Here is a 57671-nt window from a genome sequence, read left to right as displayed (position 1 = left end):
CTATTGGGATGCCATGAGCGGTCAGATGCGCGGCAGGGCCAATCCCAGAGAGCATCAATAGTTTCGGGGAATTGATCGAAGAGCTTGCTAAAATCACTTCTTTTTTGGCCCGAACGGTTTTCAAGCCCCCGCCTGCCAAAAGCTCAACCCCAACCGCGCGACGTCCGGAAAACACGATCTTACGCGCCAAGCCACGGATCAGATTGCAATTTTTACGTTGTAAGGCAGGGCGGAGATACGCTTTTGCAGCGGACCAGCGGGCCCCTTTGTGAATGGTATGCTCCATCGGGCCAAAGCCCTCTTGCTGCTGGCCGTTATAATCGTCGGTCAGCTGATAGCCGGCCTGCCGGCCAGCCTGCACAAAAGCCTGCACCAAGGGGTTATCGCGCTTACCGCGCGTCACGTGCAACGGGCCATCGCTTCCGCGCCAGCTGGCATCGCCGCCATGCCCGGCCGGATCCCAGGTTTCCATACGTTTATAATAGGGCAGCACATCCGCGTAAGACCAGCCGCTGGCCCCCATTGCCTCCCACGTGTCAAAATCTTTGGCATGGCCGCGCACATAAACCATGCCATTGATGCTAGAAGACCCCCCAATCACCTTGCCGCGCGGGCAGGCAAGCCGCCGCCCGCCCAGATGCGGCTCGGGCTCGGACCGATAGCCCCAATCATAGCGCTTCATATTCATCGGAAAGCTCAACGCGCCGGGCATCTGAATAAGCGGGCCCGCATCGCTGCCGCCATATTCCACCACCAGGACCGAAGCCCCCGCCTCGCTTAAGCGATACGCAAGGGCGCAGCCCGCGCTGCCAGCTCCGACAATCACATAATCGGCTTCTGCCGCGCTCATGCGCGCCACCTCAGGTTCCGGGCATAAATGTGGATACCCGCGCGTTCAAAACGGTGCATCAACATCCCCCATACGCACATAGACCGATTTCAACTGCGAATAATGCTCGATCGCGTTTTTCGAGTTTTCGCGCCCGATACCGGATAATTTCATACCGCCAAAAGGCGCCTCGATGGGGGCATCATTATATGAATTGATAAAGCAACTGCCCGCCTGCAATTTACCAATTACACGATGCGCGCGGCTTATATCACGGGTAAAAACCCCTGCAGAGAGGCCATATTCGGTGTTATTCGCACGCGCCACCACATCCCCCTCATCATCAAAATCCAAAACGCTGAGAACGGGCCCAAAGATTTCCTCGCGCGCGATCGTCATCTGATCGCTGACATCTGCAAACACGGTCGGCGCCAAATAATAGCCCGGGCGCTCAAGCCGCCGCCCGCCGCAGACCAGCCGCGCGCCCTCGGAAATACCTTGCGCGATAAACCCCTGAACAATCTGCATCTGCCGATCACTGACCAGCGGGCCAAAATTTGTGGTTTCATCGAGCGGATCGCCGATCACCGCCTGTTCAAGCCGCGCGCTTAAACGATCCAAAAACGCCTCTTTAATGGCCTTATGCACAAATACCCGCGTGCCATTGGAACAAATTTGACCTGACGAGTAGAAATTCGCCAGGATCGCCCCGCCAACGGCATTTTCCAAATCCGCATCTTCAAATATAATCAGCGGCGATTTACCCCCCAGCTCAAGCGTCACCTGCTTCAGACCCACGGCCGCGCTTTGGTAAACTTTGCGCCCCGTTGCCACCGATCCGGTGAGCGAAACTTTGTTGATGCGCGGATCCTGCAGCAACGCCGCCCCAACATCGCCCTGCCCTTGTACAACGTTGAACACGCCATCTGGCAAACCAGCTTCACTGAGGATTTCGGCGATTTTCAGCGCGCAAAGTGGCGTGGTTTCTGATGGTTTGAAAATCATCGCATTTCCGCAAGCCAAGGCTGGCGCAGCTTTCCAGCAGGCGATTTGGGTCGGGTAATTCCAGGCACCAATGCCAAGACAGATCCCCAAAGCTTCGCGGCGCGTATAGACCCAATCTTCGCCAAGCTGGATATGCTCTCCAGTCACATTTCCCGCCAAACCCCCGAAATATTCAAGCGCATCGGCGCCGCTGGTGGCATCCGCATAAAGCGTTTCCGAAAGCGGTTTGCCCGTATCATGGGTTTCCAGCACCGATAGTTCTCGGTTGCGGGCGCGGATCAGATCGGCAGCGCGGCGCAATACGCGCCCCCGTTCAGTGCCCGAGCGCGCCGCCCAGTCCTGCTGCGCGGCCTGCGCCGCGCCGAGCGCCTGCTCGATAATCTGATCCGTACCCGCGTGTATCTGTGCGATAACAGCCCCTGAAGCGGGGTATATCACGTCAAACCGCGACCCGCTTTTATCTTCAACATAGCGCCCACCGATAAAATGGCTTGCCGTTGGCTGCGTGCTAGACATGCATATCCCCCTTCAAAGCTGCGCGGAAAGCCCTAGCAGAAAAAGTGATATAGATAAATAAAAATTTATATGGCCATATTAATTTTGATATATTTCTTGAAATTTTACCCCAGCCAAGCCAGATAAACCCCATGGAAAGACGCAGCATTCGTGACATACGCAATTCAGAATTCATTCAAGCCACTTTGCAAGCGGTACAACAGAAAGGATTTCAGAATGTCACTTTAAGTGAAATCGCTGCCTATGCGAGCACCACAGCTGCCAGCATAACCTATCATTTTGGCAGCAAAGAAAACCTGCTGGAAGCTACGATGCGCCACTTACTCGAACTCTTGCGCCGTGAGGTCATCAACAATCTAAAAGAAGCCAAGACATCCAAACAACGCCTCCAAGCCGTTTTAACTGCAAACTTTTCCGATTCTCTCTTCACCAAAACCCATTGCAATGTCTGGGTGCAGTTTTGGTCAGCCGCGCCCTACCAACCCGCGCTGGCGCGGCTTCAAAAAATCAATCGCTCTCGCGTGGCCAGCCATTTGCGCCGCGAAACGCAGCTCCTGGTTGCTTCAGAGCGCCAACACATGGTGGAACAGGCCCTGCAGTCCTATATAGACGGAGTTTGGATAAGTGCGGCGCAATCCACGGCTGTGATAGACGCTAAAGCCGCGCGTACAGATATCAATAATTTATTGGATCTGCTCGTAAGCGCCGGCTAACCCCCTCTGGGAAAGCGCTGTTGGCTTTCCAAAATATTCAGATCCATATGGTTGCGCATATAGCGTTCAGAGGCATCTTGCAGCGGCTGGTAATCCCAAGGGTAATAGCCCCCCTTGCGTACCGCCTCATACACCACCAAGCGGCCCGCCTGGCTTTGTCGAACAGCGGCGTCAAAGGCGTTAAGATCCCAGCGCGCCTCGGATTTTGCCTTGAGCGACGCCACCGTGCCCTGATGCGCCGGCAGATTGGCCAAATTTACCCGCTCTTGCGGGTCCACCTCCAAATCAAACAACTGATCCGGATCCAGCAAACAGCGGTTATATTTCCAGCGCCCATAGCGCAAAGACACCAGCGGAGCATAAGAGCCTTCTGCCGCGTATTCCATCGCCACGGGCGCGCTGCGCGCTTGACCATGCGCCAGCGGCACCAAAGTTTCGCCGGCCGTCCAAGGCTGCAAAGCGTCAAGCGATATGCCAGCCAGATCGCAGAGCGTTGGGCAGACATCCAGCGTTGAAACCGGCTGGGTCAGCAGCCCCGAGGGCAGCTCTGGCGCCGATATCATCAAAGGCACCCGCGCAGACCCCTCATAAAAAGACATTTTAAACCACAAGCCCCGCTCACCCAGCATATCCCCATGATCTGAAACAAAAACAATATGGGCTTCTTGCTGCGTGGTTTCTAACACCTCTAAAATCTCACCAATTTTATCGTCAAGATAGCTGATATTGGCGAAATAGGCGCGGCGGGCGTCACGGATCATCGCCTCGCTCAAAGAATATGAGCGCCAATCATTGGCATCAAATAACCGTTGTGAATGCGGATCATGCTCGGCATAAGGAAGCGCTGCAACCGCGGGGCTGAGATGCGCGCAATCCTCATAAAGATCCCAGTATTTTTTGCGTGCAACGTAAGGATCATGTGGATGCGTAAAGCTAACGGTGAGGCACCAGGGGCGATCATCTTTGCCACGCGCCAGATCGTATAATTTACGGCAGCTTTGATAAGCAACCTCATCATCATATTCAAGCTGGTTTGAAATTTCACCGATCCCCGCACCCGTCACCGAACCCATATTGTGATACCACCAATCAATGCGCGTGCCAGGTTTGCGGTAATCCGGCGTCCACCCAAAATCAGCGGGGTAAATATCGGTGGTCAAACGCTCCTCAAACCCGTGCAACTGATCCGGACCAACAAAATGCATTTTGCCAGATAGGCAGGTTTGGTAGCCTGCCGCGCGCAAATGATGCGCATAGGTGGGTATAGAGGCTGCAAATTCAGCAGCGTTGTCATAGACCCCCGTTGTCGAGGGCAATTGCCCCGACATGAATGAGGCCCGCGCCGGCGCGCATAACGGGCTGGCGGTATAGGCATTGGCAAACCGCGCCGAGCGCTGCGCCAGGCGTTTTAAATGCGGCGCGTGCAGCCAGTCGGCAGGGCCGTCCGGAAACAGAGTTCCATTCAACTGATCAACCATAATAATTAGAATATTTGGGGAAGATGTCATGCAAGCGCCTCTTTCAGATACAGGTTACTCGGTCAGAGCCTCCAAAAGGTAAAAGCCTAGACTTTTGTAGCAGGAACTGGGGGGGTGCGCAGACGACGTTGCAAAACCGCCTCGCGCCAGCTGATAAAACTGACCGATGCCAAAATTGTGCCACCCCCAATCACCACCCATGGATCGAGCGGTTCGTCAAAAAACACCATCCCAACCGACACCGCCCAGACCAGCTGTAAAAACGTAACCGGCTGCGTGATGTTCACGGGCGCTGCAGCAAAGGCCAGCGTCATCGTGTAATGCCCCAATGTGGCAAAGCAGGCCACACCAAAAAGGATAAGCAAATCGTTAGTCGAGGGCGGAACCCAAACCATCCATGCCATCGGCGCCAGCCCCACCGTGACAAAGAGTGAAAGCATCACAACGATTGTACCCGCCGAAACTTGATCGCTGAGCCGTTTGGTTAACAAATAAGAGCAGGCAAAAAATACCGCAGCCAACAGCATCGCCAGATGCCCCATATCCACGCTGCGAATACCGGGGCGCAAAATAATCAAGGCCCCCACCAACGCAATGCCGACGGCGATCACCCGCCGCAACGCCAGTTTTTCGCCCAAAAATAACGCCGCCCCCAACGTCACATAAATCGGCGATAGGTAATTCATCGCCGTTACATCCGCCAAAGGAATCCGCGCCATCGCAAAAAACCATAAAAACACCGCCCCCACATGCGCCGCGCCGCGATACACAAAAAGCCGCATCAACGGCTGAGAAAAGTCGCTTTTGAAAACCGACCCCAGCATCGGCACCAGCAAGACCAAGCCCAAAGCATATCGCAAAAACGCCGCCTCAGCGGCGGGCATATCCGGCCCTAAATATTTCACCAAGGAGGTGACGCCCACAAACATAAGCCCCGTCACGATCATCCATAAGATGCCGCGTAAGGTCGATGAAGAAGAACGTTCGGTCATGGCGTTACTGAAAAGCTAAATAGCCCCAAAGCACAAGAGCTAATGAGACGCGAGCAGGCTGTAAGCGATTGCCCACATCACAAGCGCAATCCCGATGTCTAAAATCTGCCATGCGCGGGGATTGGCAAAAAATGGCGCCAAAAGACGCGCGCCGAAGCCCAATCCGAAGAAAAACGTAAAACTGGCTAGCATCGCCCCTAAACCAAAACCCAACGGGCTTTCAGATTGGTTCGCAATCCCCCCCAGCAAAATCACCGTATCAAGATATACATGGGGATTTAAAAAGGTCAGCGCCAAGCAGGTGAACAAGGCCGCCGATAAAGACATCACATCGCCCATTGCATCCAAAGCGTGATTGCCACGCCAAGCCGATATCATGCTGCGTATACCATAGGCGAACAGAAACAACGCCCCTGCAAAGCGGATCCAGCTCATAAGGTTGGGCAGGGCCTCCAAAAGAGTGCCCAAACCAAACACCCCCAGAAAAATCAACAGCGCATCAGAAGCCGCACAAAGCAACACGATCGGCAAAACAAAACGGCGCATCAACCCCGCCTTCAACACGAAGGCGTTTTGCGCTCCGATCGCAAGGATCAACGAAAAACCAAGGCCAAAGCCCAAAAAGAAAGGTTCGATCATGATATAGGTCTTGCGGAAATCATCCGCGACACAAGCCATAAAACACAAGGCAACACAACCGTAGAACAGCCCCCCCTACGCGATGGGGCTTGTGTAGCTTCCCGCTTTGGTATTGGGCGCATGCGACAGTAACCCGCGCCCGATCAAGGCCTTCAAACACCTGTGAAAGGTCGGCTGCGCCATGCCCAACAACAAAGCGTGCCTTTTAATATCAACAGATTTTGCAGTGCCACCCGCCAAATAAATTTCTGTGTAAGACGCATAGAACACGTCTTTTTCGTTTTGGGTCAATGCCCCAAGGCCCACTTCGTCTTCCAGACCCAAAAGCAGCTCGCGCATTTGCGCCATTTTAAAGTATCGTTGGGACATTATTCACCTGTCACAAATGCCAAATGACCGTTTGATCGATTTAATTGCCGAAACCATAAAAGTCTTAAAACCATACCTGAAGTCGATCAAAAAACTGTCTGACTTTCAATACAAAATTGTGTCAATTAAAAAGTTATCATAATGACTTAAGGAAATCTTTGCATTGACCCTGCACGACGGAAAGGCGCGCCAATTTTACCGGAAAACTGCTAAACTCGGTTTGGCCTCGCCTCAAAAAATGTATAATTTGTGAGCCAAAAATAAAGAACTGTCACTAATTTCTGACGCTGTACATAAAAGATTACACAACCAGCGAATGATGTCATAAAGATAATCGTTTCGCACGCAAAGCGCATTCAGCTCAAAAAAATAAACAACAAAGGACGCACAAACAAATTTTAAAGCGCGATTTCACCAATTTAACAGAATCGTGTCGAAATCCGATTATGCATTAGGTCAATATGAACGCCTCGATATCATATGTATCAAAAAGATACTCAATCAGAAGCTTCCAATTGCGCTATAACCTCATCACTGGCTTCAAAATTGGTTGTCACGCGCTGAACATCATCGTCATCCTCAAGCGCATCGATCAGCCTCATCAGCTTTTCCATCCCTTCAAGATCAAGCTCTGTGGTGGTTGTGGGTTTCCAAACCAGCTTGGTGGACAGGCTTTCGCCCAAATCATTTTCCAACATTTGCGCCACTTCATTCAGGCTGGTGTCTTCACACCAGATGAAATGCCCATCTTCTGAGCTTTCTACATCTTCCGCGCCCGCTTCCAGCGCCGCCATCATTACGCTATCATCATCACCGGCGGATACGGCGTAGCTCACCTGACCTTTGCGATCAAACATAAACCCTACCGAACCGGTTTCCCCCAAATTGCCGCCGTGTTTTCCGAAGGTCGAGCGCACATTCGATGCCGTGCGGTTTCTGTTATCGGTCATTGTTTCAACAATCACTGCCACGCCATTTGGGCCGTAGCCCTCATAACGGATTTCTTCATACTCATCCCCATCACCCGCAACCGATTTTTTAATCGCGCGCTCAATCACATCTTTTGGAACCGAATTTGATTTGGCTTCCTTAACAGCCAAGCGCAAACGGGGGTTTTTTTCAGGATCCGGATCCCCCATTTTGGCGGCTACGGTAATTTCTTTGGAAAGCTTCGAAAATAATTTTGAGCGCGCCGCATCTTGGCGCCCTTTGCGATGCTGAATGTTCGCCCATTTTGAATGGCCTGCCATTTTTCCCTCCGAAATTCGCTTATCTGCGCCTATATAGGTCAGGCTATCGCCGAGGGGCAAGCCACGAATCTGCAAAGTTTATCACCATGGGCCATGTCTCGGCAAAACAGGCTTAAAATCCCCAAAACCAGACCAGCCGCTTTAAAAGGGCCATAGTTTGGGAATAAACCAAGCCGATAAAAGCCCGATACTCAGATTGAGCGGCACACCAACGCGCAAAAAATCAGAAAACCGATATCCGCCGGGCCCGTAGACCAGCATATTGGTTTGATAGCCAATCGGCGTGGCAAAGCTGGCCGAAGCGGCCACCATCACCGCCACAACCAACGGCCGGGGATCAACGCCCAAATCATGCGCCAATGCAATTGCCAAAGGCGTGATGATCACAGCTACCGCATTATTTGACACCACTTCTGTGAGCAGCGAGGTCAGCAGGTAGAAGCACCAAATCAACAAGAAGGGCGACAGGCCCGCGATCGCGGGTGTCAGAGCCTTAACCACAAGTGCCACCGCGCCCGCATGGCCCAACCCGGCGCCTATGGTCAACATTGAAAATATCAAAACCAACAAGCGGCCCTGAACGAAAGCAAAGGCTTCCTCTGCGTCAATGGCCCGCGTCACAAGCAATATCGCGGCGGCCACCAAGCTAAGTACGAAAAGAGGTGCAAGGCCAAAACCGGCCATCAGCACCAAACCCAAAATCGTTCCAAATGCGATGGGCGCATGACGGCGGCGGAACGCTTGCACAGTCGGTTGAGAAATATCAACCACGGCAAATTCTTGTGCCAAACGTTTGATGTCTTCAGCAGCGCCTTCGAGCAGTAGCGTATCCCCCAAAGTGATAATAAGAGAGTGCAAATTTTGCGCTATATTCTGATTATGCCGATGCACAGCCAGCGTATAAACCCCAAAGCGCCGTCGCAAATGCAAATCGCTCAGCCTGCGCCCCAGCATTTGGCACCCAGGCGTAATTAATATTTCAACCGTTGTGGTTTCCACGGCAGAAACCTGATCCACCGCGCCTTTTCGCCTTAAGGTTTTTTCTTGCTGTAGCCCCAACAATTCCCCGATCGGAGAGCGTAAAACAACCCGGTCACCTGCGTTTAGCCGGATTGCCTTTAATCTATCACGCAACGAGGCGTTCTTGCGCAGCACATCGATCACCCGAACCCCTCGCCGGCGAAATAAGGCCACTTTTAAGACCGGCCTACCGATAAGCGCCGAGCCCGGCGGGATAAGCACTTCGCTGAAAAATTTCTTCTGCGTTTGATCTGATAATACATCCGCCAAACTGGCGCGTTCGGGCAAAAGCAACGGTGCGATAAACCGCAGATAAACCGCGCCCCAGATCACCAAGATTAAAGCCAAAGGTGTGATTTCAAAAAGCCCAAACCCCGCCAAACCCAAGTCACGGGCAACCCCATCCACCAATAAATTGGTGGACGTCCCCAACAGGGTCAACATGCCACCTAATATGGCTGTATAGGAAAGCGGAATAAGAACTTTACTGGCAGCAATATTCAGGCTTCGGGCCAATTGCACAAAGACCGGGATCATCACCACCACCACCGGCGTGTTCGACACCACCGCCGAAGATAACAACACGAATAGCAGTAGAAGGGCCAAAATGCCGCCAGGATGGCGCATTTTTCGGTTTTGAACAGCCGAAATCAACGCATCCAAAGCGCCCGTGCGCACCAAGGCGGCCACCACGATGAACATCGCGCCAATCGTCCAAGGCGCCGGGTTTGAAAACACTTGCAACGCGGTCTCATAGGGTAAAATACCCGTCACCAAAAAAAGCGCGGCACCGCTTAAAGCAATGACCTCACTGGGAAACCGCTCTTGCCAAAACATCACCAGCATCACCGCCACGATGCACAGCGAAAATCCCGCCGGCCATAAACCGGAAGAAAAAAAGACCATACGCGTCCTTTCAAACCCACTCAGCCGCGCCTTAGACCGTGTTTAACGGCGCGGCTGCACCAGAAACATACCAATCAGTATGGCAGATAATGCCGCCCATAAAAACAGGCTTGGTTGCTCATTCAGTAGAATAATCGCCCAGAAAACGGCAAAAATCGTAACGGCATAACTAACCTGTAGCGCGAAAACAGGCCCCGCCCGTTTCACCAACCACACATAGCTCGTATAGGCAAAAGCATGCAGCGTTGCCGAAGCGATCAAGGCAAGATCTGGCGCGCCCCATGGCAGGCGCGGGTCGATCCAATGCCCGCTGAGAAGCGCAAAAGGCAGCGTTGCAAGCGCTCCAAGACAGCTGGCGCCAAATAACGTGGCCACGGGGTTTAAGTTTTGAGTTCCAAACCGCGCAACATAATTGCCCTCAAACCCATAGCAAAGGGGCGCAATGACGGCTAAGAAAATAAATCCCACTTTTGAAGAGTCGGGCAAACGCGCCTCTGGCAGCACCAGCAACATCACACCACAGAGCCCAAAAAACAGCCCCAAGAGCCGGAATTTCGCAAAGGTTTCATTGCCCATCATCACGGCAATAGGAAAGCCGAACATGGGTACAGTGGCGATAATCACCGCTAAAAACCCCGCCGGCAAGTGGATAGCAGCCGTATAAGAGGCCGAATTTGGCGCAATGGTGCCCACGCAGGCGATGATTGCAAACAAGCGCAGCGCGCCGGGCGTAATGGTTAAGCTTTGACGCCGGACCAGTAAGACAATGCCCAAAACGCTGGCGCAAATCACCTGTTGCCAAAAAATAAGGCCAAAAAACAAATAGCCATCCGAGACAATTACTTTTGTCAGCGGGATCGTTAAACCCCAGGCGGAGCCAATGCTTAGCACCGCTAAATACGGCCAAATCCGTTCAATCATAAAGCCGCCGGTTGCAATTGACCGCCCACGCGGATCATCCTTACATTCTGCGCTTTTCCAGTGCTATCCTCAGTTTCCACGTAAAGCCCAGCAAGCGTGGCAGGTCCATCTGCCGGGCTGAACCGCGCCTTGGGCATACCCGTCACAAAGCGGCGCAAGGGTTCGGTTTTTTCCATCCCGATCACGCTGTTATAATCGCCGCACATGCCCGCATCGCTTTGATAGGCGGTGCCTTTGGGCAAGATCATCGCATCCGCGGTTGGAATATGCGTATGGGTGCCCACCACAACGCTGGCCCGCCCATCACAAAAATGCCCCATCCCCATTTTTTCAGAGGTTGCCTCGCAATGAATATCAACCAAGCTGGCCTGTATTTGCCCGCCCAAAGGATGACTACGCAACACCGCATCAATCGCCGAGAAAGGATCATCAAAGGGACGCTTCATAAACACCTGTCCCAAAACCTGCGCGACCAGAATTTTGCGCCCGCGCGCATCACTGAAAATACGCGCTCCGCGTCCCGGCGCGTTCTTGGCAAAATTTAAGGGGCGAATAATTCGTGGCTCTTTTTCGATAAATGCCAACATGTCTTTTTGATCAAATGCGTGATCGCCCAAAGTGATGCAATCTGCACCCGCGCCAAGCAATGCGCGCGCATGATCGGGGCTTAATCCATGGCCACTTGTGGCGTTTTCAGCGTTGACCACGGCAAAATCAATCTGCCACTCGGCTTTCAACCGCGGCAGTTTTTCAACCAGAGCTGCGCGACCTGCGCGCCCCATCACATCTCCAAGAAAAAGAAGCTTCATGCCGCCGTCCCTAGGGCCTCTGCCCTGAAAGCGCAAGCAAAAGCCGGCTATGAAAACTGATATTTCGCCCCGTAAGTGACCGGAAAATTAACAGAACGGGCGATAAAGCACTGCTCTGAAACGCGGTGGTGCAGCAGGTCGGCACGGCTGGGATCATCGCCGTTCGACAGCGTAATCTGCGGCCGTAACGTTGCCGCGACAAACCGACTGGCGCCATTAGCAAGCGTTTCACCCTGTGCAATGGGGTGATCTTGATACGCTTGAATACATAAGCCGGCCGCACTGGCCAGGTGCAGATACCATAACATATGGCAGGCGCTCAACGTTGAAATCAACAAATCCTCAGGATTATAAAGCGCAGGATCCCCACCCAAAATTGGATCATTCGAGCAGCTTATCACGGGTTTTCCGGGGCTGCATAAATCCCAACTGCGCGCATACCCGCGATAGGTTTTCGTGCCCTGCCCGCGGTTTCCCGTCCAAATTACCTGCGCCGTATAATCGTGAAGAACAGCCATTATTTTTCCTTTCAGTCAAGGCCGTTTGTCCAACGAGGTCACCGTCAAAACCACGCCAAAACTTAGATCATGCGCGCGCGCAGATCGATGACCTCATCCTCGGTTACGATTTGATCCAAAGGTTGGTCGGTTGCCTCCAATGGCAGGTGATCTGCCTGCTGCGCGCTATAGGCAAACCCAATGGCAAAAGTAGGTCGCTTTGCGCGTAACATCTCGAGCGTGCGGTCATAAAATCCACCGCCATAACCCAGCCGCCCCCCATTTCGATCAAAAGCGACAAGGGGCACGATCACCAGTTCCGGTTCGAAAAAATCATCATCAATCGGGATTTTGGCACCAAATGGCCCCTCCTTAAGCGCGCCCTCAGGATACCATTTTGAAAACCGCAAAGGATGGCCTTCGGCGGCAATCACCGGCACCCCAACCGGGCCATATCCAGCGGCTTCCGCCATCGCGGGGCGCGGATCAATTTCGGTGCGAATGGGCATGTACCCGGCCAAGGATACGCCGCGATATCCGGCCAAAACCGATGATAAGAGCCACGCGCAAGCGCCTATATCCCGAGCATGCGCCGATTTGCGCCGCGCAAAGGCAGCTTTGCGCGCGGCCCGTTTGCGCTCTGTCAAATCATTCATAACAAGATCCACCCTGCCAAACCCAAAAACGCCAGAAATCCCACAATATCGGTGACCGTGGTAACAAAAGCCCCAGAGGCCAACGCAGGATCAATGCCAAAACGCGCCAGCAGAACCGGAATGCCGGTGCCAGCCAAACCCGCAACAACCAAATTGATCACCATCGCTAACGCGATCACATATCCAAGCACGGGGGATCCGAACCAGATCACCCCGACCGAGCCCATTACCAACGCGAAAACCACCCCATTTAAAAGCCCCACAAGAACCTCTCGTCGCACCACCCGAACCAGATTTGAGCGGGTCAGATCTTTGGTCGCAATCGCACGCACCGCAACCGTCAGGCTTTGCGTGCCCGCATTGCCGCCCATCGAGGCCACAATGGGCATTAAAATCGCCAAAGCCACCAATTGCGCAAGCGCTGCTTCGAATTGCGCGATGACCACAGAGGCTAAAATAGCTGTAAACAGGTTCACCCCCAACCAAGGCAAGCGCTGCTTGGCCGTTTCCAAAACCGTATCGCTGAGGCTGCTTTCTCCAACCCCGGCCAGGCGCAAAATGTCTTCCTCATGTTCATGGTCAAGCACCATCATCGCATCATCAATCGTAATCATGCCGACAAGGCGCTGTTCATGATCCACAACAGGCGCAGAAATCAGATGATATTGATTGAACGCATAGGCAACTTCTGCTTCGTCTTGATCTGCCGGGATAACGCGAAACATCTCTTCCTTCAGGCTGACCAACGCGGTGCTACGCTTTGATGACATGATGCGCCCCAGCGTGACATTGCCCACCGGATGGAATTTTGGATCCACCAGAATCACATGATAAAACTGTTCTGGCAACTCCTCGGCTTTGCGCATGAATTCAATCGCATCGCCAACCGTCCAATAATCAGGCGCTGCAACCACTTCGCGCTGCATTAAGCGACCAGCGGAAAACTCTGGATAGGCCAGCGATTGTTCGACAGCCAAGCGATCTATATCATCCAAAGCGTCCAGAATGGCTTCTTGCTGCGGCGTTTCCAAATCTTCCAGAAGATCGACAACATCGTCGCTTTCCAGATCGCGCACCGCGTCGGCCAAAACCTCGGGTTTCAGAAGATTGATCACGTCTTCGCGAATGGCCTCATTCAGCTCAGACAGGATTTCACCATCAAATTCACGCTCATAAAGACGGATCAACCGCGCCCGATCATAGCCATCGATTTGTTCGAGCAAATCCGCGATATCCGCCGCGTGCAAAGGCTCCATCTGCGCAACCAGCTGATCACGATCTTCACGATCTACAGCGTCTAAAATACCCGCAACATCGCTTGGATTGAGCTCATAACTGCGATCAGGCTGCGCCACGTCTTGATCAGATAGGATGGTATGGTTTTGCATCATAAGCCCCCATAAACTATGCTCGTGATAGCTGAGAATAAAACAAAAGAGCAATGCAATAACGCGGTTTACCGGCCCTGATATGCAAATTATACAACTAGAGATGGATTTCAATCAAAAGGATCTTACGTGATCGCATCCTCACCTCAGCTGTTGCTAACAGGCCAAACGCTCAGTTTTAAAGCCGATCCCTTTGTAACAAAGGTCGAATCGGCCAGCGCCTTTGACAGCGCCGGCGGCGTGCTCATTGAAGCGGGAAGGATCCTTGCACAAGGCCCAGCTGCAGATTTACGCCGACACTACCCACAAGCGCAGGTCATCGATTATGGCGATAAGCTGATCATGGCGGGCTTTATCGACGCGCATGTTCATTATCCGCAGACCGCAATCATTGCCAGCTGGGGAAACCGCCTGATTGATTGGCTCAACCAGTATACATTTCCCGAAGAAATGCGATTTGGCGATGCGGCTTATGCACAACACAGCGCGGAGACGTATTTGGATCTGGCGCTCGCGCATGGCACGACCAGCCTGGCCAGTTTTTGTACCATTCATCCAAACAGCGTAGAGGCGCTGTTTGCCAGTGCGGACGCGCGCGGCATGGCCATCGTGGCGGGCAAAACCTGCATGGATCGCAACGCGCCCGAAGGCTTGCGCGACACGGCGCAAAGCGCCTATGATCAAAGCAAAGCTTTGCTGCAAACATGGCATGGGCAAGGCCGGGCGCGCTATGCCATCACGCCGCGGTTTTCACCCACCTCAACCCCCGCGCAACTGACCGCATTGGGGGCTTTATGGCAGGAATTTCCCGATTGCCTGATGCAAACCCATCTCAGCGAACAAATCGATGAAATCGCATGGGTGAAAGATCTCTTCCCCAATGCGCGCGATTATCTGGATACCTACGAGACATTCGGTTTGCTGGGCAAACGCGGCCTTTACGGGCATGCGATACATTTGCAGCCGCGTGAAAAAGCCCGGCTAAAAGAGGTTGGCGCGGCTTTGGTTCATTGCCCAACCTCAAACAGTTTCATCGGCTCGGGCCTCTTTGATATGCACGGCCTGGCAAATGCCGGGCAACGCATCGCTCTGGCAACCGATACCGGGGGTGGATCCAGCTTTTCCATGCTGCGCACTATGGCTGCGGCCTATGAGATCGGGCAACTAAACGGTCATCCTTTGCACCCGGCGCAATTGCTCTGGTTGGCCACGATGGGCTCCGCGCGCAGCCTGCATCTTGAACATGAAATCGGCAGCCTAACACCCGGAAAATATGCAGATCTGGTGGTTTTAGATTTGGCCTCAACCCCCGCAATCGCGCAGCGGCAAAGGCAAGCGAATGATCACTGGTCAAGCCTGTTTCCGACCATCATGATGGGCGATGATCGCGCCATCCATTCGGTGTGGATCAAAGGCGCAGAACGGCACAGCAAAACCAGTTAGGCGCGCCGCAGAGGCCTCTCTCAACCCCTATGCGTTGATAAGCTTTTGCACCAGACGGTTTTGATGCGCGATCAAAGCCTCTAAATCAGTGCTGCGCAGCTGGCCATCGCGCACAACAAAGCGCCCTTCCACCAGTAAATCCCGCACTTTATTGGGCCCCGAAAGAACCAACGCCGCAGGATCCCAGCTGCCCGCACTTTCCACGCCAGAAACATCCCAAATTGCAATATCCGCCCGTTTTCCGACCGCCAAGCGCCCACATTCGGGTCGGCCCAGCACATCTGCACCCCCGCGGGTTGCAATTTCCAACGCCTCGCGGGCACTCATCGCATCTGCGCCTTGCGACACCCTTTGCAGCAACATCGCTTGGCGCGCCTCATCCATCAAATTGCCCAAATCATTGCTGGCAGACCCGTCGACCCCCAATCCCACGGGCACCCGCGCATCGCGCATTTGGCGCAGCGGAGCAATCCCAGAGCCAAGGCGGCAATTCGAACAGGGGCAATGCGCCACACCGGTTTGGCTTTTTCCGAATAGGGCAATTTCTTTGGCATCCAATTTCACACAATGCGCGTGCCACACATCCGCACCTGTCCATCCCAGATCTTCAGCATATTGCCCTGGGCGACATCCAAATTTTTCAAGCGAATAGGCGATATCCTCATCATTTTCCGCCAAATGCGTGTGTAAAAATACCCCCTTATCGCGCGCCAAAAGCGCCGCGTCGCGCATTAAATCACGACTTACTGAAAAAGGGGAACAGGGCGCAATGCCCACCCTGAGCATGGATGCGGGAGAGGGATCATGGAACGCATCCACCACACGGATGCAATCTTCCAAAATCCACGCTTCCGTTTCAACCAAAGCATCAGGCGGTAAGCCGCCATCGCTTTCACCGATGCTCATCGCACCCCGGGTTGGAAAAAAGCGCAGGCCAATTTCCTGCGCCGCCTCAATCGTATCTTCCAGCCGCACACCGTTGGGGTATAAATACAAATGATCGGCGCTTAAACTGCAGCCAGACAATGCCAATTCGGCCAACCCCACCATCGCTGAAACGCGCATTTCTTCAGGCCCAAAGCGGGCCCAAATAGGGTAGAGCGTCTGCAGCCACCCAAACAACAATGCGTTTTGCGCGCCGGGCACCGCGCGGGTTAAGCTTTGATAGAGGTGGTGATGCGTATTGACCAAACCCGGCGTCACAACGCAGCCTTCGGCCTGCACCACCTCACAGTCAACGGGCGGCGCGTAATTCTGCGCGACGGCTATAATTTCTCCCTCATGTAAATGGATATCAGCGCCGTGCAATTCGCGTCGCGCATCATCCATGGTGAGGATGTAATCTGCATTTTTGATCAGGATGTCGCCCATGCGCGGCCTTTACAGGCGCGCGTTTTGCAGCAAGGGCAAAGCGGCTGCCATCAGCTCGGGCGTTGCCGCAGCGATAATTTGCCCGCCGTCATGCGCAGGACGCCCCTGCCAATTGCAAACGACCCCTCCAGCGGCTTCGATCACTGCGATCGGCGCTTGCACATCATAGGCGCTTAATCCGGCCTCGATCACCAAATCGATCTGCCCCGCCGCCAGCAAGGCATAGGCATAGCAATCTAAACCATAGCGTACCAATTTAACCTGTTTGGCCACCGCCTGAAAGCTGGCATGCTCGGCGCGGCTGCCAATTTCAGGAAAGGTGGAAAACAACAGCGCATCCTTCAAAGCGCGCGTAGAGCGCGTTTGCAAAGCCGCCGCCCCCAAAGGACCGGCCATCGTGTTCAGCCCCAAACCGCCGATAAAACGCTCTCCGATATAAGGTTGATCAATGACTCCAAAAAACGGGCCCGCCGCATCGCGCAGGGCAATCAAAACGCCCCAGGTTGGCGTTCCGCTCATGAAAGAGCGGGTGCCATCGATCGGATCAAGCACCCACGTTAACCCTGAGCTTCCAAAAGTTTCCCCGTATTCTTCACCCAAAATACCATCCTCTGGGCGTTGCGCTTCAAGGATGGCGCGCATCGCGCGCTCGGCGGCTTTATCCGCATGGGTCACAGGATCAAAGCCCTGATCGGCTTTATTTTCAAGCGCCAAGTTTGTTGACCGGAATAGCGGCAAAATTGCCGCTCTAGCCGCCTCAGCCAAGTCGACCGCCACGCGTTTTAGCTCTTCTTTATCTGCCGCAGAAAGAACCTCTCTGCTTACATACGCTTGTTCCATAATCAAACCCTTTCGCCCACAGGCGCTAGAGCATGATCACGCGAAAATCAAGCGACGTCGCTGAGCACCCGGGCAAGGTCAAACAATCTACGCCGTTGGTTTTCCGGTATCGCATAGTAAGAGCGCACCAAATCTAACGCTTCTTTATCGCCCATAAGATCTGACGGCATAGCGTCAGACTGAATTTTAACGCCTTTTTCTGCCTGCAACCCATCGAAGAAAAAATTAATCGAAACGTCTAAAGTGCTTGCGATATCCCATAGGCGCGATGCGCTTACACGGTTCGCACCGGTTTCATATTTTTGAATTTGTTGAAATTTAATCCCGACATGCTCTGCCAATTGTTGCTGCGTCATCCCCACCAGCCATCTACGCTGCCGGAGTCGCTTTCCAACATGTTCGTCAACAGGATGTGCCATTGAATATTCCTTTTTATAACAATTATGGAGGTTTAGACCTAAATACTCTGGCTAACCCTTAAATCATGAGATGGAGATTAACAGAACAGCCGCAAAATTCAAGCCCTTTTGTTACTTTAACGAATAAAATTTAAAATTCACTCTCTTTAAGGGAGAGTCGCCAAAGCGCTTAAAACTGGCTTTTAAAGCGGTCATCGCAACGCAAGCCGCACCCCCACCACCTTTGAAGCACAGCCCCGAGAAGCTATCTTTTTTGCGCAGGTCTTTCTAAGAAACCTCGCATTTTCCGAGCAAAGGGCAAATCTATTCAATTTTACAGAAACCACATAAGCCCGCTGAAACTCCCATAAGCCATGGCTCCTACTCGCTTTTCGGTGAGATGCAGAAACGGCCTGCCCGTTCTTTTGCCTGCAACACCCTGTAGCTGGTTCATGCCTTTAACCGCTCAGCACCTTGGAAGGTCGGAAAAGAGGGCTTAAAAAACGCATAAAGCCTTTAACTGGTGTTCAAAAAGACTCACTTCACACTATTTTTAACAAATCAGGAATTGATCTTACGCTAAGCCTTGAAAATTGGCTCATTCTCCCCAATATACCCCGTAATATGTTTTTCAGAATGGGGATCCCATCCTGTTCATTCGGCACTGGAGGTTAATTATGGCAGAATTTGAAACAATGCGCAGCACCGCAGCGGGTCGCGTCGGCGAAATCGACGAAGGCCTGCGCACGCATATGAACAAAGTATACGGGACAATGTCTGTTGGTATGCTGATTACAGCATTGGCCGCATGGGCCATTGCCGGTTTGGCAACCACGTCTGATCCCGCCTTGGCGGCTGGCCAGATGGCCAATGGCACGTTGCTCACGTCTTTCGGCGTTGCCATTTACACATCGGCTCTACGCTGGATTGTGATGCTGGCACCTTTGGGAATGATTTTTGGCTTTGGCGCCATTATGCAACGCGCTTCAGCCAGCGGCGCGCAGTTATTCTTCTTTCTTTTCGCCACATTAATTGGCGTCTCGCTGAGTTCGATCTTTGTGTTCTACACAACTTTCTCAATCGTGCAGACCTTTTTAGTCACCGCGATCGCTTTTGCAGGCTTGTCGCTTTGGGGTTACACCACGAAGAAAGACATTTCGGGCTGGGGCTCTTTTCTGATCATGGGCGTAATCGGCATTTTTGTAGCGATGATCGTCAATATGTTTCTCGGCTCTCCCGCGATAATGTTTGCGATTTCGGTTCTGGGCGTTTTGATCTTTGCCGGCCTAACCGCCTATGACACACAGAATATCAAAAATACCTATTTGGCGCATGCGCATCATGGCGATCAGGAATGGTTGGATAAATCAGCGATTCACGGCGCGCTAAATCTTTATTTGGATTTCCTCAACATGTTCCAGTTCTTGCTGATGTTCATGGGCAACCAAGAATAAGCAAGCGCTACTTTTATACAAGAAAAGGCCGCGGTTCGCTTCGCGGCCTTTTTTATGCGATCTGAATAAATCGACGGGTCGAACCATCAACCGTAACAAAAAAACCACTCAGAAGTCTGAGTGGTTTTTTTGTCAGTTAAAAGGGCAAGGCCTGCTTATTTGATCTTGCCTTCTTTATATTCAACATGCTTACGCACAACCGGATCGTATTTACGAACGATCATCTTCTCAGTCATTGTGCGGGCGTTTTTCTTGGTCACATAAAAATGGCCAGTGCCTGCGGTAGAATTCAGGCGGATTTTAATAGTGGTTGGCTTGGCCATGAAACGTCTCCTGAAGCGGGGGATCAAACACCCGTAAAACTCTGTAGAATGTGCCTTTTAGCGATGCTGAGGCTGCTGTCAACCGGGACCGCGCATATTTTCCGCGGCGCATCCAGATCAAAGCAAACGCGCGGAGAACCTATAAGCCGGATTCTGTCCAGAGGTTGCCCTCTTGGATGATCATTCCTCTTAGCCCAAGGTTGCCCCTGCGCCTCTAGCTGCCAACCCGAACCCTACAGGCCAAAGATGCCCGGTGGTGATATCGAAAAGACGATCAACCCACCTGAGGTTCCTATTTGGCATTGCTCCTGGTGGGGCTTGCCATGCAAGACCTGTTACCAGGCCCCCGGTGGGCTCTTACCCCACCCTTTCACCCTTACCTACGACCAGCGCAGGCGGTTTGCTTTCTGTTGCGCTATCCGTCGGGTTACCCCGCCCGGGCGTTACCCGGCACCATTTCTTTGTGGAGTCCGGACTTTCCTCGACCCCGAAGGGCCGCGATCATCCAGTTCTCCGCGCACAGGTGCAGTAGGCGCGAAAAGCGACAAGGTCAATTGCAAAGCGCATTCAAAGCGGCCAGCAGCGCAAAATCAAAGCGGCTTAAAGGGCCGCTGCGATGGGGTGCGAAATGCTGCCGAAGCGACGATAAAATTTGTTCCACACCAAGACTTGGATCATATCCATAATCTGCAGCCTGTTTTACAAACTGTGCGCAAAGGCGCGGATCATCTTTACCCATCACCGGATCCATCTCGACGGCCTCATTCAAATGCCAGGTTTTAAGATCCGGCCAAACACCAACCCCGCTGAGCGCCAATCTGCGCCAATCAAACCGCGCACCAGGATCGGTTTTTCGGCCAATCGCAACGTCAGAATGCCCCAGAACCCGATGCGCCGGAATATTGTTACGCCCAGCGATATCGCCACAAAGCGCAATAAGCGCGCGCATTTGTTTATTGGAAAACGGATGATCGCCGCGATTATCAAGCTCAATACCAATCGATCGGCTGTTTATATCGGTTTCACCGGCCCAGAAACTGCGCCCGGCATGCCAAGCACGCTGGCTTTCGCACACCAGTTGGAGAACTCGGCCATCCAATGTGATCAGATAATGCGCCGACACCTCATGGATCGGATCGCATAAGCGCTGCAGCGCGGCCTCGGCGCTTTGCATCGCCGTGTAATGCAACAGCAAAAGATCGATCGAGCCTCCTGCGCGACGTGGGCCAAAATTTGGCGAGGCCCTGACATCCGCAAAAGGGGCGCCAATCATCCCGACGATCCGGCCAAGCGAAACGGCGTTGGATCCCAAGAGCAGGCAAACCCATCGCCATCCGGATCAAGACCCATCCAATCCACTTTCGGACCGCTGCGCTTTAAAAACAACTGCTGGGCTTCGCTTGGCGACGCATAAAAGTTACAGCTCCGCAGATACAGCTCTTCGTTGTAAAGGCCAGAGCGGCGATAGATTTGCACCCCAACCGGGTTGGTCGTACGCAAAGCGTATTCGATGATGCTGATCTCATTTGTGCCCGGGCGCACGGGCAAATCAGTGGGCTCAATCAAAACATATTTCGCGCGACTTTCGGCCAAGCGCTTGGCATCGCTTTCGATCGATTGACGGGCAGCGACCGCCTCAAAATCATTTTCATCCGACAGCGAGGTCGTGTCAACCGAAGCAGCCGCGCCTGTTGGGTCATCAACCTCAACCCCTGAGGCGGGCGCCAAGCTTTGTTGTTCAACAGCCATCGGAGAGGGCAGCGGCAGCACCGAGGCCGCATTTGGCGTCGGGTTTTGCCCAATCTCAACTGGCTCGCAGGCGCCAAGAAGCGCCAAGGCGCCGCTGGCGGCTAAAGCTCTGATCAAAAAGGGTTCCGACATTAACAGCGATCCTGCATCATAAGGCCCACCAATTCTGCGGTTTATGCGCAAAACCAGAAGCCTGTTCCAGAGCGTATGCAGAATTTAGCAAATCTGCTTCCTCCCAGGGGCGACCAATCAGCTGCAGCCCCAGCGGCAAGCCCTGTTTGTCCAATCCGGCGGGCACCGAAATCCCCGGCAAGCCGGCCAAGTTCACGGTGACCGTAAACACATCATTAAGATACATTTCCAAAGGATCCGCATCCGCCATACCGCCAAGCGCAAACGCCGCAGAGGGCGTGGTCGGGGTTAAAATACTATCGATACCCGTTGCAAAAACATCGTCAAAATCTTTTTTGATCAAGGCGCGTACTTTGCGCGCACGGTTGTAATACGCATCATAAAACCCTGCGGATAGCACATAAGTTCCCACCATGATCCGGCGCTGCACTTCCGGGCCAAAGCCTTCCGCGCGGGTTTTTTCATACATCTCCGTAATGCCATCGCCCGCCGCCAAAGCCGCCCGATGCCCAAAGCGAACACCATCATAACGCGCCAGGTTTGACGACGCTTCTGCTGGCGCAATCACGTAATAGCTTGGCAGCGCATATTGCGTATGCGGCAAGCTGATATCGATCATTTCTGCCCCAGCAGATTTCAACATATCTTGGCCTTCTTGCCATAAAGCCTCGATCTCATCCGGCATGCCATCCATCCGATATTCGCGCGGGATACCGATTTTTTTGCCCCGAATATCCCCATTCAACATCGCTTCGAAATTTGGCACGGCCAGATCAGCGCTGGTGCTGTCTTTGGGATCATGGCCAGACATGGCCTCAAGCATAATCGCCGCATCCCGCACTGTTTTCGTCATTGGGCCTGCTTGATCAAGCGAACTGGCAAAGGACACAATACCCCAACGCGAACAGCGCCCATATGTTGGTTTAATCCCGACAGTGCCGGTAAATGCAGCAGGTTGGCGGATCGACCCTCCGGTATCGGTTCCGGTAGCGGCCAAACAAAGATCTGCCGCCACGGCCGCGGCGGAGCCGCCAGAGGATCCACCCGGGGTGAGCGCCTGCTCACCCAGTTTCCAGGGGTTGAGTACGTCGCCATAGATCGAGGTTTCGTTTGAACTGCCCATCGCGAACTCATCCATGTTGAGCTTGCCCAACATAACGGCACCGCTATCGCGCAATTTCTGGCTAACCGTGCTTTCATATTCGGGCTTAAAACCCTCTAAAATTCGGCTTGCCGCTTGACTGGCTACGCCTTTGGTACAGAATAAATCTTTGATGCCGATCGGCAAACCGCACATATCCGGCGCCTCCCCGGAGGCCAGCTGCTCATCCGCTGCCCGTGCCAAATCCAACGCCAACTCGGGCGTTTTGTGAACAAACGCGCCCAGCGCATCAGCGCCCTCAATCGCGCTTAGACAAGCTTCGGTCAGTTCAACCGAAGTGACCTGTTTCGCGCGCAGCGCATCGCGGGCCTGCGCCAAACTCCATGCGTTCATCTCACTCATTATTCAACCACCTTTGGAACCGCAAAAAACCCTTCACGCGCGTCTGGCGCATTGGCCAATACCTGCATTTGCTGATCACCATCATTCACCTGATCCGCGCGTCGTTTCAAACGCTGCGGAGTGACCGAGGTCATGGGCTCAACCCCGCTGACATCCACCGCATTTAATTGCTCGATGAATCCCAAAATCGCATTAAATTCCTCAGCCAAGGCGGGCAAAGCCGCTTCGTCCACTTTTATTCTGGCCAATTTTGCCACTTTTGCGGCTGTTGCAGTATCGATCGCCATCGACCTCTCCATATTCTTTCCCCGAGGGGTTTAGCGCCGCAGGCCTCTGCCTGCAAGCATCTGCTGACAGCATCAACGGAAAAGCCAGAGTGCCCTTTCGGCTGCGCCCCCAACGAAACGTCAAATCGCCGATCCAAACGCTGAACCCGAACACCTTGTATTTTTTGTAAGAACGAACCCACAGCAACCGTTGGGCGCGTATGCCGCTTTTCAAAATTTCATGCAAAGCGGGCAGTATAGATCAGCGGTTTAGCCCATCCGGCCACACCACACGCGCGCGCCCAAATTGCAATCTCGTTGGCCAAGACCGGCCTTGCACCAAAAGCGGGAGTTACCCGCGCTGCTGCAATTGCCAGGTTAAATTTGCCTTCACGCTCGGCCATTCGGTTGCAATGATCGAATACACGGCGCTGTCTCGATAGCTGCCATTGGCCATAATCATATTGTTGCGCAAAATCCCATCCTGCTTGGCGCCAAGGCGCTCAATCGCCCGCCGGCTTTGTAAATTCATCGCATGGGTTCGAAATTCCACGCAAATGCAATTTAATTGTTCAAACGCGTATTTTAGGAGCAGCCATTTACATTCGGTATTTACCGCGCTGCGCTGGATAGATTTTCGCAGCCAGGTTGATCCAATTTCCAACCTGCGCTGCGATTGTTCAATATTCATATAGGTTGTCATACCAACGCAGCGCTGCGTCTTCAGGTTTTTGACGGCAAAAGGGTACATTAAGCCTTTCCGCTGCAAGTCTAAGCGCCGGCTGATCTCTGCGCGCATCTCGCCAGCAGAGGGAATGGTTGTGTACCATAATTTGTGCAAATCACCATCTTGAACCGCCTCAACCAGATCTTCGTGATGGGCCATCGACAAAGGTTCCAGCGCGGCAACTTTGCCCGTAAGGGCAATATCTTCTTCGCAAAGTCGCATCGATTATCCTTCCATTCTTCCAGGTTCACCACCGCGCTGCGCCGAGATAGACGCCCAACCCGCCTTTCGTAACACCCAGTCTTGCTATTTTGCCCAGCTTAAGGGCGGCGCGCGATCTGCATGTCCTTGCGCACGCGCTGCGTAAAATTTCATCCAAAGGCAAATCGGTGCTTTCCTCTGCGCGTAATATTGCAAATACTGCCCCGTATCGAAACCCCATACTCGCGCTAAAGGAAAAGACATGTCAGACATAACACGAATCGCAACAGGGCAACGTATGAGCCAAGCTGTGGTACATGGCAGCACCATTTATTTGGCAGGCCAAGTCGGAACTCCGGGCACATCAGTCACCGAACAAACCCAAGAAATTCTTGATAAAGTTGACAGTTTACTAGAGCAGACGGGCTCGGATAAAACGCGCATTTTAAGCGCCACGATCTGGATGGCTTCTATGGATGATTTCGCGGATATGAACGCGGTCTGGGATGCTTGGGTGCCCGAGGGCCACGCCCCGGCAAGGGCCACGGGCGAATCTGCCCTTGCGACCCCCAAGCACCTGGTTGAGGTGATTATAATCGCCGCAAAAGCCTAACTGCTATTGCTCCAAAGCCACCCAAGCCGCTGCTTCGCCTCGGGCTTGGGCCGCGCCAGTAAGAGCCGCTCAATCGGGCTTATGCCACCGCAGAACCTCATGCACGCCCGCACGCTTGGTCCGAAACGCATTTGCCGGATGGTGTTTATCTTCATAGCCAAAAGACACAGCGCATAGAATATCGCGATCCGCTTCAATCTGCAGATTTTCGCGCAAAATAGGCGCCATTCCGGCAATCGCCGCCTGTGCTATCGTGGCTATTCCCAAGGCCTGCGCGGCAAGCGTAAAGGCGGTGACAAAAGCGCCCGCATCCAGCGCGGCATATGCACCCAATTCTTTGGGAATGGTCAGGATTGCCACCTGCGGCGCATTGAAGAAGCGATAGTTTTGCAGCATTTGCTGACGCGACGCGGCGCGATCGCCTTTTGCAACCCCCACAGCCTCGTATAATTGCCAGCCACAAGTTGAGCGGCGATGTTTGTATTTGCCGCTATAGCTTTCGGGAAAGGGGATCTCTGGTGCTTGCAACCCCTCTTTGGCCGCCGCTGTCAACGCGGCGGCCAATATCTTGGTTTGCGCGCCTTCGCACAGAATAAGCTGCCAAGGCTGCGCGTTACACCAAGATGGGACCCGTTGAGCCGCCTCAACAATTTTTTCAATATCAGAATGCGCGACCGGCCTGTCTAAAAATGCACGGCAAGAATAGCGGGTCTGTAACAGCGCGTTCAGCGTCTCAAACGGGGCGAGCATCAGGAGTTCCTTCGTTTAATTCTGCCAATATCTGGCCTCGGTCTGCATTTTTGGCGCGTATTTCGCCCATTGTTTCGGGGGCCCATGTCGAAAATCGCGGCGCCGGTGCTGCCTGCAGCAAGCCTTGTGCCCAGCTCCATATCTGGCGCGCTTGAATATGGGGATCATTTTGCGCATCTTGCGGCGCATTTATTTTCGCAACGCAGGCATCGGTTTGCGCAAATAAATCATCCCAATGCGGCGCCGGTTTTTGCGCGAATAATCCCGCCAAACGGGCGGTGAGCTCGGGCCATAGCGCGGGCTCAAATTGTTTGCAAAAATCAGCATCTTCGTGCAGGTCCAATTTCCTTAAAAAGGCTGCATAAAATTGCGGCTCCAAACATTGCACCGAAATATAACCGCCGCCGCGACAGGCGTAACTACGGCTAAAATGCGGCCCGTCCAAAAGGCTTTTGCCGCGTTCTTTGACCAGCCCGCCCTGCCCTTGAAGAGACATCAAAAGCGACAGCATATGCGATGTCCCATCCACCATAGCCGCATCGATCACAGCGCCTTTCCCGGTGGTTTTTTGGGTCAGCAAAGCCGCCAGAACCCCAATCACCAGATACAGCGCACCGCCGCCAATATCACCCAATAAGGTGGGCGGCGGAAACGGCGCTTCACCGGCATTTGACGCATACCAAAGCCCGCCACTGCGCGCCAAATAATTCAAATCATGACCCGCTGCCCGCGCCAAAGGACCGGTTTGCCCCCAGCCAGTAACCCGCCCGTAAACCAAACGCGGATTGATTTGCATCACCTCCTCTGGTCCCAAGCCCAAACGCTCCATAACCCCGGGTCGAAAGCCTTCGATCAGCCCATCAGCTTGGCAAACCAAACGATGCGCAAGCTGTTTTTCATCCGCATCCTTCAAATTCAAAACGATCGAGCGTTTGCCACGATCCAGCAGATTATGACGGGCAAGACCAGGGCTTTTATCTCCGGTTTCGCGATGAATAACGATCACGTCCGCGCCCAAATCTGCCAGCATCATACCCGCAAAAGGCGCTGGCCCAAGGCCTTCAAACTCGATCACTTTTAATCCTGATAACATCGACACCGCGCGCTTTTGAACACAGCGTGCTGCTTAGCATATCTGCCAGTGGTTTCCAATCAAAGCGCCCGTCGCAGCCAAGATATTCAGCCCGCGTGCCGTTAAAGCGGCCGTAGGAGGGATACCTTCGCCGCCGGCGGATCCAGCGTGAGCGCCGCTGCCAAGGCCACTGCCAACAAACTGGCGACCTGAAGATACATCAAAAAAGTAAATTTTGTCATTGGCGCCATCTCCCGTGCCCACACTCTCCCGTCAGATAGCCAGACTTCACTTGCGATCAAGCCGTCAGGCTGTTCTTGCGTCCAAAACAGCGGAAAATCGCCGACCATCGGATTCAAAATAAGCGGCAATCAGGCCTTGGCATCTCCATTCAGAATTGATTTAACTGCGCCTTAACGGGCAAACAAGCGCTGTCGCAAGCAGCAAAGCCGCCCAAATACAAAGGATCTAACCCATGAGAAAAATCGGCGTTTTAGGGGGTATGGGGCCCGAAGCGACCATTCTTTTTCAACAACGCTTGCTCAAGGCGGTGCGCGCGCAGGATGATCAAGATCATATTCCTTTACTGATCGATATGAACCCTCAAGTGCCCTCACGCTTGGCCTATGTTTTGGATCAAACAGTCGGTGCGCCAGATCCCGGTCCAGTGCTGGGGGATATGGCCAAACGCCTTGACAGATGGGGCGCAGAGGCACTGGCAATGCCCTGCAACACAGCGCATCTCTTTGCAGAGGTTATTCAAAGAAAAACCGCCCTGCCGTTTTTTAATATGGTGAAATTATCGGTGGAAACAGCGCTTGCAAAAAGCAAAGCTGGCGATGTTATTGGCATTCTCGCTTCACCAGCACTGCGCAAAACTCAGCTTTTCGAAAGGTATTTTCAGGCGAGTGAGCGCACCGTGATTTGGCCGGAAGATGATACAAAAATGGTGCAGGCGATCCGGAAAATCAAAACCTCTGGCGACACAGCCGAGGCCCGCAGCATCCTTTTGGACGCCTCTTCAGAATTGACCCGCCGCGGTGCCAATCTTCAGCTCGTGGCCTGCTCTGAGTTTTCAATGATCCAAACCAGCCATGATCCAAGCGCAGCGATGATCGACACCTTGGATGTGCTGGCCCAAGCAGTGGCGCGATTTGCCCTGGACGCGCGTGGGCCACAGCGTGGCGTATAGACCCCAGCAAAACCAAGGCTTTGAGGACCATGGCCATGCCCGGTGACGCAACGCCTGAAACCGTCAAAAAAGGCGATGGCGACGTGCAACAACGACTCACATATCCACGCATCGTTCCTGTGGGGTTAAACGGCTTTCTGGTGCAGTTCAGCGGCGGCTTGAACGAAACCTCAAATCGCGCTGCCTTGGCATTTAAAGCCGCGATTGACCAGCAGGCGTGGCGCGGCATCGAAGAAACCAGCAGCACGTTGGCGTCAAGCTTTCTGCGATTTGACACAGCTGCCCTGACCCATTCTCAGATGCGCGCGCGGCTAACAGAGTTGCTTGAGCAACATGATTGGTATCAGGCCGCGCTGCCCCGCGGACGTCGTTTGTTCATGATTCCCTGCGCTTTTGATGCTGCAAACGGGCCACAATTATCCCACGCAGCAGAGCTGGCCGGGATGGACAGAGCCACGGCCATCCAAAGCTTGACAGCTGCGCCGCTGCGGGTGATGGCCATAGGATATGCCCCGGGCCAACCTTATGCCGGCGAGTTGCCACCGGCTTGGGATATTCCGCGTATGGAGCACGTGAACCCAAAAGTCCCTGGCGGCGCATTGGTCGTGGCGATCCGGCAAGTGATAATTTTTGCCGCCGATAACCCAACCGGCTGGCGCCATATTGGGCAAACTGCCTTTCAATGCTTTCGCCCCCAACAGCCCGATAATCCCTTTGCGCTGCGCCCGGGAGATGAATTGCAATTGCAATCCGTATCGGCAGAACAGCTTTTTAACCTTAAAAGCCAAGATCACAGCGGTGATGGCGGCGCAGTGATTCGCGCTTTGTGATGGCCGGGCTAAAGATCCTCTCCTGTGGCGCTCATGCAAGCATTCAAGATTTTGGTCGCCCAGGTTATTTGGCTCAAGGGCTTTCGAAATCGGGCGCCGCAGATTGTTTGGCGTTGGAGGAAGGCGCCGTACTTCTTGGGCAAGTCAGCGGCGATGGGGCACTAGAGATGGCTGGGTTTGGCGGCGTCTTCCAAGCTCAAGGTGATATCAAAATTGCGTTAACCGGTGCCCCGATGAACGCAGAGCTGGACGGAACGCCCGTGGCTTGGAACGCCGCGCATCATCTGCCAGATGGGGCAATTTTGCGCTTAGGGGGGGTGCGAGCGGGCACGTATGCCTATTTGTCGGTGGGAGGCGGCTTCGACACAGAAGTTTTTTTGAAGGCCCGTGCTGCGCACCGTGCGATTGGAATCGGCGAGGCGTTGGCTGCAGGCGCCACTCTGCCGATCGGCCCGCACGAGAAACCCTTTATCGGCCAAAAATTAGAGGTAGACGATCGCTTCCAAGGGGGCAGCATTCATATCGTCGCCTCGGTTCAAACCGATCTTTTCAGCCCAGCTGAGCGCGCGCGCTTTGAAAATACAATTTTCACCCGCGACATTCGTGCCAACCGCATGGGCATAAAATTAGACTTTGAAGGCGCGCCGTTTCAAATAAGCAATCAACTTAAAATTCTTTCTGAAATCATCGTGCCAGGGGATATTCAAATGACCGGTGATGGACGCCCCTTTGTCTTGATGCCGGAATGCCAAAGCACCGGAGGTTATCCACGGATTGGAACGGTGCTTCCGAGTGATCTACCAAAAATCGCGCAAGCCGGCTTAGATGCCCCGATTACGTTTAAATTTCTGTCGCTTGAACAAGCGCTTGAATATGAAAACCGGTATACTGAACGCGTGTCTCAATTATCTGACCGCTTGCATCCATTGTTGCAAGATCCCTATAAAATGAACAACCTCTTGTCGCTTCAATTGATCGGAGGCGTGGTGTCGGCCTTCGATGCAGGAGATGCAAAGCAATGAAAAATATTGATTTAAATGCGGATATGGGGGAAAGCTTCGGCCCCTGGAAAATGGGCAATGACGGCGCTCTTTTACAAGTGATCACCTCGGCCAATGTTGCTTGTGGCTTTCACGCAGGGGATCCAGATGTGATGCAGCAAACAATGCAGCAGGCGCAGGATTGCGGGGTCGGTATCGGCGCGCATCCGGGCTTTGACGATCTGCAAGGGTTTGGACGGCGGCGGCTTCACCTATCCAAAACCACGTTACAAAATCAAATACGCTACCAGATCGGGGCAGCGCAGGCGATGGCGCGCAGCGTTGGCGCTGAAATTCGCCATATTAAACTGCATGGCGCGCTGTCAAACATGGCATCGGAACATGCAGAGCTGGCTTATGACGCCTATGAAGCCGCGCTTTCAGTCGCGCCAGAGACCATTTTAATGGTGCTGGCAGCCAGCGCTCAAGAAGAGGTCGCGCAAAGCTTACCCTGTCGATACGTTGGCGAAATTTTTGCCGATCGGGCCTATAATGAGGATGCAACGCTGGTGGATCGTTCAATCGAGGGCGCGGTGATCCATGATCCAGCGCTGGCGGCTGATCGGGTCACCGAAATGGTGTTAAACGGCAGCATCATCACGCGCTCGGGACAGCCTATAAAAGCTCGAATCGATACAATTTGTCTGCATGGAGATACGCCAAATGCCCTCAAAATTGCCAAGTCGGTGCGCAGATCACTGGAACAAGCTGGGGTCACCTTGGCGAAATTTTGCCTCTGACGCGGCAATTAGATAGGCAAAACTCAAACGATCCTAAAACTGGCAATGGCCTTTACAAGCGGGCTCACAGGCGTGAAAAACCTTGCCTTGTCCTCAGAAACGGCTAATTAAATTACGTGCAAGGGACAAATTAGTTGCGATCCGCAAACTGGTTAGATAACTTGACCAATATTGGGGCTCGGAGGACTGCCCTGCAAAAAATTAAACAGTGAGGAGAAACTGTATGGAACGTCGTAAGTTTTTAAAAGGCGCTGCGATTGGCGCTACTGGCGCTGCTTTGGCGGCACCCGCCGTTGCCGGTGGTCATGGCAAAACCATGACCGTTGTTGCAACTTGGGGGCGTGACTTCCCGGGCCTCGGAACATCTGCTCAGCGTTTCGCGCGCCGCGTCGGTGAAATTTCTGACGGTGCCTTGAATGTTGAATATTTCGCTGCGGGCGAGCGTGTTGGCGCGTTTGATTCGTTCAACGAAGTGGCATCTGGCAATAGCCAGGCCTATATCGCGGCTGATTATTACTGGATCGGAACGCATCCGGCCTTTGCCTATTTCACCTCTGTTCCATTTGGAATGACCACGCAGGAATGGACGGCATGGATCCGCTTTGGCGGTGGACAAGCGCTGTGGGATAAAGTGTCAGGCGAATTCGGCTTGAAAGCACTTCCCGTTGGCTCAACAGGCACCCAAGCGGGCGGCTGGTTCAACAAAGAAATCGAAAGCGGTGACGATTTTAAAGGCCTGAAAATGCGTATTCCCGGGCTTGGCGGAACCGTATTGTCAAAGTTGGGCGCCTCAACCGTGTCTTTGCCTGGCGGCCAGATCTATGAAAACTTGGTGTCAGGTTCGATCGATGCCACAGAGTGGGTTGGCCCATGGAACGACTATTTCTTGAAATTCTATGAAGCGACAAAATACTACTACACCGGTGGTATGCATGAGCCAGGCAGCTGTATTGCGCTGGGAATGAACGCTGAATGGTGGGGAAGCCTAACCGATTATGAGCAAAACGTGATCCAAGCCGCCGCGGCGGAAGAGCACGCGCTGGCGCATGACGAGACGATGGCGCGGAACGGCGAATACCTGACCAAACTGGTCGAAGAGCAAGGCGTTGAAGTTCGTAACTTTAACGATGATGTTTGGGATGCAATGAGCGAAGGCGCATTGGAAGTGTTCGAAGAAACGCGCGATCACTCTGCGTTGGCAACCGAAGTTGATGATGCCTATCAAAAAGGCATGCGCGAAATCGGCGGCATGCTCGCACAATTCGAGACAACGTTCTTGAACCAGCGTAACCGCGTATTCGATATCGGTTAACCCACTCCAGAAGAGTGCGTGTTTGATTACACGCACTCTTTTTATTTGTTTTATAAAAAATACAGGTGACTAAATGACAGCGCCGGACACGGGACACACCGGTCAACCGCAGGTAAAAAGCGCGGTGACCATAAGAGCAGTTTCTTGGGCCTTGCTGGCGATGTTGTTGGCATTTTTAACCAATAATGTTCTGAACCTTTCTTTTCAAAGCGACACCCAGCTGCGCTGGAACAATCCACTGCCGATGTTGGTATATTTAATTCCGATGCTTGCGGCGATTTTATTCGCCCGAGGAACGCCTGGAACGGCCCTGCGCCAGGATGCAGATCGCATCCATCGGTTAAACCTCTATCTGGTTAGATCATTGTTTTGGGGCGTGTTTCTAGTTGGTATGGCAGATGTGGCTGTGGCTTTTTTACGCGTGGAAGGGCTGGCCGAAAGCCTGCTCTGGGAGGGCGCAGCAAAAGACCTGAACAAACCGTTCTTCGTTGGCCTCAAAATCCACATACCCCTGCTTGTATTTGGCTTCATTCTCGGCGCGATCACGCGCACAGCTGGGTTTTTGTGGTTGGCTCTGTTGATCGTGGTTGCCGAATTGGCAATCGTGGTTTCGCGATTCGTCTTCTCGTATGAACAGGCGTTTATGGGTGATCTGGTGCGCTATTGGTATGCCGCGCTATTTCTATTTGCTTCTGCCTATACTTTATACGACGAAGGCCATGTGCGCGTTGATATCGTTTATGCTGGCCTGCGTGAGCGCACAAAAGGCTATGCAAACTTCATTGGGACGATCTTGCTGGGCCTGTCGACCTGTTGGGCGATCCTCTTGATCGGCCTTGATGGCAAACAGGCATTGATCAACATGCCCATTCTGAATTTTGAGGTCAGCCAAGCCGCGTCCATCGGGTTGTTTATCAAATACCAAATGGCCGCCTTCCTGGGCGTGTTTGCAATTACGATGTATATCCAATTTGTCAGCTATATGCTGGAAGCTTGGGCCGATGTTTGCGGCGAACCTGGCAAACGCCAAATAAATCCAACCGGTCATTGAGGTTTTCATGGAACTGTTTTTTCTTTTAATTTTGATCCTCATAATGGCCACTGCATTGGGCTCGGGCTACCCCGTGGCCTTCGCGCTACCAGGCTCTGCGATCATCACAATCGTTATCGCTGCACTCAGCGGCTACGCGTTTGAAGGCGATGTTAGCAGCTATTTTCACTCTGGCGGCCCGTCTGAGTGGATCTCAGCCGGGGTCTTAAACCTGCGCGGCGTATATTGGGAAGTGGAACGCGATACGTTGATTGCGATCCCTTTATTCATCTTCATGGGCATTATGCTTCAACGTTCAAAGATCGCAGAAGATCTTTTGGTGACCATGGCACGGTTGTTTGGCCCTGTGCGGGGCGGGTTGGGCATTTCAGTTGTCTTCGTGGGCGCCTTATTGGCGGCAACCACCGGTATTGTCGGCGCAACCGTGGTGGCGATGGGTCTTATTTCCCTGCCGGCGATGCTGCGTAACAAATACTCTCCGTCCTTGGCAACCGGTACAATCGCAGCCTCAGGCACGCTGGGGCAGATCATCCCGCCTTCAATCGTGCTGATTATTCTGGCTGACCAATTGGCTTCTGCGGCGGATCAAGCGGGTAGCCTGCGCAAATCCTTATTCAAGGAATCGACCGGAAACCTTCAGATGCCAAGCGTCTTTGACGTAACCTCAACGAGCGCAGGTGAAATGTTCTTAGGCGCCTTCATCCCGGGCCTGGTTTTGGTGGCGCTCTATATGCTGTATATTTTAGGCTACGCGTTTTTAAAACCATCAGCGGCCCCCTCGGTGCCGTATGAAGGGAAATTTGATCGGGCTTTCTGGGGCCAAGTTTTCATTACGTTGGTGCCCCCTCTTACTTTGATTTTCTTGGTACTGGGGTCGATCATTGCCGGTATTGCAACAGTGAACCAAGCTGGCGCCATCGGCGCAGCAGGTGCTTTGGTGATGGCCGGGTATCGCTTGGTCGATCAAAACAAATGGACGTTTGTACCTGCCTTTTTGGTTATATTGGGGCTGCTGATCACCGGCTATGCACTGCAAAACTATGAAATGAATATCAAAGCGGCCGAGAGCGCCGAGGATATGCAAGGTATTTGGATCGGGGTGCTGGGCGCTCTGGTCATGCTAACTGGAATCATTTGGAGCGCTATGCGCGTACTCAATATCAACGGTACGTTGCATGGCGTGATGATGGAAACCGCAAAAACCACCGCTTTGGTATTCGTTATTCTGCTGGGGGCCGCGATGCTAACCGCGGCATTCCGTGCATTTGGTGGCGAGGATTTGGTGCGCGAGTTTTTGAACTCGTTACCGGGCGGCTTCTGGACGCAATTTGTGATTGTGATGGCGGTGATCTTCGTGCTTGGATTCTTTTTGGACTTCATCGAAATCGCGGTTGTGGTGGTTCCGATTGTGGCGCCGATTTTGTTGGCCGATCCCGGTGCAAATATAACCGCAGTGTGGCTGGGTGTCATGATCGGCTTGAACATCCAAACCTCTTTTCTAACCCCGCCTTTTGGCTTTGCGCTGTTTTATTTGCGCGGCGTGGCGCCGGCCGTGGTGCGCACGATCGAAATGTATCGCGGCGTGATCCCTTTTATTCTGTTGCAATTATTGGCTCTGGGGATCGTTGGCAATTATCCACAATTGGTCAACTATCTGCCTAACCGCTCAAACCTGCTGTCAGAATCTGCGCCGCCGCCGCGCAATCCACGGCTGCAATTCTGCATGGACCAATTCGTTGGAGATCAAATTGCGGCAAGTGGCGGCGCAACCGTCGCTGCTATCGAGAAAGCAAAACGCATCGATTTGTCAAACCTGTCAGATATTTTGGCCGATCCGATTGCCAACTCGCTGAAAGAGGCCGATAAAGCCCTAGAGAACTTGGCACAGATTTCGGTGACAGCTGCGGCGGTAAAAGCCTCAGAGGACAGCTATCGCCCAATGCTAAGCCAAGTGCGCTCAGTGCAAAAACAACTGCGCCAAGAGAACGAGCATCTTAAAGCCAGCGAAAAAGAACTGGCCCGTTTAAAAGGCGAAGAGTTTGCACAAAGACGCGCTGCTCTGACCACGGATGTTGCCGACACAAAAGCCAAAATTGCCACGCTAGAAGGCGAGATACCGGCCTCATGGGAAACCGAATATGAGACCTTCAGCCTGCTAACCGCCGCCGAAACAAAAGCGCGAAACACCTATCGCAGGGCTGCAGATGGTACGTTTGAAGGGGCTTCAGAAGCTTTGATGGTTTTGGAAGCAACATCAGCTTATATCGCACTGGAAGCAGAATTGATCGGCCTTAGGTCAATTATAGAAGCGGTTGAACTTGATGCTGATTACAAATCCGCAGAAGAGGCCGTGAAACAAGCCGAGCGCAGCGTACGTGCTGTAGAGGGCGCGGATGATGTGAAAAAAGCCTTAGGCAAAGCCAAAAAGGCGCTGGGAAAACGTAAAAAAGACCGTGAAAAAGCGCTTGCCCATTACGAGGAAGCGCTAGAGCTATACGCGGCACAGCTTGAGTGGCGCGCGCAGGCGGAAGCGGAATTACGCGGCCCTCTGAGTGAATATGTCGAGGCGCTGAAAGGTACATTGGGCGCGCGTTTGCAACCGGCGCTGACCCGCGATCAGGCTCTATTCTTAGCCTCTTGCACTGCGGTTCATCGTGATTTGTCGCTGAATTTTTAAGCCCGTCATGCAAAACTTAAAAGGTCGCCAACGCTGGCGGCCTTTTCCTTTTGTGGCTTACCCGTCACGCGCTGCATCCATTCAAAGCTAGACAACAGCATCTGGACACGTAGGATCACGCCGACGAGAAAGAGGCGCGCATGCATCCATTATTAACCACTGATTTAATTCACGCGTTTCGCACCGATGGTGTAACGCTGATCCGCGGCATGTTTGCCGATTGTGTTGAACCGCTGCGTGACGGGGTTGCGTTTAATCTACAGCACCCCGGGCCCTATGCTGCAGAAAACCTAAGCGACACAGAGAGCGGACGGTTTTTTGATGATTATTGCAACTGGGCGCGCATCTCCGAATTTTCGGATGTTATTCATCGGCCACATATTGCCCAAATCGCTGCTGAGCTGATGGGATCAAACACGGTACAATTATTCCATGAGCATGTTTTGGTCAAAGAGCCAGGCACCTCAAAACCTACGCCTTGGCATTCTGATGCCCCATATTACTTCACCAGTGGCCAGCAAAATATCAGCTTTTGGGTGCCCCTTGATCCAGTAAAAGAAAACAGTTTGCGCGTGGTCGCCGGGTCGCATAAGTGGCAAAAACCTGTGCTGCCAACCCGCTGGCTATCAGAACAAAATTTTTATCCCGATAGCGATCTCTACCAACCCGTGCCGGATCCTGATGCCGAGGGAATGAGCATCATCGAATATAATATGCAGCCGGGAGACGCAGTTGCGTTTCACTTTAATGCCTTGCACGGCGCGCGCGGTAATCACAGCGCCGAGAGGCGCCGAGCGTTTTCACTTCGCTTGCTTGGGGATGACGCGCGCTATATCGAGCGTCCAGGTCCCACCTCACCGCCCTTTCCCGGCCATGCGATGCAACCTGGCGAGCGGTTGCGCAAAGACTGGTTTCCTATTCTGCTTGACCAAAGCAGCTTATAACCCCTACGTCCTGCGCATGTTTATATACCGCCTCTTCTTAAACTTTGCCGCCTTCCCGCTTGTGCTCCTTTTAATGATACGCTGTTTAAAAGGTACCGAAGACTGGGCAGATTTCTGGCAACGGTTTGGAAAACCAGTGGCGCTGAAACGCCCTGCGCAAAAATGGCTCTGGGTGCACGCCGCATCGAATGGTGAGCTGCAATCCGCTAAGCCAATTTTGGACGCGCTAGCGGCGCGTTACGGTCAAAACAGCTTATTGATCACCTGTAATTCGCTTTCCGGACGTCTCTGGGCGAAAGAGCTTGGATATCACGCGGCGCTCTCGCCGCTAGATTTCCGTTGGGCACAGCGCAGGTTCATGAAGGCATATTCAATCGCCGCGCATGTGACTTTTGAGGCCGAATTATGGCCCAACCGTATCGCCATATTGGCCGCAGCAGGCATTCCGGTCACCGCCTTGGGGGCTCGGATGAGCGCGCGCGGTCAGAATCTCTGGCGCCGGTTTCCGAAGCTCAGCGCCAAATTGTTGAACACGATAGCCTATCTGCAACCCCAAGATGCAGGCTCTTACCAGCGCTTCAAAGGCTTAGGGATTGATCCCGAAAAAATGGGCCCTGTGCTCAATTGGAAATCATTATATCAACCCCAAACGATCGATTTGGATCCCAAAAAACGCCGCAATATATGCCTGGCCGCCTCAACGCATCCCGGCGAAGACGAAATCATCTTAAAAGCCTTTGGCTTGGTGAGACAAACATGGCCCGAATTACAGCTGATTATCGCGCCGCGCCATCCCAAACGCGGCGCCGAAATAGCTGATCTTATCCTGTCGCAGGGCTGGCGACTACAACGCTATAGCCAAGACCAGGCTAGCGGACCTGAAAAGGTTGACGTGATCTTGGCAGATACGCTGGGCGAAATGCCCAAATGGTACGCCGCTTCGGGCCTGTGTATCGTTGGTGGGGCTTTTAAAGATCACGGTGGACACACCCCCTACGAACCTGCGGCTTATGAATGCGCGCTGATCACGGGCCCCCATACGCGCAATTTTAGCGCTGAATACGAAACGCTCGCCCTAAACAAAGCGGCGATACGCGCAGCAGATGCTGAGGCATTAGCCAAAGCCCTGTCATCGTTAAAGACGCCCAGCGCGCAACAAAACCTTGCGCAGCGCGCCACAAAGGCGCTGTCTCATGACACAGATATGAGCATTATTATGGATGTGTTAGAACACCTAATGCCCAGATCAAATACCGATTTAGCTTGATTCCAAATCCGCAATCGTTGACAAGGCAGAGCGAAGAGAGCACGGCGAGAGATGATCAATTACTCCTTAAAATGCAGCAATAAGCACAGTTTTGACAGCTGGTTCCAATCTGCGGATGCGTTTGAGAAACTGCAAAACGCCGGAATGGTGACCTGTGCAATCTGCGGCTCTACGCAGGTGACAAAAGCGATTATGGCGCCCCGGGTCAACACCGCCTCGGCGCCCGCTCCTATGGCCCAGCCGAACGCCGCGCCCGAAACAGCCCAAAAGCCCCTGCAAGAGCCCCCCCATCCTGCGCAACAGGCTTTAAAAGACTTCAAGGCGCATATGGAAAAAAATGCCGATTATGTCGGATCCGATTTTGTTCAAGAGGCTCGGGATATGCATTACGGATTAACGCCAGAGCGGGCAATTTACGGTGAAGCCAAAGCTACAGAGGCAAAAAAACTTGTAGAAGAGGGGATACCCGTCGCCCCTCTGCCCTTTGATCCTAAGCGCAAAACCAACTGAACAGCCCTTGCGCTTGGCCCTACTTCGCCCTACACCGCGGTGCAATTTAGCTTTAGAGGACCATCATGCCGGTTTTGGTAATGAAGTTTGGTGGCACATCCGTTGCCTCAATCGACCGCATCACCCGCGCTGCCAAACGCGTGGCGCGAGAAGTAGCGCTGGGATATGATGTTATCGTGATCGTATCGGCCATGTCGGGCAAAACGAATGAATTGGCAGGCTGGGTAAATGATATCTCCCCGTTACATGACGCGCGTGAATATGATGCGGTTGTGTCCTCTGGCGAAAATGTCACCGCCGGCCTGATGGCGCTGGTGTTGCAAGAAATGGAAATCCCCGCACGCAGCTGGCAAGGCTGGCAGGTACCATTGAACACCAGCTCTACCCATTCTGCCGCGCGGATTGAGGAAATTCCAACCCAGAATATCAACGGCAAGTTTGCCGATGGCATGCGGGTGGCAGTGGTCGCTGGTTTTCAGGGGTTAAGCCCCGAAGGGCGAATTACCACGTTGGGCCGCGGTGGATCTGATACCACGGCGGTCGCATTCGCGGCGGCTTTTGACGCAGAGCGCTGCGATATCTACACAGATGTTGACGGGATTTACACCACCGATCCTCGGATCGAAACCAATGCCCGCAAATTGAACAAAATCTCCTTTGAAGAAATGTTGGAATTGGCATCGCTGGGGGCAAAAGTTTTGCAAACCCGATCTGTAGAACTGGCGATGCGCTACCGCGTAAAACTGAGAGTATTGTCAAGCTTTGAGGAACCATCGGAAACGGCCGGTACTTTGGTCTGTAGCGAGGAAGAAATTATGGAATCTAATGTTGTTTCAGGAATAGCCTATTCGCGCGATGAAGCGAAGATGACGCTGGTCTCGGTCGAAGATCGCCCCGGCACGGCTGCAGCTATTTTCGGACGGCTTTCAGAGGCCAATGTTAATGTGGATATGATCATTCAAAATATCGCCGAAGATGGCCGCACCGATATGACCTTTTCCTGCCCGACCGATCAGGTCGCCCGCGCTGAAAAAGCGCTTTTGGATGCAAAGACTGAAAACCATGTTGATTTCGTCGATCTGATCGCAGATATGAACGCCGCCAAAGTATCGGCCGTAGGAATTGGCATGCGAAGCCAATCCGGCGTTGCGGCAAAAATGTTCAAAACATTATCTGATGAAGGCATTAACATCAAAGTCATCGCCACGTCAGAAATCAAGATTTCCGTTCTTATTGATAGGAAATATATGGAACTTGCCGTACAATCCCTGCATCATGCATTTGGGCTCGAAAGCGCCTAAGCCAAGGGAAACGGGGGGCGCGCCGCCCATGGAAGACACCACGGGAACCAACAGCCGCAAACTGCTAAAGCGCTTGCGTGGCACGCTGGCAGAAGATTCAGCTGGCCAAGCCCGCTTGGATAAAATCACCCATTTGATCGCCGATTCAATGGGCACAGAAGTGTGCTCGATCTACCTTTTTAGAGATAAGAGCACGCTGGAGCTTTGCGCCACCGAAGGCCTGCATGCCGACGCCGTTCACAAAACACGCCTACGCCTTGGGGAAGGCTTGGTGGGGCGGGTGGCCGCGCGCAAAAACACCATCAACGCGGCGAATGCCCCAGCCACCAAAGGCTTTCGGTTTATGCCGGAAACGGGCGAGGAAATTTACTCGTCCTTTTTGGGTGTGCCCATTCAGCGCCTCGGATCGGGCCTCGGGGTCTTGGTCGTCCAATCCAAAACCGCGCGTGAATTTTCCTCAGACGAGATTTACGGCTTGGAAATTGTGGCCATGGTTCTGGCAGAAATGGCCGAGCTAGGCGCTTTTGTGGGCGAAGGCGCAGCATTAAGGCCTCAACACCAGGAACCGGCCCTGTTTCGCGGCACCCCCGTGCAAGAGGGCACCGCCTCTGGCCATGTTTGGCTGCATGAACCCCGCGTTGTGGTCACCAATCCAATCGCTGAAGATCCGCAAATTGAAAAACAACGCCTGTCCTCAGCATTGGAAAAGTTGCGCAGCGGCATCGATGATTTGCTGGATGCAGCGCACTTTGGCGATAAGGAGCCAAGGGCAATTCTGGAAGCCTATCGCATGTTTGCCAATTCGCGCGGCTGGCTGCGCCGAATGGACACCGATATTGATCAGGGGCTTTCGGCAGAGGCGGCCGTTGAAAAAGAACAATCCGCGGCGCGGGCACGGCTGTCACAAGTTGCCGACCCATATTTACGCGACCGCCTTCATGATTTGGATGATCTATCGAACCGTTTGTTGCGCAGCCTTACAGGCCAGGGGCGCAATACGGGCGCGGTGATTCCGAGCGATGCGATTTTGGTGGCGCAAAATATTGGCACCGCCGAGCTCTTGGAATATGGGCGCAGCCTAAAAGGTCTGGCGCTTGAAGAAGGGTCGGTGGGATCGCATGCCGCAATCGTGGCACGGGCTCTAGCGATTCCGCTCGTCATTCACGCCGAAAATCTAACCACCGAGGCCTTAAACGGCGATCCCATCATGATCGATGGTGATGCAGGGGTAATCCATCTACGCCCAGATGACAGCGTGGCCAGCGCCGTCAAAGATAAAATCGCTATGCAAGCAAAGGCGCAAAAGCGCTATGCCGCCCTTCGCGACAGCCCCGCCATCGCCGCCTGCAAGACGCGCGTCACGTTGCTGATGAATGCCGGGTTAATGGCCGATCTGCCCAGCCTCGAAAGCTCTGGGGCAGAAGGCGTTGGGCTTTTTCGTACCGAATTGCAGTTTTTACTACGCAGTCAAATGCCCAAACGCTCAGAGCTGAGCGCGATCTATGCGCGGGTTTTAGAATCGGCTCAAAACAAACCTGTCACCTTCAGAACGCTTGATATCGGCTCGGATAAAGTACTGCCCTATATGACCGAAGTGGAAGAGCCAAATCCGGCGCTAGGCTGGCGTGCGATCCGCGTTGGCTTGGACAAACCGGGCGTGTTGCGCATGCAGTTGCAAGCTTTGTTGCGCGGCGCAAACGGGCGCGATCTGTCAATCATGTTCCCCTTTATCGCGCAACATGAAGAATTTCGCCAAGCGCGCAGCGAAATGGACAAAGCTCTCGAGCGCGAGAAAATCCTAGGTCACCCGCTGCCAAAAAGCCTGCGGGTTGGCGCGATGATCGAAACCCCTTCGATCCACTACGCCCCCAAAGCATTTTTTGACTCGGTGGATTTTTTGTCAATTGGCGGCAATGATCTGAAACAATTCTTCTTCGCCGCTGATCGCGAAAATGAATTGGTGCGCAAACGCTATGATACGTTGAGCAGCAGCTTTCTCAGCTTTCTCGAAGATATCGTGACAAAATGCCAAGCGCATAAAACACCGCTGTCTTTTTGTGGCGAGGATGCCGGGCGCCCGTTAGAAGCCGTCTGTCTGGCGGCTTTGGGGCTTCATACTTTATCAATGCGCCCCGCCTCTATTGGCCCCGTCAAACAGGCCCTCATGAATACCGACTTGAAAGCATTGAAGGTGGAACTAGACCAGGCCCGCTTGGCAGGTGTCGATAATCTGCGTAAGACAGCGGCCAATTTCATGGCCAAGCATGGCGGATAAAAGCGCAAACGCGCCCTTTTAGAAAATTGAGGCAGAAAACTGTTCTGCAGCAGGGTCGGAAGGGTCTAGACCCGCAGGCGAGACGGGCCTATAAGCGGCTTTAATGGCTCTTTTTTATACATCATCTTATCGAATTATATACCCGGCGCTCTAAGACATAAGAGTGGCCGGGAAAACGCGTACGCGCCAGCCCGCCGTACATTATACTATCTTCTTACGCCCCAAGGATACCAAGCCATGTGCGCTGAAACGCCCGATTATAAAGATACTTTGAACCTTCCAAAAACCAATTTTCCGATGCGCGCTGGCTTGCCGAAACGCGAACCGGAATGGTTGGAAAAATGGGAAAACATGGGCATCTACAACCGCCTCAGGGAAAAGCAGGGCCGTAAGCCCTTTACCCTCCACGATGGTCCACCTTATGCAAATGGACATTTGCACATTGGGCACGCGCTCAATAAGATTTTAAAAGACATGGTTGTGCGCAGCCAACAAATGATGGGAAAAGATGCCTGCTATATCCCAGGTTGGGATTGTCACGGCTTGCCAATTGAATGGAAAATCGAGGAACAATATCGCAAAAATGGCCGCGATAAAGACACGGTGCCCGTGGTCGATTTCCGCCAAGAATGCCGCAAATTCGCTGCTGAATGGGTAGATGTTCAGCGCGCGGAGTTCAAACGGCTTGGGATTACCGGCAATTGGGAAATGCCTTATTTAACCATGGATTATCATGCAGAACGCGTGATCGCAGAAGAATTCATGACATTTCTTATGACGGGCACGCTGTATCAAGGCTCAAAGCCGGTGATGTGGTCTCCCATTGAAAAAACCGCATTGGCAGAGGCTGAAGTGGAATATCATGACAAAGAAAGCTTCACCATTTGGGTGCGTTTTCCGGTTCTAAATAGCGATAACCCAGCGCTAGAAGGCGCCGATGTGGTAATCTGGACCACCACGCCTTGGACCATCCCTTCAAACCGCGGTGTGGTCTATCACCAAGACATTTCTTACGGGGTCTATGAGGTGACGGCCGCCCCCGAAGACAATTGGGTCAAAACGGGCGATCGCATTCTTCTGGCGGATAAACAGGCCGCTTCGGTTCTGGAAAAGGCCCGCGTCGAAAGTTTTGCGCGCATCAGTGATGCGGGTGATTTATCAAATACCAGCCTGTCCCATCCCTTGGCCGGCATGGAGGGCAGCGATGGCGAATGGGATGAGCCGCGCGATTTTCGCGCCGCGCCCTTTGTCACCGAAGAGGACGGCACCGGATTTGTCCATTGTGCCCCCAGCCATGGTATGGATGAGTTTGAGCTGTATCGCGATGCGGGCATGCTGGAGCAAGTGCTTACCTATAACGTAATGGAAGATGGCGCGATGCGGGCCGATTTGCCATTTTTCGGCGGCAAAAGGATTCTCAAACCCAATGGCAAAGAAGGCAATGTGAATGCCGCGGTGATTGAGAAGCTGGCAGAAAGCGGAAAGCTTTTGGCGCGCGGAAAGATCAAGCATAGTTATCCGCATAGCTGGAGATCCAAAGCGCCTCTGATCTATCGCAACACCCCGCAATGGTTCGCCGCAATCGATCGCCCGGTCGGCGATAATCAAGATGAATTCGGCAAAACCATTCGCGAACGGGCCCTGAATTCTATTGATAAAATGGTCGAATGGACGCCAAAAACTGGCCGAAACCGGCTTTATTCAATGATCGAAGCCCGCCCCGATTGGGTGCTTTCGCGCCAACGCGCTTGGGGGGTTCCACTGACATGTTTCACAAAAACCGGCGGCAAACCGACAGACCCAGATTTCTTGCTGCGCAACGGCGAGGTCAATGCCCGTATCGCCGCCGCATTTGAAAGCGAAGGCGCGGATGCGTGGTATGCTGAGGGGGCCAAAAATCGCTTCCTTGATGGTATCGTCGACCCAGAGGCTTATGAGCAAGTTTTTGATATTCTTGATGTCTGGTTTGATTCCGGCTCAACGCATGCCTTTGTTTTGCGTGATCGTGATGATGGATCCAAAGACGGCATGGCTGATCTCTATCTGGAAGGCACCGATCAGCATCGCGGTTGGTTCCATTCTTCGATGCTGCAATCCTGTGGCACCCGCGGCCATGCGCCCTATCGCGGGGTGCTAACGCATGGCTTCACGCTCGATGAAAAAGGCATGAAAATGTCAAAATCTTTGGGCAATACGGTGGCGCCTGAGCAAGTGGTAAAACAATATGGCGGCGATATTTTGCGGCTCTGGGTGGCGCAGTCAGATTATTCTGCGGATCTTAGAATTGGACCTGAAATCTTAAAAAATACCGCCGATGCCTATCGTAGATTGCGCAATACGATGCGGTTTTTACTCGGCTCGCTGGCCGATTTTAGCGAACGCGACCGCATCGCGCCGCAGGACATGCCTGAGCTCGAGCAATGGGTTCTGCACCGCTTGGCGGAATTGGATGAAAAGGTGCGCAGCGGCTATGATGCCTATGATTTCCAAGGCGTATTTCAAGCCGTTTTTGCCTTTGCAACTGTCGATCTGTCGTCGTTCTATTTCGATATCCGCAAAGACGCGCTGTATTGCGATGGCGATACGGTTCAACGGCGCGCGGCGCGCACAGTGCTTGATATTCTGTTTCACCGGCTGACCACCTGGCTCGCCCCCGTGCTGGTCTTTACGATGGAAGAGGTATGGCTTGAGCGGTTCCCCGGCGATGACAGCTCGGTTCACCTGCTGGATATTCCCGAGACCCCCGCGGCTTGGAAAAACCCGGAACTGGCGGAAAAATGGGCAATGATCCGCTCTGCGCGCCGCGTGGTCACATCGGCTTTGGAAGTGCAGCGCTCTGAAAAAGTTATTGGGGCCAGTTTGGAAGCTGCACCAAGCGTCACCATCAGCGATCCTGCGATGCTGGCCGCGTTGCAATCTGTGCCCTTTGAGGACATTTGCATAACATCGGCGCTGCAGCTGGCGACCGGTCAGATTGAGCACGGCCAGTTCACCCTTGCAGATCACCCTGGGATTGGCGTTGCCTTTTCCAAAGCAGAGGGGGAAAAATGTCAGCGATGCTGGAAAATTCTTCCTGATGTGGGGCAAGACCAGCATCCTGGCACCTGCCGGCGCTGCAGCACTGCTCTGAGCACGGCTTAACGCGCGCCGCCGCGCCGCTTGGCAAAAAAATCGCGCAACAGCGCCGCGGCCTCGCCTTCTGCAATGCCCGAATAAACCTCAGGTTTATGATGGCATTGTGCATGACTGAACACCTGCGGGCCTTGCGCAACACCACCAGATTTGGGATCGCAGGCCCCATAATAAAGCCGTTCTATCCGCGCCGCCGCAATCAAGCCTGCACACATCGGGCAGGGCTCTAACGACACATAAAGGTCACAGCCCGATAAGCGCTCGGATCCCAATGCTTTACACGCGGAACGAATGGCCAGAACTTCCGCATGCGCAGAGGGGTCATTTTGCGCACGCATCTGGTTTCCAGCGCGCGCCAAAACCGCGCCCTGCGGCGAGATTACGGCCGCGCCCACCGGAACCTCTCCGCGTTCCGCCGCCAAACGCGCTTCCTTTAACGCAATCTCCATAAAACTTTTAAACCGCATAAGCTTTTGATGACGGCTGAATGCCCCTTTCGCAAGCCTTGTTTTTGCCGTAAAGCCCGAAGAATGGACAGCAACACCCCTTCAGGCGAACGCATCGCTAAAACCATCGCCCGCGCCGGGCTTGCCAGCCGCCGCGATGCGGAAAAGATGATTCTGGCCGGCCGCGTGCATGTGAACGGCACCGTTATTACATCGCCAGCCCTGAACGTTACGCAAAAAGACCAGATAAAAGTTGATGGCACCCTGCTGAAAGAGCCCGATCATGCGCGGCTTTGGCTCTATCATAAACCCAGCGGCTTGGTGACAAGTGATCGCGATGAAAAAGGCCGTACAACAATTTATGATGAAATGCCCGAAGATCTGCCCCGCGTGATGAGCGTGGGCCGGCTTGATCTGAACTCTGAGGGCCTGTTGTTGTTAACCAATGATGGGGCAATCAAACGCCAGCTGGAACTGCCTGCAACGGGATGGCTGCGCCGCTATCGCGTTCGCATCAACGGGCGGCCAAGCGAAGATAGTTTTACGCCATTGCGTGCAGGCCTGCGCATCGGCGGTGAACGGTTTCAGCCCATGAGCGTCACATTAGACCGCCAGCAGGGCGCGAATGCGTGGTTAACCATTGGTCTACGAGAAGGCAAAAACCGCGAAATTCGGCGCGCGATCGAAGCTATAGGCCTGCAGGTCAACCGATTGATCCGCGTCTCGTTCGGCCCGTTTCAGCTGGGCACTCTGAAATTGGGCGAGGTTGAAGAAGTGCGCCGCAAAATCATGCGCGATCAATTGGGGTTGGCGCCAGTTTCTGACGAAAAGCCAAAGGCAAAAAAGCCCCAGCGCCGGCATAGATAAGCGCAGCAGTCCGTTTTTGCGCCAATCAAAATAAATCTTGTCAAATTTATTAAACCCAGCTTAGGCTTGGGGATTATGTTTGATCTTTTTACAATCGAAAATTTTGGTAACCTGATCGTATTATTGGTTTTACAGGCCGTTCTTGGCTTTGATAATTTGCTTTATATTTCGATTGAAAGCCAAAGGGCGCCCGTGGCCCATCAAAAAGCCGTGCGGTTTTGGGGCATCATTATCGCCGTGGTGCTCAGGGTTGTTTTGCTTTTTGCAATGATCCATCTGATCGAAGCGCTTGGCGCACCCTTCTATATTTTCAGCTGGTCTGGAGTGTTAGAGGGCGGTGTGAATTTTGCCACATGCGTGTTCGTGCTAGGCGGTGTATTTTTGATGTACACAGCGGTTAAAGAAATTGGCCATCTTCTTACGATCCAACATCTGGATGCGGATCTTGATAACAAACCGGGGAAATCTGCGGTGCAGGTAGTTCTGCTGATCGTTTTGATGAACCTTATTTTCTCATTCGATTCAGTTCTATCCGCCTTGGCGATCACCAAAGTATTTGCGGTTCTGGCAACCGCAATCTTGCTATCTGGGCTGGCGATGTTGGTCTTAGCAGATGGTGTAACCGCCTTTTTGGAGAAAAACCGCATGTACGAGGTTTTAGGCCTGTTTATTCTGCTGATTGTCGGGATTGTACTGCTTGGAGAAAGCGGTCAAGCAGCAGCACATGCAATGCATGATCCCAGCTTGGCGCTGCGCGTCTTTGGCTATGAGATCATTCCCATGTCGAAAACAACATTTTATTTTAGCGTCTTGGTCCTGATTGTGGTGGAGATCATCCAATCAAGGTATAGCCGAAAACTAACGATTGAGCGCGGCCATAACGGCGCCGGAACAGCCAAGCCTAAACATCACTTATAAGGCGCCCCTGCGCGTTAAACGTAAAGGCAATAGGCACAAAAGAAAAATGCCTGCGCTGGAGAAATAAGACGTGCCAGATGTGACAAGCCCGACAATGTATATTGCGATAAAACAGCGCTGGAAACGCAGCCTCAAAGGCACAGGTGCGGCCCTCATCCTCAGCCTGAGCGGTTGCGCAGAGCTTGCCAATATCAAACGGGGCGCAGAGGACGCAAACAAACCGGCTTTTGCTGCTGAAACATCACGGCAGCTCAGGCAACGCTATGACCACCTTGCCACGGGCTTAATAGCCCAGGGGCTGCTTCGAACCGATGCTGGCTCCAATAGCCCGCGCGCGACACCAAAGGCCCTTACTGAGTTGTTTAACAGTTTGGCATTTTACGATGAATATGAACCAAGCAGCGGTTTTCAACCTGCCCAAGCGACGCCCACGGCGCTTTCAAAATGGCAAAGACCGGTGAAGATCAATTTGCATTTTGGCCCCTCGCTCAGCCCTGAAACCCGCGTGAAGGATACGCAATTCCTGTCAGATTATGCCACGCAACTGTCTGACATCACCCGCCATCCTATTGAGCTTACAACCGAGCTTGGGAATTTTCACGTGGTTGTCGTGGATGAAGTGCATCGCATGAACATGGTGCAAAACCTACGCAAGAAGGATGTGCTTGTGCCGCCAAATATTCAACAAGTGATCCAACGGATGCCCGCTGATATCCACTGCATGGTGTTAACGTTTTCTGCGCGGCACAGCTCCCATATACATGAACAAGCGCTTGCGGTGATCCGCGCCGAGCATCCGCCGATGTTAAAGAAAGCCTGTTTTCATGAGGAAATTGCCCAAGGGTTAGGGCTTCACAATGACAACCCGGCAGCGCACCCCTCCATTTTCAATGATGATGATGAATTCGCATTTTTAACAAATCAAGATGCCCTTCTTTTGCGGGTTCTCTACGATCCCCGCCTACCCGCCGGCATTGAATTGCAAGAGGCGCAACCGCTCTTGAAGCAATTGATAATTGAGCATAACGCGCCAAGCCGTTAACCTTCCCGCCAGACGCTTTGATCTTTTTCAACCCCCTTCTCATACTATTAAAGGAGAAACAGATGCGCGCCGTGATCCAAAGGGTTCAGACAGCTTCCGTTGCCGTGAAAGGCGATCAGATCGGCACATGCGATGCAGGTATGCTCATCCTGATTTGTGCGATGCTGGAAGATACGCCCGAGCATGCCGAGAAACTGGCGTCAAAAATCGCCAAATTGCGCATATTTGCAGATATCGAGGGGCGGATGAACAAATCCTTGCTAGACATTGGCGGCAGCGCTTTGGTCATCAGTCAATTCACTCTGGCAGCCGATACAAAGCGCGGCAACAGACCTGGGTTTTCGCGCGCAGCGCCGCCCGAACTGGGAAGGCAACTTTACGAAACATTCGCAAAAGCCCTTGCTGATCTGGGCCCGCGCGTTGAAACCGGCCGTTTCGGAGCCGATATGCAGGTCAATTTGATCAATGATGGACCAGTGACAATTTGGATCGACACAGAAGCCGATTAAAGCCACTTTAGGGCCGGCCCAGTTGCGCCAGTGCGCCGAAGCGGCGGAATTTATTTTTGCGTATTACTATATTTTTTCAATTCTGCGCGGGCCACTTGGCGGCGATGCACCGCATCGGGGCCATCGGCAAAGCGCAGCGTGCGAATATGCGTCCACATATGGGCAAGATCAAAATCTTGGCTGATGCCCCCTGCGCCATGCATTTGCATGGCCTCATCCACCACTTTGCCCGCCATCAACGGCGCGATCACTTTGATTTTTGAAATCCATGGCTGAGCTGCCCGTACCCCGGCCGTATCCATCATATAGGCCGCCTTTAAACAGAGCAGACGCGCCATTTCGATCTCCATACGCGCATTCGCGATGATATCATAATTGGCCCCCAATTCCGTAAGCTGCTTTCCAAAAGCCTCGCGTGACAAACCCCGCCGGCACATCATTTCCAAGGCTTTTTCAGCCTGCCCGATCGCGCGCATACAATGGTGAATCCGCCCTGGCCCCAACCGACCTTGCGCCACTTCAAACCCGCGCCCTTCGCCAAGAATAATCGCATCTTGTGAAATTCTTACATCGGTGAAGCGCAAATGCATATGACCATGGGGGGCATCATCATTGCCAAAAACCTGCATTGGCCTTAGCACCTCGATTCCAGGCGTTTTCGGATCAAGCGCAAACATCGTATGGCGGCTGTGTTTGGCCGCTTCCGGCGCGGTACTGGCCATTAAAATATACAAAGCACAACGCGGATCCCCTGCGCCAGAAATCCACCATTTTTCACCATTTAATATAAAATCATCCCCGTCACGGCGCGCCTCAAAGGCCAATTGCGCCGCGTCAGAAGAGGCAAGCCCAGGTTCGGTCATCACATAGGCAGACCTGATCCGCCCCGCCAACAGATCACCCAGCCAACGATCTTTATGCAGCTGCGTACCGTAGCGCTCTAAAACTTCCATATTGCCGGTATCGGGGGCAGAGCAATTGAACACTTCGGCAGCCAAAGGCACTTTGCCCATTTCTTCAGCCAAATAGGCATATTCAACCGTGCTCAAGCCGTAGCCGCGATCGCTGCCAGTCAACCAGAAATTCCATAAATTGCGCTTGCGCGCCAAGGCTTTTAACCCATCGATGATTTCCAATTGCCGGTCCGTCATTGCAAACCTGTTGCCGGACGGGTGTTTGCCCACTTCGGCATGATATTCGCGATCAAGCGGCGCAATATTGTTTTCGATCATCTCGCGCACCGCATTCAGCAGCGTAGCAACCCGTTCAGTTACACCTAAATCCATGGTAATCCTCTATGTTTCATTGGGCAATTCAAAGGCTTCAAATTGCTGACGCAACGTGAGCTTTGACACTTTACCGGTGGCCGTCAGGGGCAGTTTTTCAACAAACTCGATTGCATCGGGCAATTGCCAGCGCGCCACATGGGCCAAGAGAAGACTATCTATCTCGGCCTTTGTCACCTTATAGGACCCGCGAGGCACGACAACCAAAAGCGGCCGCTCATCCCATTTGGGATGGGGCACAGCAATCACGGCACAATTTGCCACCTCAGGATGGCCCATCACAATATTTTCAAGATCAATCGAACTGATCCATTCGCCCCCTGATTTGATCAAGTCTTTCGCCCGATCCTGTATGATTAAAAACCCTTCTGGATCAATCGAGGCAACATCGCCAGTGCCGAACCAGCCGGCGCTGTCAAAGGCCGAAGCGGTGGCCGCAGGATCTTCAAAATAACCAGAAATGATACCATTTCCGCGCACATAAAGATCGCCAGCAGCAATACCGTCATGCGGTAAAGCCTGCCCCGCCTCATCGACGATTTTTAAATCAACACCGAAAGCGCGCCGCCCCTGTCGGGCCTGCAAGTCAAACCGCTGATCCTGCGTTAATTCGCGATGGTGATGTTGCGATAAAAGCCCATGCGTGCCCACCGGACTCATTTCTGTCATCCCCCAGGCATGCACCACTGTCACGCCCGAGGTTTCGAAGGCTTCGATCATCGAGCGCGGCGCAGCAGACCCCCCTACGATCAAATTGTCAAAGCCTTTTGGATGGCGCCCGCGCGCTGCAATCTCACCTTGCAGACCCAACCACACGGTTGGAACCCCCCAAGCGGAAGACACTGCCTCATGCTCCATCAAATCGAATAAAGAGGCCCCGTCCAGAGCGGGCCCGGGAAATATTAATGAGCTTCCCGTCATCGGCGCCGTGTAAGGCAGGCCCCATGCATTCACGTGGAACAACGGCACAACCGGCAAAATACGCGCGCCCTCTTTCAGGCTGTTTGGAATCGAAATGGCGGTGGAATACGCGTGCAGCAGCGTTGAGCGATGCGAAAACAACGCGCCTTTCGGGTTCCCCGTAGTGCCCGACGTGTAACACAGGCCCGAAGCTGTGTCTTCGGGCAGCTCTGGCCAATCAAAAACCGCGGGGTGCCCTTCTAACAAGTCTTCATAACATAAAAAATCCAAGCTTGACTGGGGCATATGCTCGGGCCCGGTCATAACCACAAACTTGAGTGATTTGGGCAATTTATCCGCCAGCGCCTGCACCAGAGGCACGAAACTGGTGTCGATAAACAAAATCTCATCGCCGGCATGGCCAATGATATATAGCATTTGCTCAGCACTGAGGCGCGGATTGATGGTGTGGCAGACCGCACCAATCCCAGATATCGCGTAATATAATTCAAAATGCCGATAGCCATTCCAAGCCAAAGTGGCAATTCTTGCGCCCGGTGCGACGCCAAGCTTTTTTAAAGCATGCGCCAATTGTCCAACGCGGCGTAAACTGTCAGCGTAAGTTTGGCGATGTATATCACCTTCGGTGCGCACCGAAACCATCTCGGCGCGTGGATGCGCCTCTGCCGCAAATTTTAAAATTTCGATAATCGACAACGGTCGATGCATCATTTGGCCAAGCATTCACCACCCCCCCTGCAGCGTCTGATTGCCATATGAAAAGGAAACCGCGCCGTTTGCAAGCCACCTTCTTGCCGCGGCCCATGCAGAGCTGAACAGATTATCCATCTTCTTGAATATCCAAAGCCAAAGGCGCCGGAGCTTGCGCGCGAAGATCCTCGATTTGAAGCGGGGTTGAGGGTTTGGACAATCGGTTACGCACCACCCAGATCAGCCGCTGCTCGGCCCGGGTGATCGCCACATAGGCAAGGCGCTTCCAAAGCGGTTGATTGGCCTCGACTCGCCCCATACGCGCAGCCATTTCCAGATCTGGTGCAAAAACCTGCACCGTTTCCCATTGGCTGCCCTGCGCTTTATGGATGGTCACGGCCGCGCCATGTAAAAAAGCGGCGCCCATATTGGCCGCAAACGGAATAAACGGTTCTTCTTCACCGGGTTTTTCAATTTTGATGATAGAAGCCGCTGAAACTTTTGGGTCTTCCGCCCCGATCACGTGCAATTTTGAAAAGCCGGCGCGCCGCCCAGGCCCCAAATAGACAACTTGCGCGCCTTTGATGAGGCCCCGTGCCTCCAAATCAAGGCGCTTCTTGCGATGTTTCAATGGCAATTCAATCCCATCGCAAATCAGTGGTTCGCCCTCAAGCAGCTCGGTGTCCGGTGCATCATAAACCCTTCGAAAGGCAGAAATAAGCCGAATTCGGGTGGCATTGCGCCAAACCAGAACCGGGCTGCGGGCCATCAGATCAACATCGACGCGCTGGCCCAAAACAACGCGCTCATCGCGCGCGGCATAATGCGATATCATCGCTTCAAAATCAGAAAATCCAAGCGCAGGATCACCCAGCGCATGGGCCAAATCCAAGATCGGATTATCCGCATCTTGGCGGTGAACGCGTTGCAGCGTGATCTGCTTTTCTGGTTCTAATTTTTCAAATACCATTTGGCCTGATTGGTTTACCGGGGCCAATTGCGCCGGATCTCCGAATAAAACCAATATTGGAAAAATTTGCTGTAAATCTTCAAATTGTCGATCATCCAACATTGAGGCTTCATCGATAAAGCCGATATCCAACGGATCTTCGCGACGCTTCCAGCCGGTAATAAAATCCGAACCGCGCAGGCCAGCCGCCGCCAGCGCCCCGGGGATAGATTTATTGTTTTGGTAAAACTCAAAAGCGCGCGCCAGGGCCGCCTCGCTTAAATCTTCAATCTGGGGTTTTTCAGATTGACCGGCCAGCCAATCAGCAATTTTTTCATATTCCGGATCATAAACCGGCGTATAAAGAATGCGGTGAATGGTTGTGGCCGGCACACCTTTCATACGCAGCACGCTGGCGGCTTTATTCGTGGGTGCCAAAATCGCCAAACTGCGCTTGGTACGATTGCGCCGCGGTTCATAATCCCCCGACACCACATCAACACCGATGCGCCGCATCGCGTGATAAAGTTCCGACAGCAATAAGGTTTTTCCAGAACCCGCTTTACCGATCAAAGCGGTAACCCGGGCATCGCGCTCGCGCCCCGGCACCAAAAGGTTGTTTTCAAGATCTACGCCAGCGGCGCGCAGCAGCGCCGCCACATGATCATAAGCCTCTGCCTGATCTAAAGAAAGTTCAACCTGCCGTACCTGCATAAGCGTAGTTTACCGGCCAAGCCACCAAAGCACCAGAGAGAAGCCACTTTCTTTACGGCACGGGCACCACGCGCTTACTTGCCCCAAAAGCCAAGTCAAACCAATGGCTTGAATGTTCCGGCAAAACCTTCGCGCTGCGGGCAACCGCCTGGCGTTGCAAGGGGGAAAAACTCCATAATCCCAGACCGATATATGTTTTACCGGAGCCCTGCTCGGCTAAAATCTCAGGGGTTGCCCCGATACGTCGATAGATGCGCCGCATCGTATGATCAAACACAGCCACCGATTGCTCAACGCCAAACCCAAGCATGACCTCACCCGCCGCCAGCATCAATTTTGACGCGCTATGCTTGAAAGCTTTGGGGGCCAGACAGAACCGCGTAGATTCCCAGATCAACGGGCTGCTCAGACTGCTGCCTCCCAGCAAAAAACGGAACTTCTCATTGATCATACAGCGCCCCGTGGTGGGCAGCAGACGCAAAGAGCCCTCATGCCGACCAAGGTTATTTTCCAAAATCACATAAAGCGGATTAAGCGCGTCATACTCATCGCGCTCAAAGCCATTTTCATCCACATCCACCTGCCATTTAAGGCGGGTTTTAAATTGGGCGGCACGATCACGAAACATAGTGTCGCGCAAAAGCGGGTGATCAGACAGCTGATCGCCATAAAGATATCTAAGCAAATATATAATCCCCTGGTTGCCTTAAAAAGACTAGGATCAGACCATTAAACTTAGCTTAGACATGCGCGCGCAGCGCAGGCGAGCTAGAGCAAAATCAACCCGCGGCTAACCGCCAACGAAACCGCATGCGTGGTATTGGCAGCGCCCAATTTATAGCGGGCGCTTTCAATATAGACGCGCAATGTATTTTCCGAAATGCATAATGTATGCGCAACTTGCGCCCGGCTATACCCAAGCGCCAGAAATGTCAGCGTTTCATTTTCGCGCGGGGAAAGCACCGGGCTGGGATCTACGACACCCTCAGCTTCGATATCTAAAATTTTTTTATTAAAATAATGCGCAATTAAAATAAGGTCGCGCCGAGCCGTTTCGATAAAGCCCGCCCATGCCTCATCCGAAGCGTTATGACTGATCGTAAACAAAGCGTATTGGCCTTTTGGCCCTCGGATCGGAATAGACAGCCCCTGACGGCCCACCCCATGCTCTAACGCGTCAGCCTGAAACGCCCGCGCCGCTTTGCTTGACCAATCAAGATCCTTCCAATCAACGGGGTGAAACCGCTGAAAGCCCCCCAAAACCACCGGATCAATACGAATATAGGATTGCTGAATATAGCGGCTGACCCAAGCGCCCGAATACGTGCCCACCCCCAGCCGTCCACATTTCGAATTCACCCAATGATACACCATATGATCAACGGAAAATACATCGCGAAATTCTTCAATAACGGATTGAACATCAGCCAGCTGGCTGGCGTTCTCGAGGCGCCCCAGCGTGGGTTCGAAGGTCGTGATCTTTGTGTAACGCGTCACTGCGCAGCCCCTCGGTTTTTGCCGCAATTTCCAGTGCAGCCATTAATTGCGCATTGTCTAATTGCAAAGCCAGCCCCTCTAGGCCGTTCTTCTCAGCGAAAGTACGAAGATCTGAAAGGACATCAATAATCCAATTATGCGTCATAGCGATTCTCACGAAAAATGGTTAACAGAGTGTTAAATCTAGGATAGCAAAGCGTCTGATTTAACGAAATTCGCGTTTTCCAATTCCCCAAAAATAGTGAGGGGGTTCGCAATAAACCACTGAAAACCAAAGAACGGCCCCAAAAAAGCTGCACGCCCCCTCTAACAAAAGCGATTCGTTGCAACCTGCCCAAGGCGTCACTTTTAAATCTATAAAACCGCATCCTCAAACGTGCGCAAACCTGCCCGTGGCGCTTGTACCAAAACGGCCATATTTCCCGGCTTATGCTCGTTGCGGCGCATTTTAATATGCGCGGCGGGAATCTCATCCCAGCCAAAGACTTCGGACATGCAAGGATCTAACCGCCGCTCGACCATAAGTTTATTGGCCGCTGAGGCTTGCTGCAAATGCGCAAAATGGCTACCTTGAACGCGTTTCTGGTTCATCCAAAGATAGCGTGCATCCAACGTCAGATTATAACCTGTGGTGCCCGCGCAGATCACCACCATCCCGCCTTTTTTACACACGAAAGTCGAAACCGGGAAAGTGCTTTCACCAGGGTGCTCGAATACAATATCCACATTCACGCCCTTGCCCGTGATCTCCCAAATGGCCTTGCCAAATTTGCGCACCTCGGAGAACCAAGTTTTATACGCGTCAGAATTCACAACCGGCAATTGTCCCCAGCAATTGAAATCTTTGCGATTGATAACGCCTTTAGCGCCCAAGCTCAGCACAAAGTCGCGTTTATCTTCATCCGAAATCACGGCAATCGCATTGGCGCCAGCCGTATTGATCAGTTGGATTGCATAAGAGCCCAACCCCCCAGACGCGCCCCAAACCAACACGTTTTGCCCCGGCTTAAGATCATGCGGATGGTGCCCGAATAGCATCCGATAGGCGGTCGCCAGTGTCAGCGTGTAACAGGCACTTTCTTCCCATGTCAGATGTTTAGGGCGCGGCATCAATTGCTGTGATTGTACCGCTGTGAATTGTGCAAAAGATCCATCTGGTGTCTCATAACCCCAAATCCGCTGACTGGCAGAATACATCGGGTCGCCGCCATTGCATTCTTCATCATCACCATCATCCTGATTGCAATGGATCACCACCTCATCCCCGACGCGCCATCTTGTGACCTTTTCGCCTACGTCCCAAACGATACCAGAGGCGTCAGAGCCAGCGATATGATACGCGGCTTTATGCACATCAAACGGGCTTATTGGAATGCCCAAACCAGCCCAGACCCCGTTATAGTTTACCCCGGCGGCCATTACCAAAACCAGTACGTCATGACTGCCCAACGAGGGGACATCCACAACCTCCAATTGGAACGAGCGATCCGGTTCGCCATGCCGCTCGCGGCGAATGGCCCAGGCATGCATAGATTTTGGAACAAATCCCAATGGCGGCATTTCTCCGACATTATATAAATCTTTTTCTTTGGCCTCATAGCGTGCCGTTTCAGGCTTTACATCAAGCGCCATCACTCTCTCCTATGCCCTGTAGCGCCGCAGCGCAGAATTTTTTGCGTTATTCACCGTTATCGCCCTAAAAGTAATTTTGCAACCTAATTTAATCTATTTTTGAAATATAATTACACTTATATTAAAAAATAATGCACGATAAACCCAATTGAATTTTGAATTTGCATAGCAAACGCTGCGATAACCAAACCGTAACGGACGAAGCCTATTTAAAATAATTCCAAATAAGTATTTGCTAAGATCCATAAAAAAATCATGACAGCCAATAAACCCTTTGATTTATAAGCTCCATCATCGTCTACAAAGCCTAGATCACGAAGCAGATGAAAAAATCGACCTGCCGCAGTGCAGCGAATTGACATTGGTATATTGTTTCATATACAAACCTAAAATAGTAATAATATTATATTCCAAAGGTTGCGCAGATGAGCTTCTCACCAAAAGATCGTCCATGGCTGATCAGAACATATGCGGGCCATTCGACGGCGCGCGACTCAAACGCGCTTTACCGATCAAATTTGCAAAAAGGCCAGACGGGATTGTCGGTAGCCTTCGATTTACCCACCCAGACAGGCTATGACAGTGATCATCTTCTGGCGCAGGGGGAAGTTGGAAAAGTCGGGGTGCCAATTTGCCATCTTGGCGATATGCGCAGCCTATTTGAGCAGATCCCCCTAGATCAGATGAACACCTCAATGACGATCAATGCGACAGCCCCTTGGCTGCTGGCGTTATATATCGCGGTCGCTGAGGAGCAGGGCGCCGATATAAGCGCGCTGCAAGGCACCGTGCAAAATGATATTATCAAAGAATATTTGTCGCGCGGCACGTATATTTGCCCCCCGCAACCCTCGCTCAAACTAATCGGTGATGTGGCAGAATATTGCTATGAGCAGCTGCCAAAGTGGAACCCAATGAACGTGTGCTCTTATCATTTACAAGAGGCCGGAGCGACACCAGAACAAGAGCTTGCCTTTGCTTTGGCGACCGCAACCGCGGTGTTGGATGAGTTGCAAGAACGCGTGCCAGCGCATGATTTTCCCAAACTCGTCGGTCGTATTTCGTTTTTTGTGAATGCAGGCATTCGCTTCGTCACCG

General features: G+C 52.9%; 54 protein-coding genes and 1 other RNA gene (2 of these 55 running past the window's edge). 22 read left to right on the top strand and 33 right to left on the bottom strand.

Annotated elements, in window-relative coordinates:
• Nucleotides 1-850, bottom strand: partial view of a choline dehydrogenase gene (gene betA, locus UM181_10795; protein ID WQC61820.1) — the 5' portion only. It extends 818 nt beyond the left edge of the window; the window shows 850 of its 1668 coding nt (coding positions 1-850); it begins with the start codon at nucleotides 848-850; its stop codon lies off the left edge, out of view.
• A gap of 45 nt (nucleotides 851-895) precedes the next feature.
• Complete coding sequence (betB, locus tag UM181_10790) at nucleotides 896-2350, bottom strand: betaine-aldehyde dehydrogenase (GenBank protein WQC61819.1); 1455 nt, start codon at nucleotides 2348-2350, stop codon at nucleotides 896-898.
• 131 nt (nucleotides 2351-2481) lie between these two features.
• Between betB and betI the strand changes: the two genes are divergently transcribed.
• Nucleotides 2482-3063, top strand: a complete 582-nt coding sequence (gene betI, locus UM181_10785) for a transcriptional regulator BetI (GenBank protein ID WQC61818.1) — start codon at nucleotides 2482-2484, stop codon at nucleotides 3061-3063.
• Here the strand turns inward: betI and betC are convergent.
• The 11 genes from betC to mgtE form a co-directional block, all read right to left on the bottom strand.
• A complete protein-coding gene (gene betC / locus UM181_10780; GenBank protein WQC61817.1) occupies nucleotides 3060-4571 on the bottom strand; it encodes a choline-sulfatase in 1512 nt (503 codons plus the stop codon). The genes betI and betC overlap by 4 nt on opposite strands.
• 56 nt (nucleotides 4572-4627) lie before the next feature.
• Nucleotides 4628-5533 (bottom strand): DMT family transporter, encoded by a 906-nt coding sequence (locus UM181_10775; protein WQC61816.1) that lies wholly within the window; start codon nucleotides 5531-5533, stop codon nucleotides 4628-4630.
• A gap of 39 nt (nucleotides 5534-5572) precedes the next feature.
• Nucleotides 5573-6172: a LysE/ArgO family amino acid transporter gene (locus UM181_10770; protein ID WQC61815.1), complete on the bottom strand. Its 600-nt coding sequence runs from the start codon at nucleotides 6170-6172 to the stop codon at nucleotides 5573-5575.
• Nucleotides 6173-6247: 75 nt separating this feature from the next.
• Nucleotides 6248-6541, bottom strand: coding sequence for a hypothetical protein (locus UM181_10765; GenBank protein WQC61814.1), 294 nt, complete (start codon nucleotides 6539-6541; stop codon nucleotides 6248-6250).
• Nucleotides 6542-7038: 497 nt separating this feature from the next.
• Entirely contained in the window at nucleotides 7039-7791 is a 753-nt protein-coding gene (locus tag UM181_10760; protein WQC64736.1) for a YebC/PmpR family DNA-binding transcriptional regulator, read from the bottom strand.
• Between the two features lie 141 nt (nucleotides 7792-7932).
• Complete coding sequence (locus UM181_10755; GenBank protein ID WQC61813.1) at nucleotides 7933-9717, bottom strand: SLC13 family permease; 1785 nt, start codon at nucleotides 9715-9717, stop codon at nucleotides 7933-7935.
• A gap of 42 nt (nucleotides 9718-9759) precedes the next feature.
• Nucleotides 9760-10638: a DMT family transporter gene (locus tag UM181_10750; protein ID WQC61812.1), complete on the bottom strand. Its 879-nt coding sequence runs from the start codon at nucleotides 10636-10638 to the stop codon at nucleotides 9760-9762.
• The gene (locus tag UM181_10745) at nucleotides 10635-11447 is read right to left on the bottom strand and encodes a TIGR00282 family metallophosphoesterase (protein ID WQC61811.1); all 813 of its coding nucleotides are present in this window, start codon (nucleotides 11445-11447) and stop codon (nucleotides 10635-10637) included. The genes UM181_10750 and UM181_10745 overlap by 4 nt, the downstream gene beginning before the upstream one ends.
• 47 nt (nucleotides 11448-11494) lie before the next feature.
• Complete coding sequence (locus tag UM181_10740) at nucleotides 11495-11965, bottom strand: OsmC family protein (protein WQC61810.1); 471 nt, start codon at nucleotides 11963-11965, stop codon at nucleotides 11495-11497.
• Nucleotides 11966-12027: 62 nt separating this feature from the next.
• Complete coding sequence (locus tag UM181_10735) at nucleotides 12028-12600, bottom strand: 5-formyltetrahydrofolate cyclo-ligase (GenBank protein WQC61809.1); 573 nt, start codon at nucleotides 12598-12600, stop codon at nucleotides 12028-12030.
• Nucleotides 12597-13988 (bottom strand): magnesium transporter, encoded by a 1392-nt coding sequence (gene mgtE, locus UM181_10730; protein ID WQC61808.1) that lies wholly within the window; start codon nucleotides 13986-13988, stop codon nucleotides 12597-12599. Before mgtE ends, UM181_10735 begins: the two co-directional genes overlap by 4 nt.
• Nucleotides 13989-14117: 129 nt before the next feature.
• Between mgtE and guaD the strand changes: the two genes are divergently transcribed.
• Nucleotides 14118-15431 (top strand): guanine deaminase, encoded by a 1314-nt coding sequence (gene guaD, locus UM181_10725; protein ID WQC61807.1) that lies wholly within the window; start codon nucleotides 14118-14120, stop codon nucleotides 15429-15431.
• A 27-nt stretch (nucleotides 15432-15458) separates the two neighbouring features.
• Here the strand turns inward: guaD and UM181_10720 are convergent, their stop codons facing one another.
• From UM181_10720 to UM181_10710, 3 genes are read right to left on the bottom strand one after another with little or no spacing between them, the layout of a single operon-like run.
• The gene (locus tag UM181_10720; GenBank protein ID WQC61806.1) at nucleotides 15459-16802 is read right to left on the bottom strand and encodes an 8-oxoguanine deaminase; all 1344 of its coding nucleotides are present in this window, start codon (nucleotides 16800-16802) and stop codon (nucleotides 15459-15461) included.
• 9 nt (nucleotides 16803-16811) lie between these two features.
• Nucleotides 16812-17642, bottom strand: a complete 831-nt coding sequence (gene hisN, locus UM181_10715; GenBank protein ID WQC61805.1) for a histidinol-phosphatase — start codon at nucleotides 17640-17642, stop codon at nucleotides 16812-16814.
• A gap of 47 nt (nucleotides 17643-17689) precedes the next feature.
• Nucleotides 17690-18061, bottom strand: coding sequence for a helix-turn-helix transcriptional regulator (locus UM181_10710; protein ID WQC61804.1), 372 nt, complete (start codon nucleotides 18059-18061; stop codon nucleotides 17690-17692).
• A gap of 656 nt (nucleotides 18062-18717) precedes the next feature.
• Here UM181_10710 and UM181_10705 point away from each other — a divergent pair.
• Nucleotides 18718-19494, top strand: a complete 777-nt coding sequence (locus tag UM181_10705) for a Bax inhibitor-1/YccA family protein (protein WQC61803.1) — start codon at nucleotides 18718-18720, stop codon at nucleotides 19492-19494.
• A gap of 155 nt (nucleotides 19495-19649) precedes the next feature.
• Here UM181_10705 and rpmG read toward each other — a convergent pair whose 3' ends face one another.
• The 7 genes from rpmG to UM181_10670 all read right to left on the bottom strand — a co-directional run bounded on the left by rpmG (nucleotide 19650) and on the right by UM181_10670 (nucleotide 24417).
• Nucleotides 19650-19817: a 50S ribosomal protein L33 gene (gene rpmG / locus UM181_10700; GenBank protein ID WQC61802.1), complete on the bottom strand. Its 168-nt coding sequence runs from the start codon at nucleotides 19815-19817 to the stop codon at nucleotides 19650-19652.
• A 126-nt stretch (nucleotides 19818-19943) separates the two neighbouring features.
• Nucleotides 19944-20334: RNase P RNA component class A (gene rnpB, locus UM181_10695), an RNA gene on the bottom strand.
• A 33-nt stretch (nucleotides 20335-20367) separates the two neighbouring features.
• Nucleotides 20368-21129 carry an N-acetylmuramoyl-L-alanine amidase gene (locus UM181_10690; protein ID WQC61801.1) on the bottom strand — a complete coding sequence of 254 codons (762 nt, stop codon included), beginning with the start codon at nucleotides 21127-21129 and terminating at the stop codon, nucleotides 20368-20370.
• Nucleotides 21087-21698 (bottom strand): hypothetical protein, encoded by a 612-nt coding sequence (locus UM181_10685; protein ID WQC61800.1) that lies wholly within the window; start codon nucleotides 21696-21698, stop codon nucleotides 21087-21089. Before UM181_10685 ends, UM181_10690 begins: the two co-directional genes overlap by 43 nt.
• Before the next feature lie 16 nt (nucleotides 21699-21714).
• Nucleotides 21715-23202: an Asp-tRNA(Asn)/Glu-tRNA(Gln) amidotransferase subunit GatA gene (gatA, locus tag UM181_10680; protein WQC61799.1), complete on the bottom strand. Its 1488-nt coding sequence runs from the start codon at nucleotides 23200-23202 to the stop codon at nucleotides 21715-21717.
• Nucleotides 23202-23489 (bottom strand): Asp-tRNA(Asn)/Glu-tRNA(Gln) amidotransferase subunit GatC, encoded by a 288-nt coding sequence (gatC, locus tag UM181_10675; GenBank protein WQC61798.1) that lies wholly within the window; start codon nucleotides 23487-23489, stop codon nucleotides 23202-23204. The genes gatA and gatC overlap by 1 nt, the downstream gene beginning before the upstream one ends.
• Nucleotides 23490-23820: 331 nt before the next feature.
• The gene (locus tag UM181_10670; protein ID WQC61797.1) at nucleotides 23821-24417 is read right to left on the bottom strand and encodes a GNAT family protein; all 597 of its coding nucleotides are present in this window, start codon (nucleotides 24415-24417) and stop codon (nucleotides 23821-23823) included.
• A gap of 241 nt (nucleotides 24418-24658) precedes the next feature.
• On the opposite strand from UM181_10670, the gene UM181_10665 reads away from it, so the two are divergent.
• Nucleotides 24659-25009 carry a RidA family protein gene (locus tag UM181_10665; GenBank protein ID WQC61796.1) on the top strand — a complete coding sequence of 117 codons (351 nt, stop codon included), beginning with the start codon at nucleotides 24659-24661 and terminating at the stop codon, nucleotides 25007-25009.
• 69 nt (nucleotides 25010-25078) lie between these two features.
• Here UM181_10665 and UM181_10660 read toward each other — a convergent pair whose 3' ends face one another.
• The 3 genes from UM181_10660 to UM181_10650 all read right to left on the bottom strand — a co-directional run bounded on the left by UM181_10660 (nucleotide 25079) and on the right by UM181_10650 (nucleotide 27202).
• On the bottom strand, nucleotides 25079-25759 hold the full coding sequence (locus tag UM181_10660; protein WQC61795.1) for a nitroreductase family protein: 681 nt from the start codon (nucleotides 25757-25759) through the stop codon (nucleotides 25079-25081).
• The gene (locus UM181_10655; GenBank protein WQC61794.1) at nucleotides 25743-26852 is read right to left on the bottom strand and encodes a CaiB/BaiF CoA-transferase family protein; all 1110 of its coding nucleotides are present in this window, start codon (nucleotides 26850-26852) and stop codon (nucleotides 25743-25745) included. Before UM181_10655 ends, UM181_10660 begins: the two co-directional genes overlap by 17 nt.
• Nucleotides 26853-26953: 101 nt before the next feature.
• The gene (locus UM181_10650) at nucleotides 26954-27202 is read right to left on the bottom strand and encodes a hypothetical protein (GenBank protein ID WQC61793.1); all 249 of its coding nucleotides are present in this window, start codon (nucleotides 27200-27202) and stop codon (nucleotides 26954-26956) included.
• A 104-nt stretch (nucleotides 27203-27306) separates the two neighbouring features.
• Between UM181_10650 and UM181_10645 the strand changes: the two genes are divergently transcribed.
• The 13 genes from UM181_10645 (at nucleotide 27307) to ileS (ending at nucleotide 45111) form a co-directional block, all read left to right on the top strand.
• Entirely contained in the window at nucleotides 27307-28023 is a 717-nt protein-coding gene (locus tag UM181_10645; protein WQC61792.1) for an amino acid racemase, read from the top strand.
• A 35-nt stretch (nucleotides 28024-28058) separates the two neighbouring features.
• Nucleotides 28059-28853, top strand: coding sequence for a carboxyltransferase domain-containing protein (locus tag UM181_10640; GenBank protein WQC61791.1), 795 nt, complete (start codon nucleotides 28059-28061; stop codon nucleotides 28851-28853).
• A complete protein-coding gene (locus UM181_10635; GenBank protein WQC61790.1) occupies nucleotides 28853-29875 on the top strand; it encodes an urea amidolyase in 1023 nt (340 codons plus the stop codon). The genes UM181_10640 and UM181_10635 overlap by 1 nt, the downstream gene beginning before the upstream one ends.
• Complete coding sequence (locus UM181_10630) at nucleotides 29872-30633, top strand: 5-oxoprolinase subunit PxpA (protein ID WQC61789.1); 762 nt, start codon at nucleotides 29872-29874, stop codon at nucleotides 30631-30633. Before UM181_10635 ends, UM181_10630 begins: the two co-directional genes overlap by 4 nt.
• 223 nt (nucleotides 30634-30856) lie before the next feature.
• Entirely contained in the window at nucleotides 30857-31945 is a 1089-nt protein-coding gene (locus UM181_10625; protein ID WQC61788.1) for a TRAP transporter substrate-binding protein, read from the top strand.
• A 73-nt stretch (nucleotides 31946-32018) separates the two neighbouring features.
• A complete protein-coding gene (locus UM181_10620) occupies nucleotides 32019-32996 on the top strand; it encodes a TRAP transporter small permease subunit (GenBank protein WQC61787.1) in 978 nt (325 codons plus the stop codon).
• 7 nt (nucleotides 32997-33003) lie between these two features.
• Nucleotides 33004-35673, top strand: a complete 2670-nt coding sequence (locus UM181_10615; protein WQC61786.1) for a TRAP transporter large permease subunit — start codon at nucleotides 33004-33006, stop codon at nucleotides 35671-35673.
• Nucleotides 35674-35813: 140 nt separating this feature from the next.
• Nucleotides 35814-36617 (top strand): phytanoyl-CoA dioxygenase family protein, encoded by an 804-nt coding sequence (locus tag UM181_10610; protein ID WQC61785.1) that lies wholly within the window; start codon nucleotides 35814-35816, stop codon nucleotides 36615-36617.
• A gap of 73 nt (nucleotides 36618-36690) precedes the next feature.
• The gene (locus UM181_10605; GenBank protein ID WQC61784.1) at nucleotides 36691-37884 is read left to right on the top strand and encodes a glycosyltransferase N-terminal domain-containing protein; all 1194 of its coding nucleotides are present in this window, start codon (nucleotides 36691-36693) and stop codon (nucleotides 37882-37884) included.
• 51 nt (nucleotides 37885-37935) lie between these two features.
• Entirely contained in the window at nucleotides 37936-38394 is a 459-nt protein-coding gene (locus UM181_10600; GenBank protein WQC61783.1) for a DUF1178 family protein, read from the top strand.
• Nucleotides 38395-38459: 65 nt separating this feature from the next.
• Nucleotides 38460-39695 carry an aspartate kinase gene (locus UM181_10595; protein WQC61782.1) on the top strand — a complete coding sequence of 412 codons (1236 nt, stop codon included), beginning with the start codon at nucleotides 38460-38462 and terminating at the stop codon, nucleotides 39693-39695.
• A 28-nt stretch (nucleotides 39696-39723) separates the two neighbouring features.
• A complete protein-coding gene (ptsP, locus tag UM181_10590; protein ID WQC61781.1) occupies nucleotides 39724-41970 on the top strand; it encodes a phosphoenolpyruvate--protein phosphotransferase in 2247 nt (748 codons plus the stop codon).
• Nucleotides 41971-42207: 237 nt separating this feature from the next.
• Complete coding sequence (ileS, locus tag UM181_10585) at nucleotides 42208-45111, top strand: isoleucine--tRNA ligase (GenBank protein WQC61780.1); 2904 nt, start codon at nucleotides 42208-42210, stop codon at nucleotides 45109-45111.
• Here the strand turns inward: ileS and UM181_10580 are convergent.
• On the bottom strand, nucleotides 45108-45569 hold the full coding sequence (locus UM181_10580; protein WQC61779.1) for a nucleoside deaminase: 462 nt from the start codon (nucleotides 45567-45569) through the stop codon (nucleotides 45108-45110). The genes ileS and UM181_10580 overlap by 4 nt on opposite strands.
• A gap of 63 nt (nucleotides 45570-45632) precedes the next feature.
• Here UM181_10580 and UM181_10575 point away from each other — a divergent pair, with 63 nt between their 5' ends.
• The 4 genes from UM181_10575 (at nucleotide 45633) to dtd (ending at nucleotide 48884) form a co-directional block, all read left to right on the top strand.
• Nucleotides 45633-46415: a pseudouridine synthase gene (locus UM181_10575; protein ID WQC61778.1), complete on the top strand. Its 783-nt coding sequence runs from the start codon at nucleotides 45633-45635 to the stop codon at nucleotides 46413-46415.
• A gap of 75 nt (nucleotides 46416-46490) precedes the next feature.
• Entirely contained in the window at nucleotides 46491-47333 is an 843-nt protein-coding gene (locus UM181_10570) for a tellurium resistance protein TerC (GenBank protein ID WQC61777.1), read from the top strand.
• Nucleotides 47334-47403: 70 nt separating this feature from the next.
• Nucleotides 47404-48375 carry a DUF2927 domain-containing protein gene (locus tag UM181_10565; GenBank protein WQC61776.1) on the top strand — a complete coding sequence of 324 codons (972 nt, stop codon included), beginning with the start codon at nucleotides 47404-47406 and terminating at the stop codon, nucleotides 48373-48375.
• A 62-nt stretch (nucleotides 48376-48437) separates the two neighbouring features.
• Nucleotides 48438-48884 carry a D-aminoacyl-tRNA deacylase gene (gene dtd / locus UM181_10560; GenBank protein ID WQC61775.1) on the top strand — a complete coding sequence of 149 codons (447 nt, stop codon included), beginning with the start codon at nucleotides 48438-48440 and terminating at the stop codon, nucleotides 48882-48884.
• 50 nt (nucleotides 48885-48934) lie between these two features.
• Here the strand turns inward: dtd and UM181_10555 are convergent, their stop codons facing one another.
• The 6 genes from UM181_10555 to ccrA form a co-directional block, all read right to left on the bottom strand.
• Complete coding sequence (locus UM181_10555) at nucleotides 48935-50170, bottom strand: acyl-CoA dehydrogenase family protein (GenBank protein ID WQC61774.1); 1236 nt, start codon at nucleotides 50168-50170, stop codon at nucleotides 48935-48937.
• Between the two features lie 9 nt (nucleotides 50171-50179).
• A complete protein-coding gene (locus UM181_10550; GenBank protein ID WQC61773.1) occupies nucleotides 50180-51814 on the bottom strand; it encodes a long-chain-fatty-acid--CoA ligase in 1635 nt (544 codons plus the stop codon).
• Nucleotides 51815-51911: 97 nt separating this feature from the next.
• Nucleotides 51912-53444, bottom strand: coding sequence for an AAA family ATPase (locus UM181_10545; protein WQC61772.1), 1533 nt, complete (start codon nucleotides 53442-53444; stop codon nucleotides 51912-51914).
• Nucleotides 53445-53496: 52 nt separating this feature from the next.
• Nucleotides 53497-54129: an acyl-homoserine-lactone synthase gene (locus UM181_10540; GenBank protein WQC61771.1), complete on the bottom strand. Its 633-nt coding sequence runs from the start codon at nucleotides 54127-54129 to the stop codon at nucleotides 53497-53499.
• A gap of 83 nt (nucleotides 54130-54212) precedes the next feature.
• Nucleotides 54213-54941, bottom strand: a complete 729-nt coding sequence (locus UM181_10535) for a LuxR family transcriptional regulator (protein WQC61770.1) — start codon at nucleotides 54939-54941, stop codon at nucleotides 54213-54215.
• A 354-nt stretch (nucleotides 54942-55295) separates the two neighbouring features.
• Entirely contained in the window at nucleotides 55296-56573 is a 1278-nt protein-coding gene (gene ccrA / locus UM181_10530; protein ID WQC61769.1) for a crotonyl-CoA carboxylase/reductase, read from the bottom strand.
• Nucleotides 56574-56998: 425 nt separating this feature from the next.
• Between ccrA and UM181_10525 the strand changes: the two genes are divergently transcribed.
• Nucleotides 56999-57671, top strand: partial view of a methylmalonyl-CoA mutase family protein gene (locus UM181_10525; protein ID WQC61768.1) — the 5' end (the start) only. It continues 1295 nt past the right edge of the window; 673 of the gene's 1968 nt are visible here — the first part of the coding sequence; its start codon is at nucleotides 56999-57001; the stop codon falls past the right edge of the window.

This window comes from Alphaproteobacteria bacterium US3C007 (assembly GCA_034423775.1).
Taxonomy (GTDB): domain Bacteria; phylum Pseudomonadota; class Alphaproteobacteria; order Rhodobacterales; family Rhodobacteraceae; genus Thalassovivens; species Thalassovivens spotae.
Note: the sequence above shows the minus strand (reverse complement) of the source record. Positions and strands in the feature narration are given on the sequence as shown.

Excerpts from the sequence above, each read along its gene's own strand:
- UM181_10620 (WQC61787.1), top strand. The coding sequence starts at position 32,019 with ATGACAGCGCCGGACACGGGACACACCGGTCAACCGCAGGTAAAAAGC.
- UM181_10595 (WQC61782.1), top strand. The coding sequence starts at position 38,460 with ATGCCGGTTTTGGTAATGAAGTTTGGTGGCACATCCGTTGCCTCAATC.
- gatC (WQC61798.1), bottom strand. The coding sequence starts at position 23,489 with ATGGCGATCGATACTGCAACAGCCGCAAAAGTGGCAAAATTGGCCAGA.
- betI (WQC61818.1), top strand. The coding sequence starts at position 2,482 with ATGGAAAGACGCAGCATTCGTGACATACGCAATTCAGAATTCATTCAA.
- UM181_10765 (WQC61814.1), bottom strand. The coding sequence starts at position 6,541 with ATGTCCCAACGATACTTTAAAATGGCGCAAATGCGCGAGCTGCTTTTG.
- betC (WQC61817.1), bottom strand. The coding sequence starts at position 4,571 with ATGACATCTTCCCCAAATATTCTAATTATTATGGTTGATCAGTTGAAT.
- dtd (WQC61775.1), top strand. The coding sequence starts at position 48,438 with ATGCGCGCCGTGATCCAAAGGGTTCAGACAGCTTCCGTTGCCGTGAAA.
- UM181_10720 (WQC61806.1), bottom strand. The coding sequence starts at position 16,802 with ATGGGCGACATCCTGATCAAAAATGCAGATTACATCCTCACCATGGAT.
- ptsP (WQC61781.1), top strand. The coding sequence starts at position 39,724 with ATGGAAGACACCACGGGAACCAACAGCCGCAAACTGCTAAAGCGCTTG.
- UM181_10555 (WQC61774.1), bottom strand. The coding sequence starts at position 50,170 with ATGGATTTAGGTGTAACTGAACGGGTTGCTACGCTGCTGAATGCGGTG.
- UM181_10745 (WQC61811.1), bottom strand. The coding sequence starts at position 11,447 with ATGAAGCTTCTTTTTCTTGGAGATGTGATGGGGCGCGCAGGTCGCGCA.
- UM181_10615 (WQC61786.1), top strand. The coding sequence starts at position 33,004 with ATGGAACTGTTTTTTCTTTTAATTTTGATCCTCATAATGGCCACTGCA.
- UM181_10625 (WQC61788.1), top strand. The coding sequence starts at position 30,857 with ATGGAACGTCGTAAGTTTTTAAAAGGCGCTGCGATTGGCGCTACTGGC.
- UM181_10580 (WQC61779.1), bottom strand. The coding sequence starts at position 45,569 with ATGCGGTTTAAAAGTTTTATGGAGATTGCGTTAAAGGAAGCGCGTTTG.
- UM181_10655 (WQC61794.1), bottom strand. The coding sequence starts at position 26,852 with ATGTTATCAGGATTAAAAGTGATCGAGTTTGAAGGCCTTGGGCCAGCG.
- UM181_10755 (WQC61813.1), bottom strand. The coding sequence starts at position 9,717 with ATGGTCTTTTTTTCTTCCGGTTTATGGCCGGCGGGATTTTCGCTGTGC.
- rpmG (WQC61802.1), bottom strand. The coding sequence starts at position 19,817 with ATGGCCAAGCCAACCACTATTAAAATCCGCCTGAATTCTACCGCAGGC.
- UM181_10665 (WQC61796.1), top strand. The coding sequence starts at position 24,659 with ATGTCAGACATAACACGAATCGCAACAGGGCAACGTATGAGCCAAGCT.
- UM181_10710 (WQC61804.1), bottom strand. The coding sequence starts at position 18,061 with ATGGCACATCCTGTTGACGAACATGTTGGAAAGCGACTCCGGCAGCGT.
- UM181_10740 (WQC61810.1), bottom strand. The coding sequence starts at position 11,965 with ATGGCTGTTCTTCACGATTATACGGCGCAGGTAATTTGGACGGGAAAC.
- UM181_10630 (WQC61789.1), top strand. The coding sequence starts at position 29,872 with ATGAAAAATATTGATTTAAATGCGGATATGGGGGAAAGCTTCGGCCCC.
- UM181_10635 (WQC61790.1), top strand. The coding sequence starts at position 28,853 with ATGGCCGGGCTAAAGATCCTCTCCTGTGGCGCTCATGCAAGCATTCAA.
- hisN (WQC61805.1), bottom strand. The coding sequence starts at position 17,642 with ATGGAACAAGCGTATGTAAGCAGAGAGGTTCTTTCTGCGGCAGATAAA.
- UM181_10775 (WQC61816.1), bottom strand. The coding sequence starts at position 5,533 with ATGACCGAACGTTCTTCTTCATCGACCTTACGCGGCATCTTATGGATG.
- UM181_10640 (WQC61791.1), top strand. The coding sequence starts at position 28,059 with ATGCCCGGTGACGCAACGCCTGAAACCGTCAAAAAAGGCGATGGCGAC.
- UM181_10610 (WQC61785.1), top strand. The coding sequence starts at position 35,814 with ATGCATCCATTATTAACCACTGATTTAATTCACGCGTTTCGCACCGAT.
- UM181_10575 (WQC61778.1), top strand. The coding sequence starts at position 45,633 with ATGGACAGCAACACCCCTTCAGGCGAACGCATCGCTAAAACCATCGCC.
- mgtE (WQC61808.1), bottom strand. The coding sequence starts at position 13,988 with ATGCAAAACCATACCATCCTATCTGATCAAGACGTGGCGCAGCCTGAT.
- UM181_10660 (WQC61795.1), bottom strand. The coding sequence starts at position 25,759 with ATGCTCGCCCCGTTTGAGACGCTGAACGCGCTGTTACAGACCCGCTAT.
- UM181_10685 (WQC61800.1), bottom strand. The coding sequence starts at position 21,698 with ATGTCGGAACCCTTTTTGATCAGAGCTTTAGCCGCCAGCGGCGCCTTG.
- UM181_10645 (WQC61792.1), top strand. The coding sequence starts at position 27,307 with ATGAGAAAAATCGGCGTTTTAGGGGGTATGGGGCCCGAAGCGACCATT.
- UM181_10770 (WQC61815.1), bottom strand. The coding sequence starts at position 6,172 with ATGATCGAACCTTTCTTTTTGGGCTTTGGCCTTGGTTTTTCGTTGATC.
- UM181_10605 (WQC61784.1), top strand. The coding sequence starts at position 36,691 with ATGATACGCTGTTTAAAAGGTACCGAAGACTGGGCAGATTTCTGGCAA.
- UM181_10570 (WQC61777.1), top strand. The coding sequence starts at position 46,491 with ATGTTTGATCTTTTTACAATCGAAAATTTTGGTAACCTGATCGTATTA.
- ileS (WQC61780.1), top strand. The coding sequence starts at position 42,208 with ATGTGCGCTGAAACGCCCGATTATAAAGATACTTTGAACCTTCCAAAA.
- UM181_10600 (WQC61783.1), top strand. The coding sequence starts at position 37,936 with ATGATCAATTACTCCTTAAAATGCAGCAATAAGCACAGTTTTGACAGC.
- UM181_10760 (WQC64736.1), bottom strand. The coding sequence starts at position 7,791 with ATGGCAGGCCATTCAAAATGGGCGAACATTCAGCATCGCAAAGGGCGC.
- UM181_10550 (WQC61773.1), bottom strand. The coding sequence starts at position 51,814 with ATGCTTGGCCAAATGATGCATCGACCGTTGTCGATTATCGAAATTTTA.
- ccrA (WQC61769.1), bottom strand. The coding sequence starts at position 56,573 with ATGGCGCTTGATGTAAAGCCTGAAACGGCACGCTATGAGGCCAAAGAA.
- gatA (WQC61799.1), bottom strand. The coding sequence starts at position 23,202 with ATGAGTGAGATGAACGCATGGAGTTTGGCGCAGGCCCGCGATGCGCTG.
- UM181_10670 (WQC61797.1), bottom strand. The coding sequence starts at position 24,417 with ATGCGACTTTGCGAAGAAGATATTGCCCTTACGGGCAAAGTTGCCGCG.
- UM181_10750 (WQC61812.1), bottom strand. The coding sequence starts at position 10,638 with ATGATTGAACGGATTTGGCCGTATTTAGCGGTGCTAAGCATTGGCTCC.
- UM181_10545 (WQC61772.1), bottom strand. The coding sequence starts at position 53,444 with ATGCAGGTACGGCAGGTTGAACTTTCTTTAGATCAGGCAGAGGCTTAT.
- betB (WQC61819.1), bottom strand. The coding sequence starts at position 2,350 with ATGTCTAGCACGCAGCCAACGGCAAGCCATTTTATCGGTGGGCGCTAT.
- UM181_10705 (WQC61803.1), top strand. The coding sequence starts at position 18,718 with ATGGCAGAATTTGAAACAATGCGCAGCACCGCAGCGGGTCGCGTCGGC.
- UM181_10735 (WQC61809.1), bottom strand. The coding sequence starts at position 12,600 with ATGAATGATTTGACAGAGCGCAAACGGGCCGCGCGCAAAGCTGCCTTT.